Source organism: Microbacterium sp. ZKA21, from assembly GCF_050434165.1.
Lineage (GTDB): Bacteria > Actinomycetota > Actinomycetes > Actinomycetales > Microbacteriaceae > Microbacterium.
Genome location: NZ_JBNPVV010000006.1, coordinates 230,686 through 285,751, shown reverse-complemented (window position 1 = coordinate 285,751; position 55,066 = coordinate 230,686). Strand labels below are relative to the sequence as shown.

45 protein-coding genes, 1 tRNA gene and 1 pseudogene (1 of these 47 cut by a window edge) are annotated in these 55,066 nt (G+C 66.2%); 17 read left to right on the top strand and 30 right to left on the bottom strand.

What is annotated here, in order from left to right; genetic code table 11:
* Positions 1-153: 153 nt before the first annotated feature.
* Positions 154-2,625, bottom strand: coding sequence for a glycoside hydrolase family 3 protein (locus M2317_RS14085; RefSeq protein WP_429461153.1), 2,472 nt, complete (start codon positions 2,623-2,625; stop codon positions 154-156).
* A 233-nt stretch (positions 2,626-2,858) separates the two neighbouring features.
* Between M2317_RS14085 and M2317_RS14080 the strand changes: the two genes are divergently transcribed.
* Entirely contained in the window at positions 2,859-3,518 is a 660-nt protein-coding gene (locus tag M2317_RS14080; protein ID WP_429461151.1) for a TetR/AcrR family transcriptional regulator, read from the top strand.
* 98 nt (positions 3,519-3,616) lie between these two features.
* Here M2317_RS14080 and M2317_RS14075 read toward each other — a convergent pair whose 3' ends face one another.
* From M2317_RS14075 to M2317_RS14045, 7 genes are all read right to left on the bottom strand, one after another.
* On the bottom strand, positions 3,617-4,969 hold the full coding sequence (locus M2317_RS14075; RefSeq protein WP_429461150.1) for an MFS transporter: 1,353 nt from the start codon (positions 4,967-4,969) through the stop codon (positions 3,617-3,619).
* A gap of 74 nt (positions 4,970-5,043) precedes the next feature.
* Positions 5,044-6,030, bottom strand: coding sequence for a pectin acetylesterase-family hydrolase (locus M2317_RS14070; RefSeq protein WP_429461148.1), 987 nt, complete (start codon positions 6,028-6,030; stop codon positions 5,044-5,046).
* Positions 6,031-6,275: 245 nt separating this feature from the next.
* Complete coding sequence (locus tag M2317_RS14065; RefSeq protein WP_429461146.1) at positions 6,276-7,433, bottom strand: pectin acetylesterase-family hydrolase; 1,158 nt, start codon at positions 7,431-7,433, stop codon at positions 6,276-6,278.
* Positions 7,434-7,599: 166 nt separating this feature from the next.
* The gene (locus M2317_RS14060) at positions 7,600-8,241 is read right to left on the bottom strand and encodes a response regulator (RefSeq protein ID WP_429461144.1); all 642 of its coding nucleotides are present in this window, start codon (positions 8,239-8,241) and stop codon (positions 7,600-7,602) included.
* 23 nt (positions 8,242-8,264) lie between these two features.
* Positions 8,265-9,452, bottom strand: a complete 1,188-nt coding sequence (locus M2317_RS14055; protein WP_429461142.1) for a sensor histidine kinase — start codon at positions 9,450-9,452, stop codon at positions 8,265-8,267.
* Positions 9,453-9,556: 104 nt separating this feature from the next.
* Complete coding sequence (locus tag M2317_RS14050; protein ID WP_429461140.1) at positions 9,557-10,393, bottom strand: alpha/beta hydrolase; 837 nt, start codon at positions 10,391-10,393, stop codon at positions 9,557-9,559.
* The gene (locus M2317_RS14045; protein WP_429461138.1) at positions 10,390-11,607 is read right to left on the bottom strand and encodes a serine hydrolase domain-containing protein; all 1,218 of its coding nucleotides are present in this window, start codon (positions 11,605-11,607) and stop codon (positions 10,390-10,392) included. The genes M2317_RS14050 and M2317_RS14045 overlap by 4 nt, the downstream gene beginning before the upstream one ends.
* A 212-nt stretch (positions 11,608-11,819) precedes the next feature.
* On the opposite strand from M2317_RS14045, the gene M2317_RS14040 reads away from it, so the two are divergent.
* Complete coding sequence (locus M2317_RS14040; protein WP_429461137.1) at positions 11,820-12,833, top strand: alpha/beta hydrolase; 1,014 nt, start codon at positions 11,820-11,822, stop codon at positions 12,831-12,833.
* Between the two features lie 118 nt (positions 12,834-12,951).
* On the top strand, positions 12,952-14,016 hold the full coding sequence (locus M2317_RS14035; RefSeq protein WP_429461135.1) for an alpha/beta hydrolase: 1,065 nt from the start codon (positions 12,952-12,954) through the stop codon (positions 14,014-14,016).
* 322 nt (positions 14,017-14,338) lie between these two features.
* On the opposite strand, the gene M2317_RS14030 is transcribed toward M2317_RS14035, so the two are convergent.
* Positions 14,339-15,304, bottom strand: coding sequence for an aldo/keto reductase (locus tag M2317_RS14030; protein WP_429461133.1), 966 nt, complete (start codon positions 15,302-15,304; stop codon positions 14,339-14,341).
* A gap of 166 nt (positions 15,305-15,470) precedes the next feature.
* Here M2317_RS14030 and M2317_RS14025 point away from each other — a divergent pair, with 166 nt between their 5' ends.
* Positions 15,471-15,989 (top strand): TetR/AcrR family transcriptional regulator, encoded by a 519-nt coding sequence (locus M2317_RS14025; protein WP_429461131.1) that lies wholly within the window; start codon positions 15,471-15,473, stop codon positions 15,987-15,989.
* Between the two features lie 284 nt (positions 15,990-16,273).
* Here the strand turns inward: M2317_RS14025 and M2317_RS14020 are convergent, their stop codons facing one another.
* From M2317_RS14020 to M2317_RS13975, 10 genes and pseudogenes are all read right to left on the bottom strand, one after another.
* Positions 16,274-17,455, bottom strand: a complete 1,182-nt coding sequence (locus tag M2317_RS14020; RefSeq protein ID WP_429461129.1) for an acetyl-CoA C-acyltransferase — start codon at positions 17,453-17,455, stop codon at positions 16,274-16,276.
* A gap of 44 nt (positions 17,456-17,499) precedes the next feature.
* Positions 17,500-19,323, bottom strand: coding sequence for an ATP-binding cassette domain-containing protein (locus M2317_RS14015; RefSeq protein WP_429461127.1), 1,824 nt, complete (start codon positions 19,321-19,323; stop codon positions 17,500-17,502).
* Entirely contained in the window at positions 19,320-20,261 is a 942-nt protein-coding gene (locus M2317_RS14010; protein ID WP_429461125.1) for an ABC transporter permease, read from the bottom strand. Before M2317_RS14010 ends, M2317_RS14015 begins: the two co-directional genes overlap by 4 nt.
* Complete coding sequence (locus M2317_RS14005) at positions 20,262-21,653, bottom strand: ABC transporter substrate-binding protein (RefSeq protein WP_429461123.1); 1,392 nt, start codon at positions 21,651-21,653, stop codon at positions 20,262-20,264.
* A 214-nt stretch (positions 21,654-21,867) separates the two neighbouring features.
* Positions 21,868-22,140, bottom strand: a complete 273-nt coding sequence (locus M2317_RS14000) for a hypothetical protein (protein WP_429461172.1) — start codon at positions 22,138-22,140, stop codon at positions 21,868-21,870.
* A gap of 141 nt (positions 22,141-22,281) precedes the next feature.
* Positions 22,282-22,479, bottom strand: a pseudogene (locus tag M2317_RS13995) (TetR/AcrR family transcriptional regulator); the annotation flags it as partial.
* A 29-nt stretch (positions 22,480-22,508) separates the two neighbouring features.
* Positions 22,509-23,183, bottom strand: coding sequence for an SDR family oxidoreductase (locus M2317_RS13990; protein ID WP_120229415.1), 675 nt, complete (start codon positions 23,181-23,183; stop codon positions 22,509-22,511).
* Complete coding sequence (locus M2317_RS13985; protein ID WP_429461121.1) at positions 23,180-24,205, bottom strand: zinc-dependent alcohol dehydrogenase; 1,026 nt, start codon at positions 24,203-24,205, stop codon at positions 23,180-23,182. Before M2317_RS13985 ends, M2317_RS13990 begins: the two co-directional genes overlap by 4 nt.
* Entirely contained in the window at positions 24,202-25,062 is an 861-nt protein-coding gene (locus tag M2317_RS13980) for a fumarylacetoacetate hydrolase family protein (protein ID WP_429461119.1), read from the bottom strand. The genes M2317_RS13985 and M2317_RS13980 overlap by 4 nt, the downstream gene beginning before the upstream one ends.
* On the bottom strand, positions 25,059-25,964 hold the full coding sequence (locus M2317_RS13975) for an SMP-30/gluconolactonase/LRE family protein (RefSeq protein WP_429461117.1): 906 nt from the start codon (positions 25,962-25,964) through the stop codon (positions 25,059-25,061). Before M2317_RS13975 ends, M2317_RS13980 begins: the two co-directional genes overlap by 4 nt.
* Before the next feature lie 131 nt (positions 25,965-26,095).
* Between M2317_RS13975 and M2317_RS13970 the strand changes: the two genes are divergently transcribed.
* The 5 genes from M2317_RS13970 (at position 26,096) to M2317_RS13950 (ending at position 30,799) form a co-directional block, all read left to right on the top strand.
* The gene (locus tag M2317_RS13970) at positions 26,096-27,280 is read left to right on the top strand and encodes an acyl-CoA dehydrogenase family protein (RefSeq protein WP_429461115.1); all 1,185 of its coding nucleotides are present in this window, start codon (positions 26,096-26,098) and stop codon (positions 27,278-27,280) included.
* Positions 27,281-27,302: 22 nt separating this feature from the next.
* Complete coding sequence (gene fabG / locus M2317_RS13965; protein WP_429461170.1) at positions 27,303-28,049, top strand: 3-oxoacyl-ACP reductase FabG; 747 nt, start codon at positions 27,303-27,305, stop codon at positions 28,047-28,049.
* Entirely contained in the window at positions 28,046-28,501 is a 456-nt protein-coding gene (locus tag M2317_RS13960) for a MaoC family dehydratase (RefSeq protein ID WP_429461113.1), read from the top strand. Before fabG ends, M2317_RS13960 begins: the two co-directional genes overlap by 4 nt.
* Before the next feature lie 67 nt (positions 28,502-28,568).
* Positions 28,569-30,095 (top strand): AMP-binding protein, encoded by a 1,527-nt coding sequence (locus tag M2317_RS13955; protein ID WP_429461111.1) that lies wholly within the window; start codon positions 28,569-28,571, stop codon positions 30,093-30,095.
* Positions 30,096-30,142: 47 nt separating this feature from the next.
* The gene (locus M2317_RS13950; RefSeq protein WP_429461109.1) at positions 30,143-30,799 is read left to right on the top strand and encodes a TetR/AcrR family transcriptional regulator; all 657 of its coding nucleotides are present in this window, start codon (positions 30,143-30,145) and stop codon (positions 30,797-30,799) included.
* A gap of 17 nt (positions 30,800-30,816) precedes the next feature.
* On the opposite strand, the gene M2317_RS13945 is transcribed toward M2317_RS13950, so the two are convergent.
* The 6 genes from M2317_RS13945 to M2317_RS13920 all read right to left on the bottom strand — a co-directional run bounded on the left by M2317_RS13945 (position 30,817) and on the right by M2317_RS13920 (position 39,780).
* Positions 30,817-32,532, bottom strand: a complete 1,716-nt coding sequence (locus M2317_RS13945) for an IlvD/Edd family dehydratase (RefSeq protein WP_429461107.1) — start codon at positions 32,530-32,532, stop codon at positions 30,817-30,819.
* A gap of 1 nt (position 32,533) precedes the next feature.
* Positions 32,534-34,993 (bottom strand): glycoside hydrolase family 2 protein, encoded by a 2,460-nt coding sequence (locus M2317_RS13940; RefSeq protein WP_429461105.1) that lies wholly within the window; start codon positions 34,991-34,993, stop codon positions 32,534-32,536.
* Positions 34,994-35,144: 151 nt separating this feature from the next.
* On the bottom strand, positions 35,145-35,981 hold the full coding sequence (locus M2317_RS13935) for an ATP-binding cassette domain-containing protein (protein WP_429461103.1): 837 nt from the start codon (positions 35,979-35,981) through the stop codon (positions 35,145-35,147).
* Positions 35,982-36,210: 229 nt separating this feature from the next.
* Positions 36,211-38,427, bottom strand: a complete 2,217-nt coding sequence (locus M2317_RS13930; RefSeq protein ID WP_429461102.1) for a beta-glucosidase — start codon at positions 38,425-38,427, stop codon at positions 36,211-36,213.
* Positions 38,428-38,925: 498 nt separating this feature from the next.
* Positions 38,926-39,477 carry an alpha/beta hydrolase gene (locus M2317_RS13925; protein ID WP_429461100.1) on the bottom strand — a complete coding sequence of 184 codons (552 nt, stop codon included), beginning with the start codon at positions 39,475-39,477 and terminating at the stop codon, positions 38,926-38,928.
* Between the two features lie 211 nt (positions 39,478-39,688).
* A tRNA-Ser gene (locus M2317_RS13920) sits at positions 39,689-39,780 on the bottom strand.
* A gap of 158 nt (positions 39,781-39,938) precedes the next feature.
* On the opposite strand from M2317_RS13920, the gene M2317_RS13915 reads away from it, so the two are divergent.
* Both M2317_RS13915 and M2317_RS13910 read left to right on the top strand, forming a co-directional pair.
* A complete protein-coding gene (locus M2317_RS13915; protein WP_429461098.1) occupies positions 39,939-41,276 on the top strand; it encodes a BNR-4 repeat-containing protein in 1,338 nt (445 codons plus the stop codon).
* Entirely contained in the window at positions 41,273-43,174 is a 1,902-nt protein-coding gene (locus M2317_RS13910) for a DUF6807 family protein (RefSeq protein WP_429461096.1), read from the top strand. The genes M2317_RS13915 and M2317_RS13910 overlap by 4 nt, the downstream gene beginning before the upstream one ends.
* Before the next feature lie 12 nt (positions 43,175-43,186).
* Here M2317_RS13910 and M2317_RS13905 read toward each other — a convergent pair whose 3' ends face one another.
* Positions 43,187-44,227, bottom strand: a complete 1,041-nt coding sequence (locus tag M2317_RS13905; RefSeq protein ID WP_429461094.1) for a M24 family metallopeptidase — start codon at positions 44,225-44,227, stop codon at positions 43,187-43,189.
* Between the two features lie 97 nt (positions 44,228-44,324).
* Between M2317_RS13905 and M2317_RS13900 the strand changes: the two genes are divergently transcribed.
* From M2317_RS13900 to M2317_RS13875, 6 genes are all read left to right on the top strand, one after another.
* Positions 44,325-45,332, top strand: coding sequence for a LacI family DNA-binding transcriptional regulator (locus M2317_RS13900; RefSeq protein WP_429461092.1), 1,008 nt, complete (start codon positions 44,325-44,327; stop codon positions 45,330-45,332).
* Between the two features lie 137 nt (positions 45,333-45,469).
* The gene (locus M2317_RS13895) at positions 45,470-46,807 is read left to right on the top strand and encodes a Gfo/Idh/MocA family protein (protein ID WP_429461090.1); all 1,338 of its coding nucleotides are present in this window, start codon (positions 45,470-45,472) and stop codon (positions 46,805-46,807) included.
* On the top strand, positions 46,804-47,739 hold the full coding sequence (locus tag M2317_RS13890; RefSeq protein WP_429461088.1) for an NAD-dependent epimerase/dehydratase family protein: 936 nt from the start codon (positions 46,804-46,806) through the stop codon (positions 47,737-47,739). Before M2317_RS13895 ends, M2317_RS13890 begins: the two co-directional genes overlap by 4 nt.
* 48 nt (positions 47,740-47,787) lie before the next feature.
* Positions 47,788-48,687, top strand: a complete 900-nt coding sequence (locus tag M2317_RS13885; protein WP_429461087.1) for a 5-dehydro-4-deoxyglucarate dehydratase — start codon at positions 47,788-47,790, stop codon at positions 48,685-48,687.
* Positions 48,684-49,775 carry a mandelate racemase/muconate lactonizing enzyme family protein gene (locus tag M2317_RS13880; protein WP_429461086.1) on the top strand — a complete coding sequence of 364 codons (1,092 nt, stop codon included), beginning with the start codon at positions 48,684-48,686 and terminating at the stop codon, positions 49,773-49,775. Before M2317_RS13885 ends, M2317_RS13880 begins: the two co-directional genes overlap by 4 nt.
* A gap of 1 nt (position 49,776) precedes the next feature.
* Positions 49,777-51,222 (top strand): aldehyde dehydrogenase (NADP(+)), encoded by a 1,446-nt coding sequence (locus M2317_RS13875; RefSeq protein ID WP_429461084.1) that lies wholly within the window; start codon positions 49,777-49,779, stop codon positions 51,220-51,222.
* 125 nt (positions 51,223-51,347) lie between these two features.
* Here M2317_RS13875 and M2317_RS13870 read toward each other — a convergent pair whose 3' ends face one another.
* The 4 genes in view from M2317_RS13870 to M2317_RS13855 are tightly spaced (at most 11 nt apart) and all read right to left on the bottom strand, a layout consistent with a single transcriptional unit that may run on beyond the window.
* A complete protein-coding gene (locus M2317_RS13870) occupies positions 51,348-52,115 on the bottom strand; it encodes a sugar phosphate isomerase/epimerase family protein (RefSeq protein WP_429461082.1) in 768 nt (255 codons plus the stop codon).
* Between the two features lie 11 nt (positions 52,116-52,126).
* The gene (locus tag M2317_RS13865; RefSeq protein ID WP_429461080.1) at positions 52,127-52,978 is read right to left on the bottom strand and encodes a sugar phosphate isomerase/epimerase family protein; all 852 of its coding nucleotides are present in this window, start codon (positions 52,976-52,978) and stop codon (positions 52,127-52,129) included.
* A 9-nt stretch (positions 52,979-52,987) separates the two neighbouring features.
* Positions 52,988-54,226 carry a D-mannonate dehydratase ManD gene (gene manD / locus M2317_RS13860; protein ID WP_429461078.1) on the bottom strand — a complete coding sequence of 413 codons (1,239 nt, stop codon included), beginning with the start codon at positions 54,224-54,226 and terminating at the stop codon, positions 52,988-52,990.
* Positions 54,223-55,066, bottom strand: the 3' portion of a protein-coding gene (locus M2317_RS13855; RefSeq protein WP_429461076.1) for a mannitol dehydrogenase family protein. The gene runs 329 nt beyond the window's last position; the window shows 844 of its 1,173 coding nt (coding positions 330-1,173); its start codon lies beyond the right edge, outside the window; the stop codon is at positions 54,223-54,225. The genes manD and M2317_RS13855 overlap by 4 nt, the downstream gene beginning before the upstream one ends.

The following is a 55,066-nucleotide window of genomic DNA, read 5'->3' as shown; positions in this document are numbered from 1 at the left end:
TGGGACACCCCCCCCCGCCCCCCCCCCCGGGGGGGGGGGGGGGGGCGGGCCCCCCCCCCCCCCCCCCGGGGGGGGGCGCCCCCCCCCCCCCCCCCCCCCCCCGGGGGGGCCCCCCCCCCCCCCCCCCCCCCCCCCCCCCCCGCGGCTCCTCGTCTAGGAAGTCGATGTCGGACGGTTCACGCTCAGCGCGAACCTCAGGACGTTCTTCGCCGCCCGCTGCATCTCGCCGAGGGTTATCCCTTCGGGGTGCGCAAAAGAAGTCAGGAGCGAAGAATCTGCTTTGTCCCGCTTCAGCCCGCGCATGGCACCTGGCATGAGAACGTCGACCTGCGCACGGACCCGATAGGCATTGTCTCGCAGCCCGGGGAAGTCGGGGTCTTTCGCTCGCTGCATCCACCAGTCGGTGATGACGACGCCCTCGTAGCCCCACTCGTCGCGAAGAATCGTCGTGACGAGATCGTCGTTGTAGTGAGCCCAGACGCCATTGATCTTGTTGTACGCCGTCATCAGAACACGGGGATGAGATTCCGTGACACAGATCTCGAAGCCGCGCAGGTAGATCTCCCGCAATGCTCGCTGCGAGACCCGTGAGTCGTTCCGATTTCGATTCGTCTCCTGGTTGTTGCCGGCGAAGTGTTTGGGACAAGCGGCGACGCCGACGGACTGAATCCCCGTCACGATAGCCGCCGCTGTCTTGCCCGTCACCAGCGGATCCTCCGAGAAGTATTCGAAGTTCCGCCCGCAGAGAGGGTCGCGCTGGATGTTCATGCCGGGGCTGAGAAGCACATCGCTCTTCTTGCGGATCATCTCCTGGCCATGGGCTTCGGACAGCTCTTCGAGAAGAGAGGTGTTCCAGGTGGAGGCCAGTGCGGTACCGCACGGCAACAGGGATGCATAGGCGGACAAGCGGATCCCAGACGGGCCGTCGGTCGTGGTGATCGCCGGCACGCCCTTGTCGCGGAGGGACTCGATCGTCCCGCCGAAGACGCCGGCGTTCCCTGGTGTGCCCAAGGGGCTGTTCATGATCAGATCCCCGCGGGTGAGCGCCTCGAGCTCGTCCGGGCTGAGCTGGGCGATGAACTGCTCAAGCGTTGCGGTCCCCTCACGCACGTCGCGAAACGTGAGACCGGCATCAGACGTGATCGAAAACTCGGCAGGCAGACGCGTCTCCACTCGCGATCTCCGATCGGAACGGGCACGACGAGGAGTCGGCTCCCATGCCAGCACGGGACGCTGCTCCCCGTCCCTCACCACTGTCATCCGTTCGAAGGGATGAGCCGGGTCCGGCGCACATGCTTCGGTGAGCTGACGGGTCACGGTCATCGCCGGAACGGTGTGCGCGCCGATCCGACGCGCAGACCGCACATCGACGCCGACGAAGATCTCGTACTCGCCGGGCTCGAGGACGTAGGCATCGGGATGACCACTGGCCCCAGCATCGTCGAACGATGCCATCTGCGAGATCGGGAACTCGACCGTCATCGACTGGGATTGCGATGGTTCGAGCAGAGATGTCTTGGCGTACGCAGCGAGCTGACGAGCGGGCTTTGCGAGACCGCCACCCGGTGCTCGGAAATAGACCTGGACGACTTCCTTGCCTGCACGCGCGCCGGTGTTCTTGACCGTCGTGGTGATTCGGATCGTGTCGTTTTCGATCGAGAGCGCGGGCGACAACACGAAAGTCGTGTAGCCGAGCCCGAATCCGAAGGGGAACAGAACCCGCTCCGGGGCGAACGTCTCGAAGTACCGGTATCCGACGAACACGTCTTCCGCGTAGTTGTTGAACGAGCGATGGCCGAAGTTCTCCGATGTGGGGTAATCCTGGTATCGAGCGGCGACGGTGGCGGTCAGTCTCCCGCTCGGGTTGACCGCTCCGGAAAGGACGTCTGCGACGGCGTTGCCCGCTTCCATCCCACCCTGCCATGCGAGGACCACTGCGGCGATGCGGTCACCGAACTCGTCGAGCCATCCGAGATCAACGATGTTGCCGCAGTCGAGCACGACGATCGTCTGCTCGAACGATGCGGTGACCTGGGTGATCATGGAGCGCTCATCGTCGGTGAGGTAGTAGCTGCCCGCCTCGAGCTTGTTCTCTCGCGATTCACCGGCCGCGCGTCCGATGACGACGATCGCGGCGTCCGTGCGGGTCGCGGCCGAGCTCACCACCTCGTCGTCGAGCGGCATTTCGGGAAAACTGAAAGGCCAGTGCCCCCAGAACCCTTCGTCGACAGGATGCGCGGCGGTCCAGTCGCGGTAGACCGACGCAAGGTCACCATCCACCGCGATGTCGCTGTCTGTCAGCGCATCGAGGAGGTTGCGGCGGTAAGGAGATTTCACATCGCCTCCCGAACCGTAGCCGACGACGAGGTAGTCGACCTGCGTGCGACCGAACACGGCCACTCGGCGCCCCGAAAGAGGCAAGACTCCGTCGTTCTTGAGGAGCACGATCCCCTCCCCTGCGGCCTCGCGGCACAGCGCAGTCAGATGTGGATCGAGGGTGGGATCGGGATCCTCCAACTCCGACGACGACTGCGAGAGTCGGTCGACGATCTTCCGGAGGACAGAGTCGCGAAACTTCTCCAGCTTGCGCGGCATGACGCGGGCCTTTCTGATCATCGCGCTCATCATCGAGGCTGAACAGCGATCTGGAATACGCAACTCGGTCGGCTGCGGATCTGTTCTACTTCCGCAAGATTACCGTAAATCTAACTACGCCAATATTTTTGCGACAGCAGAATACGATCTGCTCTCCGAGCGAAGATCACGCACCGAGGACCTCCCGATTCTCAGCGCAGTGAGCTGTTCGCGACCGACCGTCATATGATCGGTAGCACCGACTGACGAGGCAGGAAAGCCAGATGACAGAGACCGTGTCCAAGAAGCGTGGACCGTACGCGAAGAGCGCGAGAACCCGCCAGCGTGCAGTCGAGGCGGCAATCGAGCTCTTCTCGGTGACCGGGTTCCACGGCGCGACACTCACTGATGTCGCAGACAAACTCGAAATGACCCTCACGGGCCTACAGCACCACTTTCCTGATAAGGATTCTCTGCTGGCCGCAGTACTGGCCGAACGCGACAGGCGGTCTCGCGAAGAGACCCCGATACTCCCCGACGAGGATGCGACCGAGAAGTTCATCGAGATAGCCCTCCGCAACCAGAGCCAGCCTCTGCTCACCGAGCTCCACACTGTGCTCTCCGCCGAGGCGACTGATGCAGGCCACCCCGCCCACGATTACTTCATCGAACGCTATGCGCGAGAGCGTGCGGCTGGCGCACGCTACTTCCAACGTCTCATCGACGAGAAGAAGCTCGGCGACGGGGCTGCCCCGGAGTCCCTCGCGTCGCTCCTCATCGCTCTCTCAGACGGCCTTCAGCTGCAGTGGCTGCTCGATCCCGGCTCCGTCGATGTAGAGCAGCAGCTGCGGCAGTTTCTCAACGTCGCCATTCCCGCCCTCTCCGGGGCCGAGGCGGCAACAGTCCGTGACGCGCAGCACGTGGGGAACCTACCCTCATCGTGACGAGTCGATGACCCGCCGGCCGGATCGCGTTCGAGATCCGGCTGAGTCCGGCCGTCCGGGTGATCTTCGAGCCTTCGAAACCCACCCGGACCAGTCGATCAGCGTGCGCCGCGCACCATGCGGATGGTGAATCCCCCGATGAGAGCGGCCACGCCGCCTGCGATGTAGAGGACCGGATAGCCCCCGAGAGCGGTGAAGGCACCGACGGCGATGATCGCGGGGGCGATGCTCGCTCCGAGCGACCTCGGAAGTTGGTCCGCGATGCCGATGATGGCCATGAACTTGGCGGCATGCGCGTTGCCGCCGGGGAGCACGGACATGACAAGGGCGCCGTCGGTCGGGATGAAGAGTCCGACTGAGAGTGCGAGGAGCGTGGTTCCGATGAAGAAGATGTTCGGCGTCGGCGAGAAAGCGACGATGATCGCTCCGGCACTGAGGATTGATGCGGCCACCATCACCATCGCCTTGCGGCTGGGCACCTTGTCGGCCAGGAAGGCGCCGATGAGAGTGCCTGCGGCAGTTCCGGCGAGGCTGATGATCGAGTTCAGGGCGATGAGCGGAGGCAGTTCCTCTGCAGATACGCGCAGCTCATCGGTGAGGAAGTACACCGCGAACGTGGTGCAGAACGCGATCCCCAGAGTGAAGATGAAGCGGCTGACGAAGACCCAGGAGAAGTCGGGAGCGCTCTTCGGATTGAACCGGTATCCGCTGAAGGCGTTGGCGAGAAGCGACTGCTTCGGCACATCTGCTCGATCGAGGTGACGGTCCTGGATCAGCGGAACCGCGATCAGGTAGCAGACCGTCAGGACGCCGGCTCCGACACCGAAGAGGGCGAATTGATTGCTGAGAAGCATCGGTCCGATGATCGATGCGGTGAGTCCGGCCAGCGACCCGGTGAGAGCTTTGAACCCGAGGATCTTTCCGCGCGATCGATCAGGAAAGGAATCGGGGATGACGGCGAAGGACGACGCTCCGGAGATCGATGAGCCGATCGCCATGAAAAAGGTCCCGAGGAAGATCATCGGAACGTTCGTCGCGAGGCCCAGGATCACGAGGCCTACGACGATGCTCGTTCCACCGATCGCAATGCCGGGGCGACGCATGCCGAATCGCGAGGTGGTCCGATCGCTCAGCGCCCCGAAGAACGGAGCGAGCGCCATTCCGAGGAATGCCTGAAGACCCAGCACGGCACCCAGTACGACATCCTTTGATTCCGGCGTGATCCGCGCGATGACGACGGGGAGCGCGACCATCGCCGGCATGAGAGTGCCGAAGCCGATGCCCAGCGCGATCAGCAGGACGGCGACGACGTTGCGGGCTGGTGCGCGCTTCTGCTCGTCGGCCTCGGCGCCGAGGCCGTCCGCCAGACCGCCCGCCACCGACGGTGCGTCACTGACGACTGTCGTCTGAGGCACGAATGCGGCGCGTTCGGAGTCCGCGGGTTGGGACATGGAGATCCTCCTTGATCAGCGGCCCGAGGCGGGCCAGTGGTTTTGTGAATTCAGTGAGAGCGACAGGGCTCTGATCAGGCCGACGAAGTGGCCAGAAGATCGAGACCGACACGCTGCGGGTCTCGCCCGAAGACGGTTCTCTTCAGCCATTCCCGCGGCGCGATGCCATCAGAACTCGTGCGATGGAATCCTGCGTCGGCGATCATGCAGTGCTTCGTCAACCCCAGGCGCTTGTGCGCGCGATCAGGAGTGTCGAAGAAGTACAGGCCGATGCGCGGAATCCTCTCCACGAGTTCCGCGCTGACTCGTCGAAGGTCACCTTCGAATCTCTCTCCGGCCCGACGCGTGTGCTCGAACCCGTCACCGTCGAGATAGCCCTGCATCCGTGAGAGCTCGGCGTCGCGGGTCGATGATGCGTAGAGGATCTCGACTCGGTCGCCGTGGTCACGATGCAGCGCCGCGAGCGAGTCGCTCACCATATCGGATCCTCGTAGCCTCGCACGGATCTCCTCCGGAGCCCCCCACACGTCTTCAGCGATGCGGCCCCAATCCGCCTTGACTCCCAGCCCGCTGTCGACGCAACACGTGATCCGTGAACACTCGGGGAAAAGCCCGATGACGTCGTCGGCGAGAAGTGCCGCACCCCACGCTCCCGCGCTGCACCCGGCGACGAGCAGATCATCGGGCTCTGGGACCCAGCGCGTGACCGCTTCCAGCACCGCACGGTAGTTCGTATACCCGTGATGCCGGAGGACACGCGCCGAGCCATCCAGCGCCGTATAGGGGAAGTCCTTGGTCCCCACATGGAAGTCTCCCGTGCCGTACGTGAGAACGACCTTGGTCCAGTCCCGGAAAGGGTTGTCGGGGTGGTCATCGAGCACTCCGGCGCGGGTGACGAAGTCGGCGAAGAGGTCGAGGCGCGTCGTATAGAACATGTCGGTCTTGTCGCGCATGTACAGCGATGCAGGCCGTGCTGCGGTGTATTCGTCGATCGAGACCCCACCGCCACTGAAGAACACGAGAAGCTTGTTCTCCGTGCCGAGACGAACGTCGGTGAACATGGGCTCGCCGTTTCCACTCACCGCTCCGTCCGGATAGAAGCGGTACCAACGCCCATGCTCCGGGTTCTCGGGCATCACGGGAAACCGGCGAGCTTCGAGGAAAGGCGTCAGCGCCCTCATCCACAAAGGCTCGCGTTCCCACGACTCCAACTTCCGCGCCATCACGGCATCTCCTTCAATCGGCGCCCAACCTATCAGAAAATTATAGTAGACACATATTTTCACTGATCGGGACCCTGCCGAAGTCACTCCAGGAGATCCACCCCGAAGCTCTCGACCTGACCGTCAACCGCCCGGCTGACCCATTCGAGAGGCGTAGTACCGCCGACGAGCTCATCCATCGTGTTCGGCCCGATCGTGTGCTGGGTGAGTCCGGTCGTATCGTCTGTCTCGCCTTCGAAGATGTACAACCCGATACCCGGAACCTGCGCTTGCAGCTTCTCCACCATGACCGTGAGATCTTGTTCATACGCGATGCCGTCTTCGGCCGTGACGTCGAACGGCCCGCCATTGAGGTAGGACTGCATCCGCGCCAGGGACTCGTCTCTGATGGAGCTTGCGAAGAGGATCTTGACCTCGGGGTGCTCGCTCGTGAGCGCCGTCAACGCGTCGAGGGTGAAGTTGTCCGTATGGAGCGCATCGGTGACATCCTGCGGCGAAAGCCAGACATCCTCGCTCACCGAATGCCAGTCGTAAAGGAGAAGCGAGCTGTCGACCATCGTCGTCACATTCGTGGTGTCCGGAAGGTGCTCCATGATCACCCCGGTGTTGATGGCTGCGCCGAAACCGCCGGCAGAGCCTCCCGCGACCAGCAACTCGCTGGGACTGCCGAGCACCTCCTTGACAGCATCCGCATTCAGGACGAGTTCGAGGTTGGTGCGACCGTTGTGGTGCACGACTTCGGGTTCACCATCGAGACCCTCGATCTCGTTCGCGCCCGCACCGGCGTGGAAGTCGCCGGTCGAGTACGGGAGCTGGATCACCGTCCAGTCACGGAACGGGTTGCCGTCGATATCTTCAGCGAGACCGTCTTTCGCGAGCTGATCGAATCCGTCGAGGACGGTATAGAAACCGTCATCGAAGAGGCTCCTGACAGGGCGTGCTTCGGTGTAGTCATCGACGCTCACACCACCGCCGCCGAAGACGACCATCACTTTGTTCTCCGAACCCACCCGGATGTTGGCGTGGTACGGGTTCCCGAGAGCGTCGATCGCGCCGTCGGGCTGAACGCTGTACCACTCGCCTTCTTCCGCCGAATCCGGATCGAGCGGAGAGAAGCCCGCATGGATCCACGTCTGAGCGGCGATAAAGGCTCCGGCGCCGAGCAGTGCGACGGCTCCGACACCGATTCCGACGGAGACGAGCACCTTGCGACGACGCGACCAGCGCTTCTTACTCTTCATACTCTTGGATTCCTTCGCGACGATCATGAGAACTGCATCGCCAGTAGGGCACGCCCCTCGCTGAGCGAATGCTGCTCACAACAGTCTTGCCTCCGGCGGCTCTCAGCACGTCCCCCAAATGTGGACATCTGTCTTCTTGGCGCCGTGCGGTGGAGAGTCCGGCGGCTCACCGGCCCGTTCGAAGCAGTCCGGCTTCATGAGCGCGCACTGCGAGCTGCGTGCGATCCCGCAAGCCCAGCTTGACCAGAATCCGACTGACATACGTCTTCGCTGTCTCCCGAGACACGTACAGCTCTGCAGCGATCTCCGCGTTCGACAGGCCCCGCGCCACGAGGACCGTGACCTCGTGTTCTCGCGGAGTGAGCACACCGTTCGCAAACGGGCTCGGATCCGGTTGGCGACGCACGCTGAATCGAGCCATCAGGCGCGACGTGATCTCGGGGGCGAGCATGGCATTTCCTTGGTGGACCGTGGCGATCCCACGCAGCAGTTCGTCGGCAGGTGCGTTCTTGAGGAGGAAACCCGAGACACCGATGCGAAGCGCTTCGTAGACGTACTCATCGAGGTCGAATGTGGTCACCATGATGATCCGCACCTGGTCGAGAGCTTCGAGGATCTCTCGCGCCGCATCCAAGCCGCTCATGAGAGGCATCTCGATGTCCATCAGGACGACATCAGGTCGCTTCGCGATGACTGTAGACACCGCTTCCCGGCCATTCGCCGCCTCACCCACCACCGCCATTCGGGAGTCGCTCTGCACGAGGTCGGTGAATGCTCGCCTCACGCCGGACGAATCGTCTGCGATCACGACCGTGATCAGGGCATCGGACATCAGTGCGCTCCTGACTTCACGCCGGCATCGTCCGAGGAAAAGCACGGCAACTCGACGTGCACTCCGAAACCGCCGGACTCTCGTGGCCCGATCAGGCACCACCCGCCGGCGGCCGCGACTCTTTCTCGGATGCCGATGAGCCCATGCCCAGACGACGGCGCTTGTCGCACGGCCGGACCGTCGTTCACCACCTCCACGACGAGAACTGCTCCCGCGCGGGACACCCGCACTCGGCACTGACTTTCGGGAGCATGACGGACGGCGTTGGTGATCGCTTCCTGGATCACCCGGAACACCGTCAGCTCTGTGAGATTATCGAGGGTTTCAGTGTCTCGGATGTCCACCTCCAGCACGAGGCCGGCAGCGCGTGCGCGATCGAAGACTCGATCGAGGTCGCCGAGCAGCGGCGCCGGAGCGGCACTGTCGAAATCATCGCTCCTCAGCGCGACGACGAGGCCGCGAACCTGCGCCAGGGCTTGGCGCGCGTTCGATGAGATGCCGGCGAGTCGAGTTCGGAGGTCCTCCGCCGATTCCGATCGGATATGGGCCGCGACCTCCGCCTCCACGCCGATCGTCCCCAACGTATGCGAGACGACGTCATGCACTTCTCGCGCAAGGTCGAGCCTCTGCTCCATGGCCGCGACATGCGCGCGTTCGCGGGCCGCTTCAGCGGCGAGCTGCGAACGCTCCCCCACCGCGCTGCCGAGTGTCCAGGAGCAGGCAACCGCAGCAACCGCCGTCAACAGGGTGAGAACCCACGGCTCGAGTTGACGGGAGCCAAGGGCGGCGGCCACCAGGAACACGAACAGGAACAGGCCGAGCCGGAACCACCCCCGCCGAAATCCCCTCTGGAGGGCGAGCGGATACACGGCCCACGCCGTCGCGAGCATCGGATCGGTGGTGACCTGAAGGATGTTGCCGAGCAGCGTGGCGAGCGCCACGCCTGCGGCCGCCGCGGCCGGGAATCGCCAGCGAAGCACCACCCCCGCGATCATCGCCGCCATCAGCACATACCCGACCAGCGTCCTCCCGTCGAGCGCTTGGCCACTGATGACGGGCAGCCAGTGGGTTGCGGCGACGGTTGTTGCGACCAGGACGTCCATCACGATCAGCAGCGCGCCGTAGAGGCCACCGTCCGCACGGACGATCGCATTGCCCCTTCTCGCCGCGCTTCGCACCATCACCATCACTGCTCCTCAAGTCTGCGGACGGAAGGGCACGCCGGGTACCGTCTCGTCCTCATTCTCGGCGCCGGCGCTCCACCGCACCATCCCCGGAAGTGGACACTCGCTCAGGACAGCAACCCCTGAGAACGCAACCAGTTCGCCAGTACGTCGGCGAAGCGGACCGAATCCGTACCGGGACGTCCCAACCCGAAGCCATGATCACCGGACGCGAAGATGTGAGTCTCCACCGGCGCATCGGCTTCTTTCCAAAGCTGCGTGAGTCGCGCAGCGTCGGCGACGGCACGGTCTGGTTCGGCTGCTGCAACGAGCATCGGAGTGTGTTCGGGACGCACCCCCCGATACCAATGGAATCCGTACACCGACGCCACGAAGTCCGGTCGACTCTCTGTCTCCGCACTCTGCAACACCCGCAGCACGGTCATCGCTCCCGCCGAGAACCCCATCATCCCGACCTTCCCGGGATCGATTCCATAGTGCTTCGCGTTGGCGCGAACCAGACGAAGAGCCCGGACCGCGTCCGCCGACGCTGCCTCGACAGCGGGCTCGATCCCTGCTTTCATCCGTCCGAGGAAGAAGGGGACCATACGCCACCATGTCGGACGTTGGACCCGGTATTTGAGGATGAAGGCGGTGACGCCCAGTCCGGCGAGGAATTCGCCGACCTCCGTGCCTTCGTGCTGCCATGCCAGGCCGCCGAACCCACCTCCCGGCAGCACGATGAGCGACGCGTGGTCTCCCCCGTCGCCCGGCCTGATGACTGTGATCGTCGGATCGAAGACATTTCTGATGACAGTCGTGTCGCGCCAGCCCAGGCTGGAGTCCACAGCGCACGTCTCGGCTCGGTATCGGCCGTAGTCGCCGGCCGCGCCGTCCGGCCAGAGCCGCGTCACTTCCCGTTCAGCCGGTCTTTCGGTTCTGTCCTGTGCTCGATAGGCGGTCATGCGTCCAGAGACTCATAGAGGGCTGAGACGAGAGCTGTCGAGACTGTCCAGTCAGTCAGGTGCGAACGGATGAATCCGACCGCCACTCGTCTCTTCGGGTCCGCGAACCCCAGTTGCCCACCTGCGCCGAGGTGTCCGAAAGATTCGTGGGTCGGGCCGAATCGCCATGGCTGCTTTCCCTCCCCGAAATCGCCCTCGAACCCCATCGCGTAGCGCATCTCGGGAGCCGGGAGCAAGCGAGGCCAGCCCTTTTGTGGCCAGACACTCGTCCGCCCCGATCGAGAGGGCGTGCGGAACAGTTCGATGGACTCGGGACTCACGATGCGGTGACCGTCGAGTTCCCCGCCGTCTGCGAGCATCGCATACACACGAGCGAGGCTTCGCGCGTCTGACGTCGCATTGGCCGCCGGGATCTCCGAACGCCTCGCACCCGGAGTGTTGAAGAACGTCAGATGCGAGCTGAAGGTTCCGCCGTGCATGTACACGCCGGCCTGCCCCATCGGCGAGCCTGGCCTCGCCACCTCTCTCGCAAATGCCGACATCACGCGCCTTGCGAACCCGCCGGCCACCGGAGCGGCGGGCAAGAGATCCGCGATACGCGCATGCTCGACACTCGGAGTCCCGATGTGAGCGTCGAGACTGAGCGGGTCTGCAACCTCGCGAGCGAAAAACGCTCCCACGGTGTCGCCGGTGATGCGCCGAACGAGTTCCTGGATCAACCATCCGACACTGATCGCGTGGTACCCGATCTGCGATCCGGGCTCCCACGCTGGTGGTGAGGCCGCGATCCGGCGAGCGATCTCGTCGTAGTCGTCCCAGCCGTTTCCGTCCCAGTCGAGCAGAGAGCCCGGATCTTGGAAGCAGAGCATCCCCGAGGTATGGGTCAGGACGTGTCGGACGAGCGTGCCGGACTTCCCCGCAGCTCCGAACTCGGGCCAGTAGCGGGTGACAGGAGCATCGAGATCGAGTTCACCCCGATCCCACAGGATCTGCGCGCACAGCGCGGCGAGCCCCTTGCTGGCCGACATCGCCGTGGAGATTGTGTCTTCTCGCCAGGCTTCGCCCGCTCGTGCGGATCCGCTCCACAGATCTACGACCTTCCGGCCGTCGACATACGCCGAGAACGCGGCTCCGCCTTGGTCTGGCCTGGAATGCTCGAACACAGTTCGGACCAGATCGAAACCGTCCGCTACGTCGCCCAGAATCTCCGCCATGTCGTCCTTTGCATCTCGCGGTCGCGATGCAGTCGGCTCAAGGCCTTCGTCATCTGAATCATCATCGACCCGTCGAAAATATGAAACTGATTGTATTTTGAACCTAGCATGCGAGGTGGCCAAAACTTCAGTATGCATAGATTTTCGCTTAGGGTGGGAACCCCGGCACGGGAACCAGGCCAAAGGCGGCTCAGCCGCAGAGAGTAGGAATCATGACGGACATCTACTGGGAGCGGCTGGTGGAAGGCTACAAGATGGTCGGTTCGCTGAGCCCTGAGCACCCGACGGTCGCGCATCCTGATCCAGAGCTCGCCGACCGCTTGGCTGCCGAAACGCCCGAAGAACGCACCTATGTCGCCCCCGAGATCGACTCCATCCGGGATGTGACCGTCGAGTACGAAGAAGGCTCCTTCGGCATTCGGGTATACGTGCCTGCGACGCACGACGCCCGGCGCCCGCTTCTCGTCTGGTGCCATGGTGGCGCCTGGGCAGCCGGCGACCTCGACGGGGCAGAGGGGGACGCCACATCGCGGGAGGTCGCGGCCCGAGCAGGAGCGGTCGTGGTCTCCGTCGACTACCGCCTAGCCACAAACGGCGTCCACTTCCCCATCCCGATGAAGGATGCAGTCGCCGCGTACCTCTGGGCGCGGGCACATGCGGTCGAGCTCGGTGCCGACCCCGAGAGAATCACGCTGGCGGGCGCGAGCGCAGGCGGAAACATCGCCGCCGGCGCAGCTCTCTGGATCCGTGATCACTCACTGCCGACACCCGCGTCACTCGCCCTGGCATACCCGACGCTGCACCCGGTGCTTCCGCCCCCGTCTGCCGAGCTGCAGTCGAAGCTGGATCGAGTCAATCGAATCGCCGGCGCGTCTGCCGAGGTTCTCACACCGATGATCGAGAACTATCTGGGGGCTCCTGTCGACGAGGCTTCGCCCTACGCCATGCCCGGCGTGGCGGACGATCTGACAGGGCTGCCCCCTACGTACATCTTCAATGACGAGTTCGACGGCCTGCGATCCTCCGGCGAGCACTTCGCGCATCAACTCGCGGCCGCAGGAAACCATGTCGTATTGGAGACGCTTCCCGACGTCGCCCACGGCCACTTCGCTCGGCCGGGCCTGGCACAGTCTCGTGCATCCCATCGAGACCTCGCCGCCTGGGTTGTGGATCGCACGGCCGCGCCCGCCGCCGTCATCATCTCCGCCGCAGAGCCCTCTGCCTGAGCATCGCAAGGCTGAGGCGTCATCCTGTGGGACGACAAGAGATCATCCCGCAGGATGACGCCCCGTCAAAAAATTAGTGTTCTCATATATTCATGTCGAATCGTCGGGAGAACACTGCATGACTACGAAGCAACCTGCGAGCCAGAGGCGGGGAACTCCACGGTGGGCGCGGCGGATCCTCATCGCCTTCGCAGTCATCATCGCCATCGTGGCCCTCGCTGCAACCCTGGTGTGGAACAACCCGCAGATCGCCGTCGGCGCCTTCCAGGGCTATCACAGCCAGAACTCCGAAGAGCCTCACGCCACCCCGGGTGATCGCGTACGTGACAACGGCATCCGATACGTGAACGACATCACGTACGGCACCGAGTTCCCCAACAGCCACCTTGACATCTCGTACCCAGCCGAGGCCTCCCAAGACTCTCTCCCCACGATCGTGTTCACGCATGGCGGGGGCTTCTTCGGCGGCGACAAGGTTCTCGGCGACCCTCTCGCGGTCGACAGCGACGTCAACTACCTGTTCGATCGAATCGTCGAACAGGGCTACGCGTTCGTCAACGTGAATTACGCACTCGTTCCCGAGTATCACTTTCCGACTCCCGTCAGGCAACTGGACCAAGCCCTGTCGTTCTTGCGCGAGCACGCGGACGATTACCAACTCGACATGGACAACGTGATCATCATGGGTTCCTCAGCGGGCGCCATCATGACATCGCAGTACGGCGCGGCGCTCGCGAACCCCGCATACGCAGAGCTGCTCGGCGCGACCCCCTCGATCGCTCTGGAGAGTGTGCGCGCCCTGGTCATAGACGATGCGCCACTCGCCATCGACGACTTCTCGCTCTCCACGATGCTCCTCATCGGCAACTACATCGATGGAACCATGCATCCGAGCAGGGTGGATCGCGACCGGTACGATCCGATCGGGCACATCGCGGCCGCGTATCCGCCGTCGTTCCTCATCGGGAGCAACTACCATGGCGACGGCTACGCATCCGACATGGAGAAGTTGAGCGATGCGCTCGCAGCGCAGGACGTTCGCCACGAGTTCTTCTACGAACGTCGAGCCGACGGCTCCGAAGGCAATCACGGCATCCTTGCCGGACTACCCACCGGCGATGAGATCGCCGTTGACGCCTTCGATCAGATGATCGCCTTCTTGCGCGAGACTCCCACCCGCTGATGAGCCACCGGCGCGTCGGTGCTTCCTGAAGAGAGCCGAACACCTGTCGCAGAATGCCATCGACCGCTTCAGATTCGCTTGCCGCCCGCACGTAGCGAGACCGATCTCCAGACATGCGAGCGCCGCAAGAACTATGGCGTCTGCGCGCGGCCTGTTCCCCTGACGCCTCAGATCGACCATGGGCACCAACATCGGGGCCCATAAAGGATGCTTCTCGAGGTGCGGGCCCGGAGAACAGGCATTAAGGAGACTCCATGGCATGGCCGGCGTGGAACGACCGAAACGGCCACTCGCCACTCCACACCGGCCGCTGAGCAGACCGTCAATCCCAGGTGGGCAATTGTGCTTCGACGTACCGGGCGCCATAGCCTCCGTTCGGGAGGATCTCAGCGATACGCTCGAGGTCCGCCTGCGTGAGCTCGACATCGGCAGCTGCGGTGTTCTCTTCCACGCGCGCGACGCTGCGGGTTCCCGGGATCGGCACGATGCGCTCGCCCTGAGCAAGTAGCCAGGCGAGCGCGAGTTGCGCGACCGTCGCGCCCTTGAGATGCGCCAACGTCGCCAGCTGGTCGACGGCGGCAACGTTCTTCTCGTAGTTGCCCGGCTGCCAACGGGGGTCATAGCTGCGCATATCGGACGCGTCGTAGCGACTCGCAGGCTGAGTTGTCCCTGTGAGGAAACCACGCCCCAGCGGCGAATACGGCACGAACCCGATCCCGAGTTCATCCAGGGTAGGAAAGAGCCGCTCAGCATCCCGCTCGAACAGCGAGTATTCGGTCTGAAGCACCGAAACAGGCTGCACGGCGTGGGCCCGGCGGATCGTGTTCGATCCTGCCTCGGAGAGCCCAAAGTAGCGGACCTTCCCCTCTCGGATGAGATCCCCTACTGTTCCCGCGACGTCTTCGATGGGGACATCTGGGTCGACGCGGTGCTGATACAGCACGTCGATCACGTCGGTCTGAAGATAGCGCAGGCTGTTCTCCGCCACTTCTCGGATGTGGTCGGGCCGACTGTTCAAGGAGTAATCCTCGGGCATGTACCCGAACTTCGTGGCGATGACGATCTCGTCGCGAAAGCCCTTCACTGCCTGACCAATGAGCTTCTCGTTGGCGCCGAACCCGTACAACTCCGCAGTGTCGAAGAACGTGACCCCGAGTTCATGCGCGCGACGGATCGCGGCGGCACCTCCCTCGTCATCTCCAGGGCCGTAGGCGAATGTGATGCCCATCCCGCCATAGCCGAGGGCGGAGACCTCAAGGCCTTGGGTTCCGAGTGCTCGCTGTTGCATCTGATTTCCTTTCCTAGATCCAATACCGGCACTCTACGCCCAATTTGGCAGATAGTGCCACTTCGGGCGCTGTATGCTGAGTGGCATGAGCGCAAACGAAGCGAGGGCGTCCTTGGTCCGGGACGTCGCTAGAGACGCGGTACGGGCGCATGTGACAGCTGTCGCTGTGGATCTTTTCGACGAGTTCGGCTTCGAAAACGTCACGATCGAGCAGCTCTCTGAAGCGGCCGGAATCTCGCGGCGAAGCTTCCACCGGTATTTCGCAGCAAAGGAGGACGTGATCGTGGGCGATCCCGCTCGGATGGGCGAGCTCGTGCGGGATGCACTCGAGCACCGCCCTCATGCCGAGTCCTCATGGGTGTCGCTGCGGCTGGCCTTCGAGCACATGCTCTCGCAGGTCCCAGCGGACAACGCCCGCGGCAAGCGTATGATCCGCCTCCTCTCCGACACTGCCGCTTTGCGCGCCCGCAATCTCGAGAAGCACCTGCAATGGGCGGATCTGCTCACCCCGATCGTCCAGTTGCGCCTAGCTGGCGACGACCGGGAGGTTCGGGCACAGGCCCTTGTTCACGCAAGCCTCGCCTGCCTTGATGTCGCACTCCTCACTTGGGCCCGATCCGATAGCGACACAGACATCAGCGTCACTCTTCAGCGCGTCTTCGACACGCTGAGAGCTCCGGCATAACCGGCACCACCATCTGCGCCGAAGGCCGAAGACGGCGTTCTGCTCCCGAAGGTCCGAGACCGTGTCTGCACGGTGAGGGAGCGGTCAAATCCCCCGAGTTCCGAGCAACCAACAGCAGCGCGAGATTCTGTGAGTAAAACGCCCGCCGAACCGGCATGTGCCCAAAGCCTGAGGAGGGCTTTTGGCGCTCAATCCGCCACGTGATTGTAGCCATTTGACTGTCCCTGTCTTGAGCTAACGACGTCCGGGCTGAAATCGTATGCTGCTCCTCGCGGTCGCAGCGCTCAGAGGATCTCGAACAGGCCGGCGGCCCCCATTCCGCCTCCGACGCACATCGTCACCACTACTCTCCTGGCACCGCGCCGGCGCCCTTCGATCAAGGCGTGACCCACCATTCGTGCACCGGACATGCCATACGGATGACCGATCGAGATCGCGCCGCCATTCACATTGAATCTGTCCGGATCGATCCCCAGCGCTCTCCGGCTATACAGCACCTGAGAAGCGAAGGCTTCGTTCAGCTCCCACAGATCGATGTCGTCCACGCTCAGAGCTTGCCTTTCGAGCAGCGCACGCACCGCCGGCACGGGGCCGATTCCCATCTCATCGGGCGCGCACCCGATGACGGCGGACGCCACGAATGCCCCCAGCGGCTCGAGGCCGCGGCGTTCCGCTTCTTCCTCTGCCATCACCACGCATGCCGAGGCGCCGTCAGACAGCTGACTCGCGTTCCCTGCCGTGACCGACGGTTCCCGTGATGCGACTCCGGCCGCGAGTACAGCAGGGAGGCCGGCAAGGTCTTCGATGCGCGTCTGGGGCCTGGTTCCCTCGTCCCGCTCGAGCGTCACGGGCTCGAGACTCTCCTGCCCCGTCTCGCGATCACGCACGACCTTGGTCGTCTCCAGCGGGACGATCTCGTCGTCGAATCGGCCCGCGAGCTGGGCCGCCGCCGTGAGCTGCTGAGATGAGAGTGCGTACGCGTCCTGCTCTTCGCGTGAGATGCCATAGCGTTCTGCCACCACCTCGGCCGTGTGCAGCATGGGCAGGTAGATCGAAGGCATGTGAGAGAGAAGCCACGAGTCCTTGGCGCGGAACGTGTTCTGATGCTCGTTCTGCACCAGCGATACGGATTCCACTCCACCGCCGACACCCACCCTCAGATCGCCACGGGTCACCTGGGCGGCGACGGAAGCGATCGCCATCAGTCCGGACGCGCATTGGCGGTCGACGCTCATTCCAGGCACGGTGACGGGGAGCCCCGCACGCAACGCACTCTGGCGTGCGATGTTTCCCCCCGATGCTCCCTGCTGCAGAGCCGCCCCGAGCACGACATCCTGCACATCGTCGCCGGCCAGACCCGCCCGCTCCACCGCATGACGCACCGCGTGAGCAGCCAGCTCCTGCGGCGACGTATTGTTGTACGCGCCACGATAGGCCTTCGCGATAGGTGGTCGAGCGGTGCTCACGATGAGGGCACGGGTCATGAGAGGGTCTCCAGTTTCGTTAGTGGTCAATGTGCGGTCGAGGAATGCACCGCGCCCAACGGCGCGCGAGCCGGCGCGCCTTCGAGGGAGGCTGCGCACAGCGCCCGGGTGTAGAGGTGCCGCGGCGACCGTATGATCGCGCGTACGGGTCCGGTCTCCACGAATCGACCGTCGCGCATGACGGTCACCCGATCGCAGAGGTCCGCTACGACTCCGAGATTGTGAGTGACCACGAGCAGCGACATGCCGCGCTCCCGTTGCAGGTCGCGCAGCAGGTCAAGGATCTCCGCCTGAACAGTGACGTCCAGAGCCGTCGTGGGCTCGTCCGCGATGAGAAGCACCGGATCGGTGCAGACCGCTCCGGCTATCAGCACCCGCTGCGCCATGCCGCCGGAGATCTCGAATGGGTAGGCGCGGAAAGTACGTTCGGGGTCAGGGATGCCGACGCGAGCGAGGAGCGCGATCGCCCGTGATCGCGCCTCTTTCCGGCTGACCCGCAGGTGCTTCCGCATCGGTTCCACGAGCTGTGCCCCGACAGTGAACGAGGGGTCCAGGTTGGTCATCGGCTCCTGTGGGATGTAGCCGATCCGGCCTCCCCGGATCGACTCCAGAGTTCGTTCCGACGCCTTCGTCAGGTCGTTTCCCTCGAACTGAATGGATCCGCCATCGATGCGGCCACCCCGAGACAGCAGCCCGAGGATGGCGAATGCGGTCTGGGACTTCCCAGACCCGGACTCCCCCACCAGACCGTGAACCTCACCCGGCCGTACATCGAGGTCGATACCGTGCACGACCTCGATCCCGTCACCGTCTTCCTGCTCGTAGGAGACCCGAAGTCCCCGCACGCGAAGGACCGGATCTCCGGTGTGATGTCGGGAGTGCTCATCATCCGGATGCTCGACGGCTGGGTGAGTCGCGTCGATGGCCTCGGCCGGATCCGGGAGATCCGCTCCACTGAGGGCGAGTGAGGATGTCACCGAAGCGATGGACCCGGTCGACGTGGTCACGACGCGCGGCCCCCGCCGGCGCGGCGGGGTGGAACGCTCGAGCACATCGCGCAGTGTGTTCGCGAGCAGCGCCAGCGCGACGCAGCTCAGAGCGATCATGAGCGCCGGCCAGAGCAGCAGGAGTGGCTGGCGGTACATGTTGGCGAAGCCGTCGTTGAGCATGCTGCCCCATGTCGGGACCGCGAGGTCTCCGAGTCCGAGGAACTCGAGTCCTGACTGCACGGCGATCGCGACGCCGGCCACGATGGAGGACTGGATCAGGATGGGCCCCCGCACCGCCGAGAGGACGTGGCGCCTGATGATGCGCGCGTCACTCAGGCCGGAAACGCGGGCGGCATCGACGTACAGCTCTTCCCGAACGGCCGTCACCGATGCGTACACCAGCCGGTAATAGGCCGGAGAGAGCAATACTCCGAAGATCAGCATCGCCGTCCACACCGAAGGACCGAGAATGCTTCGCGCCGCCAGCAGGACGATGATTCCGGGCATGGCCATCACGAGGGTGGTCATCCACGATGCGATCCCATCGAACCAGCCGCGGAAGTACCCCGCAATGAGCCCCGCGCCGACCCCGATCACCAGTGCAGTCAACACAGCGACCGTCGCAGCGGCCAGGGTCACGCGAGTCGCCACGAGGAGGCGAGAGAGCACGTCTCTCCCGGCGCTGTCCGCGCCGAGCGGATGCTCCACGCCGGGCGACGCCAGAATCGCCTGCAGCGACCCGGCATCCAGGGCGACCGGGATCACCCAGCCGGTGAAGAGCGCGACGATCGTCAGCATGAGCAGCACCACGATCGAGATCGCCCCCAACGGACGCCGAAGCACCTTGATCAGCAGCTTCATGCCATCCTCACCTTCGGATTCAGACCGGCCTGGGCGAGGTCTACGAGCAGGTTGATGATCACGACGATGATCGCGAAGACGACGACGATCCCCATCACGACCGGGATGTCGCCCTGAGTCGTCGCCTGCACAGCGAGTTGCCCCATCCCGGGGAGCGCGAAGATCTGCTCGATGATCACCGCCCCGCCCAGCAGACCGACGAACTGCAAGGCGACGACGGCGAGCCCCGGGCCGGCGGCGTTGCGCAGCACATGCTTGTAGATCACGCTGCGGCTCGAGAGCCCGCGCGCACGAAGTGTCCGCACGTAGTCTCGCGACAGGGCGTCGATGACAGATCCGCGGACCTGCTGCGCGATCGCTGCGATGACACCAGTGGCCAGCGCGATCACCGGAAGCGCTATCGACGCGAGCCAACCGGAGACGGACGCAGTCGGCGGAACATAGCCCGTGGCGGTGAACCAGCCGAGACCGACGGCGAACACCAGGACGAGGACCAACGCGACGAGGAACCCCGGGACAGCGAACCCGAGCAGGACACCGAACTGTATGACGGTATCCGCCCATCCGCGGCGCCGCGCTGCCACGACACCGAGGGCGACCGCGACGACCACCGCGACCGCAGTCGTGCCGATCACGAGTGACAAGGTCACACCGAGCCGTCCCGCAAGACTGGTCGAGACGAGTTCTCCGCTGAACCAGGATCGTCCGAGGTCGCCTGTGATGGCGGACGAGGCCCACTGCCCGACCTGCACGAGCACAGGCTGATCCAGGCCCAGCTCCGCCGTCTTCCTGGCGACGACTTCGTCGGTCGCACCATTGCCCAGGAGTCTGCGTGCGATGCTCGCGCTGTCCGCGTACAGCAACAAGAACGACAGGAGTGCGATCGCGACGAGCAGGATCGCCCCTGCGCCGACTCTGCGGGCGATGAAGCTGAACATCTACGACTTGGGTGCGAAATCGTAGATCGAGGGATAGGTGTTGCTCGCCATCGGCGTCACCGTGGTCTTGGCATCCACTGCGTACGCACCCTCCGCACGGTAGAAGGGCGCGAACCACGCCTCCTCTACGAGGTACTCATTCAGCTCCGCAGCCGCGCCGTCCTGACCCTCCCTCACTCCATCGATGAGAGCGGTGGCGTCCGGATCCTCATAGCGGAATGGATTCCAGACAGCGGTCGGAGCCACCATCGACTCGATCACCCACCAGTCGTCGACGGACTCGAGGGCGAAATAAGACGCCGAGAACTTCGCTCCGAGCAGATCTGAGATGAGGTTGGTGACGGGCACGTCGACGAACTCGACGATCACCCCCACTTCAGCAAGCTGTTGCTGCACGACGGTGAATATCGTGGTGCCGAGTGCGGTCGACATAGGAAGCTGCAGCGTCAGCCCGTCCGGATATCCGGCGTCCGCGAGGAGTTCCCGCGCCTTCTCGGGATCATACGGATACCGCTCGTCGAGAGATGCTTCGAAGGCATCGCCCGAGGGCGGAAACACCTGAGTCGTCGGCGTCCCGTGTCCGAGCAGCACCGCGTCGATGAGTCCCTGCCGATCGATCGCATGGTTGAGCGCCTGGCGGACGCGGACGTCCCCGAGGGGTTCGGTGAGCGTGCCGGCCCGATCGAAAAGGTAGAGCCCCTGCACATCGACCTTGCTCGCCGCGATCGCCCAGCCGGCGGATTCTGCCTCGGCCCGCTGAGTGTTGCTTACCAGCTTGACGCCGTTCGCCTCCCCCGCCTTGATCGCATTCATCGCGGCTGTCGGATCCGGCATGACCGTGATGATCAGTTCGTCGTAGTGCTGCGCTTCGGGGTTCCAGTACTCAGGGTTTCGCTGGTAGGCATAGGTGGAACCGATCACCGTCTTGGCCGCATCGAAGATGTAAGGACCTGACCCGACCGGATTGGTCGCGAGGTCCTCGTCGTCGAAGGACTCGGCCGAGCCGATCACGCCTGCATCCCGACCGAGATATGTGAGCAGCGCCGGGTTGGGCTTGTCCAGGACGATGTCGACCGCGGCATCCGCAGTGGCTCGGATGTCGATCACCCCGGACAGAAGTGCCGCATTCGCGGCCGTGCCGTCACGGAATCGCTCGAGGTTCTGCACCACCACATCCGCGGTGAGCGGCGACCCGTCCGAGAACTCCACGTCATCGCGAAGAGTCAGGGAAAGAGTCGTACCCGAATCGTCGTACGACCATTCGGTGGCCAGCCACGGTTCGATCGCACCATCTGCCCGGATGCGGACGAGTGTGTCGAACACGGCTTCGAAGTACGGCGAGCGGTTTCCCCACTCGGCACCTCCGGGGTCCAACGTCACCGGCGACGACACGGCCGTGAGACGCAAAGTCCCGCTGGCAGACCCTGTTTCAGCATCCGGGTCAGGAGCTTGCGCGGTGCATCCCGTCAACGCGGCGACGAGCAAGACCGCTATCGCTGTAAGAGCTTTGGTCCGGAACATCGATGTCGCCTTCCAACAGGGCGGTACCCCGTCGGACCGCCATCGGTCGACACGCTAACATAAAAGTCATCCGACTGTGCGGTTTTCAGAACGAGCTGATCACCAAGCTTCCGAGCACCGCTTCGAGATCGACCACCGGGTCGCGCCGCCCGTCCCACAGCCATAGCTGCTGCAAGCCCAGAGTCGCCGAAAGGGTGATCTGCGCGGCCTGCGAAGGCGTGATGCCTGACGCGAGCAGATCGCGCTGCTCGATCTCGGTGAACGCCCGCTCGAGAAGCGCCTCCGCACGCTCATAGACGTCGACGAAGTAGTCGTGCGCAGGATGGGTCGCCGCGATGGCTTCCGCCGAGAGCGTCACCTCGAGATCGATGAGCGCTGGACGACCGACGTTACGTCGCGTCGCGTCCACCCAGGCCCGCAACACCTCGAGGCCTCGGGGACGTGCGGAGGCTCCTGCGTGCAGAGCCTCCTCATCTCGGCGTCGCAGCACTGCAGCCAGAAGCGCCGCTTTCGTCGGGAAATGGTGCCGCATGCCGGCATGGGTCATCCCGACACGCTCCGCTATGTCGCGAAGAGATCCATCCCGAAACCCGGACTCGGAGAAGACCTGAAGCGCGCCGTCGAGGATCTCGTCGCGCCGACGGGCGCTCTTTGCGTACTCTCCGCGCGGTCCGCGCACGCCAGCCGTGTCACCCATCCGCCCACGGTACTGGACGCCCGGGAGACTCAGTACGTGGCGCGACCTCCCGAGATGTCGTAGACGGCTCCCGTGGAGAAGCTCACGGAATCCGACGTGAGCCAGGCGATCAACTCGGCGACCTCGTCCGCACGACCGACTCTGCGCATGGGTATGAGACTCGTGATGTACTCGAGCACGTCATCTGCAGTGGAATCGTTCATGGGCGTCGCGATCACGGCGGGAGCGATGGCGTTGACCAGGACGCCGCTCGTGGCGAGTTCCTTCCCCGCGGACTTGGTCAGGGCGATCACGGCCGCCTTCGAGGCGGAGTAGACAGACAGGTTCGGGTTGCCGTCCTTGCCTGCCATACTGGCGATGTTCACGACCCTGCCCCACCCGGCGGCGGTCATCCCGGGGACGAAGGCGCGCATCATCGCCACTGTGCCGAGTACGTTCACCTCGAACGTGTGACGCCACTGCTCTGATGAGGTCTGCACGAGCGGCATGTTCGGCCCGACGACGCCGGCCGAGTTCACGAGGATGTCGACGGCTCCGACCCGCTCGGCCAGGGCAGCGACCTGTCCTTCATCAGTGATATCGATCACTTCGTCGGCCGCACTCGCACGATCGACGGTGATCACGCGGATACCGCTCGAACGCAGCCTCTCCGCTGCGGCAGCGCCCAGCCCACTCGCTCCTCCGGTGACGATGGCAGTTCTCATACTCGGCTCCTCATGCTCAGGTCGATCAGGGTCTTGGGTCCAGGCCCGGCATCCGGGACGGGCTCTCCGCGGAGGATGCGCGTAGCATCGTCGATCGCGACGAGCGCGGACACGAGAGGCCGCGGCTCGACCGATCCGTCCGCGAAGGCCGCTATGGCCGATGCGAGTCCTGCGGAGGCGCCGAGGATCCCGACGAGCGTGACATCCTTCAATGCAGCGGTGCGGGTATCGATCGTGCTGGGCGTTCCGGACAGGCCGACGAGCGCGACTCTGCCACCGGGTTCGACGAGGTCGAGCGCCAGACTCGGAAAGTGCGGCGCACTGGACGCATCGACCACGCCATGCCATGCCAGGTTCGGCAGAGTGTCAGCTGTCCATACACCGTCGAAGCCGAGCTCTGCAGCGAACTCGAGCGAGCGCCCCTTCCGCCCGAGCAGATGGACCTCGACGCCGCGTGCGCGCGCGAAATAGGCGCACAGCAGCCCGATCGTCCCCGGCCCGAGGACAAGCAGCCTCTCCCCCGCACTCACCGACGCTGCCGCGAAGGCACGCCAGGCGTTGCCCGCCGGCTCGATCAGCGCGGCGGTCACGTCGTCGATCCCGTCCGGGATCGAATACAGCGCAGAGACCGGCACGACAAGTCGCTCAGCCAGCGCCCCGGCCCATCCGCCGCGCACACCGATCTCATACCTCGCCGAACAGACATGATGCCGGCCAGCGAGGCAGCGTACGCACCGGCCACAGCCCAACATCGAGTCTGCCGTCACTCGCCTACCTACCCATGCGCCGTCAACGCCGGCGCCGACCTCGACCACGCGACCCGTCCACTCGTGGCCGATTCGCAGCGGATACTCGGCGTTGCCGTCGTGCAGGTAGGCCATTGAACCGTCGAACAGCTCCATGTCCGTTCCGCAGATACCGACAGTGGACACCTCGACCACGACCTGTCCCGCGTCGGCCACAGGATCGGGAACCTCTTCAACGCGCCCCGCTCCGGGTCCGCTGATGACATAGGCCCTCATCGCGGACCGATGACGCGCTGCCGCTGCCGCCCGAGCCCCTCGATGTGCACGTCCATGACGTCCCCTTCCCGCAGCCACACCTGCGGCGAGAACCCCATGCCGACGCCCGGTGGCGTGCCGGTGTTGATGAGATCCCCGGGTTCGAGCACCAGGAACTGGCTGATGTAGTGAACGATGAAGGCGGGATCGAAGATCATCGTCGAGGTCGATCCGCTTTGCCGACGCACTCCGTTGACGTCGAGAGTCATCGCCAGGTCGAGCACGTCGGGCACCTCATCCGGCGTCACCAGCCAAGGACCGGCCGGGTTGAAGGTCTCGGCGGACTTGCCCTTGAGCCACTGTCCGCCGCGCTCCATCTGGAACGCGCGTTCGCTGACGTCATTGACGAGAACCCACCCCGCGATGTGCTCGTTCGCCTCCTCAGCGCTGGAGAGATAGCTCGCTCGTCGACCGACGACGATGCCGAGCTCGACTTCCCAGTCCGGCTTGGTCGCGCCACGCGGGATGCGCACGTCGTCGTCAGGCCCGATCAAGGTGTTCGGGGACTTGGTGAAGAGAATCGGCTCGTCCGGCACGGCCTGTCCCGTCTCGGCCGCATGATCGCGGTAGTTCAGCCCGACGCAGATGATCTGATGCGGACGGGCGATAGGTGCGCCGAGACGCTGCCTCCCTAGATCCCGCTCCTCACCAGCTCGGCGCCGCTCCTCGACGAGTGCGCCGAGACTCGCGAGGCGGCCGGAACCGAAGAACTCCTCATCGAAATCGTCGACCACGTCGGAGAGATCGACATATCGCGTCGTCGAAGTGAGGGCGGCAGGGCGCTCGCTCCCGGGATCACCGATACGAATGAGCTTCATGATGCACCTTCCTTGGGTGTGGGCCCGCGCCACGTCGCCACGGGCGTTCCTGGTATCGACAACCGCACGGAGAAGAGGGCTCCCGAAGCCGGGAACCGGTCGAGATCCGCGTCGGTCAGATCATGACGAGCCGTCGTGATGACAAGAGTGCGAAGGTCATCGCCCACAAAGCACGCGCTGGACACATGAGGCGCAGGAACTTCGATGACGGCATCCTGCCTGCCATCGCTGCGGTAGCGCCGCACCTGAGCGGCACCCCATACCGCGACCCAGACTCCACCCTCACTGTCCGTGCAGAGCCCGTCCGGAATGCCGTCGACATCTCCGACGAAGACTTCGCGCGGGCCGGTGGCCCCCGTGGCGGGATCGTACTCACGGACGACGACGATCCGTCGCAGCGAATCGACGCTGTACATCCGTCGCCCGTCGGGGGACCACGCGATTCCATTGGACAGAGTGAGATCGTCGTCGACCACCGTCACTGCTCCGTCGCCTTCGATCCGCACCAAGGTTTCGGACTCCGAAGGCTGATCCAGCGCCAAGGTGCCGAGGAACAGGCGCCCCCGGGGGTCGACCGACATGTCGTTGATGCGACGACCGGACGCCGGGTCGAGGACACGACTGAACGGCCGACGCCTCCCGTTTCCATCCATAACAGTGACGCCATGCGCCTCGGCCACCACGAGTTCGCCGCTTGTAGAAACGACTACCGCACCCACAGTGTTTGAGAAGCTCTCCGTGCGATCGAGAGTGATTCGACCCGAGTCGAGCACCCGTCCGCTGTGAACGAGTCCGGATTGGATGTCGACCCAGTGGAGGGCGCGAGCGCGAGCATCCCAGTACGGGCCCTCGGAGAGCACACCGCTTTCCTCAGTCGCACGTATCGCGCAGAAGACGTCCATTCGACTCCTAAAAACCACCCAGCTGTACATATTTAGGTTACAGTCATTCCTGACGTCGGTGTCACACGCCGACGAACCGCCTCATCGTCGAGTCCCTCCCGCTGCTCGACACGACAACGGACAGGACGCACATGACTCCCCATACGACGACGGATCCGTCCGACTTCCTCGGTTTTCGCTCTCTTCTCAGCCAGGGCGAGCAGGAACGGCTGCGATCCTTGCGAGATCACCTCGATGCGCACGTGCGCCCGATCGCCGACGAGTACTGGGAACGCGCGGAAAGCCCCAAGCACCTGATTCCCGGGCTCGCCGCACTCGGCCTGTTCGGAGCAGCGTTCGAGGACGAGCGAGAGTTCGACAATTCAGCGCTATTTCGAGGCTGGGTCTCCTACGAGCTGGCGCGCGCCGATGCCTCGACGTCGACCCTCATCGGTGTCCACAGCGGTCTCGCCATGACCTCGGTGGCCTTCGGCGGCTCCGATGAGCAGCGCGCACAATGGCTGCCCCGTATGGCGCGCGGTGAGATCATCGGCGCGTTCGGTCTCACCGAGCCGTTCTCGGGCTCGGACACGAGCGGCGGCCTTCGCACGACCGCTCGGCGGGATGGAGATACGTGGGTGCTCGATGGCGCCAAGCGCTGGATCGGCAACGGGACTTTCGCGGACATCGTCGTGATCTGGGCTCGCGATGTCGCGGACGACAGGGTGCGCGGGTTCCTCGTCTCCGGCGACTCTCCCGGCTTCACAGCGAGCAAGATCGAGCGCAAGATCGCGTTGCGCTCGGTGGAGAATGCCGACATCACGCTGGACGGCGTCCGGGTGCCGGACGAGCGCCGCCTGCAGCGCATCGACGGTTTCAAGGATGTTGCCCGCATCCTTCGCGCAACCAGGGCGGATGTCGCCTGGCAGGCGCTCGGAAACGGGGCGGCGGCATACGAAGCCGCCGTCGAGTACACGCGAACACGGGAACAGTTCGGGCGGCCCATCGCGTCCTTCCAACTCATTCAAGCCAAGCTCGTCACGGCCGCCGAGCACATCGCCGCATCCGTCGCGGTGTGCACGCGCATCGCCCAGCTGCAGGACGAGGGAACGCTTAAGGACGAGCAATCGGCTATGGCGAAGGCGCTGGTCGCCGACCGCATGCGCACCACCGTCGCCCTGTGCCGCGAAGCTCTCGGCGGGAACGGCATTCAACTCGACTACGGCGTGGCCCGCCCCTTCGCCGACGCTGAAGCGATCTACACATACGAGGGAACGAACGAGATGAACAGTCTCATCGTCGGCCGTTCGATCACAGGTATCCCCGCGTTCGTGTGACGTGGGAGAAGGAGAGAGCAGAATGAAGACAGCCATCGTCACCGGCGCGGCACGTGGAATCGGCGCGGCCACCGCTCAACGCCTCGCCGCCGACGGGTTCGCCGTCGCCGTCGTCGACCTCGATCAGGCGGCGTCCGATCATGTCGCGGAGGGCATCAGCCGCGCGGGAGGACAAGCCCGCGGATTCTCGGCCGATGTCAGCGACGCGGCGAGCGTAGACGCAGCGGTGGACCTGATCGCCGAGACGCTCGGCGCCCCGCAAGTGCTGGTGAACAACGCCGGTGTACTCCGCGACAATCTCTTGTTCAAGATGTCCGACTCCGACTGGGACACCGTGGTATCCGTGCACCTACGCGGGAGCTTCCTGATGACGCGTGCAGCCCAGCAGCACATGGTCAAGGCGGGCTGGGGGCGGATCGTCAACCTGTCCAGCACGTCGGCACTCGGCAACCGCGGCCAGGCGAATTATTCGGCTGCGAAGGCAGGACTGCAGGGCTTCACCAAGACCCTCGCTGTGGAGCTCGGACCGCTCGGCATTACGGCGAACGCCGTGGCGCCCGGATTCATCCAGACCGACATGACACGGACCACCGCCGAGCGGATGGGTCTGACCTTCGATCAACTGATCGAACACCAGGTCGCGCTGATCCCCGCAAAACGCGCCGGCGTCCCCGAAGACATCGCGGCGGCGGTCTCCTTCTTCGCGCGGGACGAGAGCTCCTTCGTCAACGGGCAGGTTCTCTACGTGGCGGGCGGGCCGCACGGATGATCAGCGCCGGCTCTCCCGACGCTCTCGCCGCCGCCGTCGGCAGCAGTGCGACCAGCTCGTGGCTCGATGTCACGCAGGCGCGCATCGATCTGTTCGCCGAGGCCACCGGCGACCGCCAGTGGATCCATGTCGATCAGGCGCGCGCCTCAGAAGGCCCCTACGGCACGACCATCGCGCACGGACTACTCACCCTGTCGCTGCTGCCGGAGTTCCTCGCCGAGGTGATGAACGTCGGGAACACTGCGGCGGTCGTCAACTACGGCGTGGAGAGCGCACGTTTTCTGACACCGGTGCCGCGCGACTCGCGCCTGCGCTCGAAGGTCACCTTGACCGATGTCAGTTCGGCCGCGCATGGCATCCGAGCGACCCTGCATCACGACGTCGAGCTCGATGGGTCTCAGCGCCCCGCGCTCGTCGCCGACACAATCTTGCTGTTCGTCCCCGACGCCTGAACACCCTCTCGAAAGGAACTCGATGATGAGTATGACCTTCCCGCCCAGCGGATCAACCTTCGCCACCATGTCAGTCGCGAACATCCTGTCCGACACCGCGACGCGCCAGGGCGAACGTCCTGCCGTGCACTTCGCCGGCACCACCACCACATACGCGCAACTGTGGGAGGAGACCCGTCGCTACGCCGGGGCGCTGCGCGGTCTTGGAATCACGGTCGGCTCACGTGTCGCCCTCATGGCACCCAACGTTCCTGATTTTCCACGGGCGTACTACGCCATCCTCTCGCTCGGCGCGATCGTCGTACCCGTGCACCCGCTCTTCAAGACCGACGAGATCGCCTTCGTCCTGCGCGACTCCGAGGCGGATCTGCTCATCGCCGCGGCGCCGTTCCTCGCCGATGCCGGAGCAGCAGCTGCTGCTGTCCAGGTTCCGCTGACGACCGTGCTGCTCCCCGAGGGTGCAGCCCCCGGGGTGCCTCGTCTGGAGGCGCAGGCTGTTGACGCGACGCCTCTGGACGAGATCACACTGATGCACCCGCTCGCCCCGGCGACGATTCTCTACACGAGCGGCACTTCGGGAACTCCGAAGGGTGCCGTCTCCTCCCATCTGTCCATCATCGAGCAGGTGCACTGCGCGCTCATCGACTCCCTTGAGCTTCGCGTCGACGACGTCCTCTTCGGTGGCTTGCCGCTGTTCCACACCTTCGGCCAGACCGCCGTCATGAACACCGCCTTTCGCCGGGGCGCCTCGATCGTGCTGTTGCCACGATTCGAGGCTGAGGAAGCGCTGGCGCTCATGCACTCTCATGACGTCACGGTGCTGTGCGCGGTCCCCACGATGTTCATCGACCTTCTGCGCGCGGCGGACGCCGCCTCGTCGAAGCCACATGTCCGGCTGGCGATCTCGGGCGGGGCGGCGCTGCCGGCCGTCATCCACGACCGCTTCCACGACTCCTTCGGAGCACGGATCCACGAGGGATACGGGCTCACCGAGACGAACCCGGTCGTCTCGTTCAACCGCGCCGATGAGATGCCGCATCCCGGCACCGCGGGCCGGCCGCTGTGGGGAGTCCAGGTCGCCATCGCAGACGCGCTGATCGAGGAGAGGATCGTGCTTCTCGACGACCCGGCGGCGGTCGGGGAGGTCGTCGTCCGGGGGCACAATCTGTTCAACGGGTACTTGAATGCACCGTCCACCACGGCCGCTACCGTGGTGGACGGCTGGTTCCGCACCGGCGACCTCGGCGTGATCACGGACGGACTGATCACGATCGTCGATCGCAAGAAGGACATGATCATCCGCAACGGGTACAACGTGTACCCGACCGAAGTCGAGAACGCCCTCGCCGCACACACGGATGTACTGTCCGTGTCCGTGTTCGGTGTCTCGGACGACAGGACGGGACAGGAGATCCACGCAGCGTACGTTCTTCGCGACGGCGCCGAACTCGGCGAGGACGCCTTGATCGAGTTCGCCAGGGAGCACATCGGATCACATAAGTACCCCCGGATCGCACACCGCGTCGATGCTCTGCCGCTCGGCGCGAGCGGCAAGGTCCTGCGCCGGTCGCTCGTCGACCAGTTCGGCGGCTGAGCCGCACGCACATCGTCAGCTGAGTCCATCTGGACGAGAATGGACCTATGAGTCGGACTGACATTCCTTCCGCGGCCGGGGCCCCAGTGCCCTCGCGGCCCACCGGCCCCGGAAGCCGCGGGACCTACGCGAAGACCGAGGCGCGGCAGAGGGCGATCGTGGAGGCGGCGATCGAGATCTTCTCTGAGTCGGGCTTTCGCGACGGGTCCCTCCGGGATGTCGCAGAGCGGGCCGGGATCACGCACGCCGGCATCCGTCATCATTTCCCAACAAAGGTCGATTTACTCCAGGCGGTGCTCCGTCAGCGCGAACGCGACTCGATCGGGAAAGGCGACCGGACTCGCGTGGACGGCGCAGAGGCCGTGGATGCCTGGATCGATGCCGTCGCTGAGAACGTCGGGAATCCGACCCTCATCGAGCTCGAGTTCGTTCTGGCGGGCGAGGCGACCTCGAAGGATCATCCCGCACACTCTCACTTCGCGCGTGCGTACGGCAAGAGCGAGCAGATCCTCCGACGCGCGTTCGACCTGATGGGAGAACGCGGACAGCTACGAGACGGTGTCGACCCGGCATTGGCCGCCCGCTCGTTGCTCGCATCCACACTCGGAGTGCAGACCCTGTGGTTGCGCAACCGCGACATCGATATCGGCGAAGTTCTCCGAGCCCAGTTCGGCGTCCTGCGGAAGTCGCCGAACTCCGACTGAACGCCCGCGACACACCCTCAATGGGACTCGCGGCTCACTGCGGGTCCGCTCGAACCCACGAGGAAGTCAAGGTCGGCACCGGTATCGGCCTGCTGCACGTGGTCGACATATAGCCGCTCCCACCCCCGGCGCGGCTTCGCGAACCCGTCGCTCGTTTCTGCGTCGACCACTCTTGTGGCCAGCTCGGCCTCCGAGACCTCCAGATCGAGACGCCGCGCACGGACGTCGAGAGAGATCCAGTCCCCGTCTCTCACCAGTGCGAGCGGACCGCCTGCCGCTGCTTCGGGCGTCACGTGCAAGACCACGGTCCCGTATGCGGTTCCGCTCATGCGTCCGTCGCAGATGCGCACCATGTCACGGACACCGCGCTCGAGCAGCTTCCGGGGCAACGGCATGTTGGAGACCTCCGGCATGCCGGGATACCCCTTCGGGCCGCACCCCCGCAGCACGAGAACGGAATCCTCGTCGACCACGAGACCGGGATCGTCGAGCCTGGCATGCAGATCTTCGATGCTGGAGAAGACGACGGCACGCCCACGATGCTTGAGAAGCCGGGGAGAGGCCGCTGCGGGTTTGATGATCGCCCCACCGGGAGCCAGCGACCCGCGCAGGACCGCTATTCCGGCACTCGGCTGAAGAGGAGAATCGCGTGGCGTGATGACATCGGCATCCCAGATGCGTGCATCGTCGAGGTGGTCCACGAGAGGGCGTCCCGTGATGGTCAGCGCACTCGGATCGAGCAGATCCTTCACTTCTCGCAGAACCGCCAGGAATCCGCCGGCGCGATGGAGGTCGTCCATGAGGTGCACGCCCGCGGGCAGCAGGTTCACGAGCAGCGGCACATCAGCCCCGATGCGGTCGAAGTCGTCAAGCGTCAGATCGACACCCAACCGGCCCGCGATGGCGAGCAAGTGGACGACCGCATTCGTGGACCCACCGATGGCGGCGAGCGCGACTATCGCGTTGTGAAAGCTCGCCTTCGTCAGGAAACTGCTGGGCGTGCGCCCTTCGGCGACGAGCTCCACGGCGAAGCGTCCGGAGTCATGCGCGGCTTCGAGGAGTCGGGCATCGGGTGCCGGTGTTCCCGCCAGGCCGGGAAGGACCGTGCCGAGAGCTTCAGCGACCAGAGCCATCGTCGAGGCGGTCCCCATCGTGTTGCAGTGCCCCTTGCTGCGAATCATCGAGGACTCCGATCGTCGGAACTCGCTCTCGTCGATCTCGCCGGCACGCACCTCCTCACTCAGGCGCCACACATCGGTGCCGCAGCCCAGCGGCCGACCCCGGAAGTGTCCGGTGAGCATCGGTCCACCCGGCACCACGATCGCGGGGAGGTCGACCGAGGCGGCGGCCATCAGCAGGGCAGGGATTGTCTTGTCGCACCCCCCAAGAAGCACGACGCCGTCGATGGGATTCGCCCGGAGCATCTCTTCGGTCGCCATCGCCGCCATGTTCCGCCAGAGCATCGCTGTGGGACGGACCTGAGTCTCGCCCAGCGACACCACAGGAAGCTCGAGAGGAATGCCGCCTCCCTCGTAGACACCATTGCGCACCGACTGCGCGACCTCGTTCAGGTGCGCATTGCATGGGGTGAGGTCGGATGCGGTGTTCGCGATGGCGATCTGAGGGCGGCCCGAGAAGTCGCCCGGCACACCTCGCCGCATCCACGCGCGATGGATGTACGCATTGCGATCATCACCCGAGTACCACTGCGAACTTCGAAGCGATCCACTCATCTCAGGCCTCCTCCGCCAGATCGGGTTCCATCGCCGACGCCCGTATTGTGACCTCGACGGCTCCAGCGGTCTCGCTCACCGCGCGGACCCGGATCTCGCCGGCCGCCATAGGGCGGACGATCGCCAGGAGCCGCCCCTGGAAGGTGCGATGAGTATCGGACCCGAAGGGCTCCACATCGTCGGGCTTCGCACTGGACAAGGCGACGAGCTCTGCGGGGCCTTCAACCTCCACCCGGACGCTCTCGCTCCCGTCCACCGCCAGCGTGCCTGCGTCATCGCGAAGATCGAAATGCACGTAGGCGAGGTCGGAAGGATCAGCAGCGATCTCTTCGCGCTCAGCGTGTGCTCGGAGCATAGGGAGCCCGTCAAGGCTTCGAATCGCTGAACGCCCGGCCTCCTCGCCCGCTCGGAATGCGACCGCGACGAGCTCCCCGCGGCGGTATTCCGTCTCGAAGCGCGCGATGAAACCGCGGACGCCTTCATCAGGCTTCGACACGGGAGCACGCCCCAGACTCGCACCGTCCAACAGCAGTTCGATCTCGTCGGCGTCGGAGTAGACGTCGACCGTCACCGGAGACGCGTCCGGCACCTCCCACGCCCAGCTGGAGAGGACGTCGTCCCACGACCATCGACTCTTCGTCAACGTTCGCCCATGACGTTGAGGCCGGTGCACCGCGATGAACGGCTCGACGCGTAGGCCCCAGACGACTTCGCGCCAGAACGAGATCGGACGGCGGACGCCGTTGATGTCGATCGTGCCCGCTTGCGACAGCATCCAGGGATACGGCGATGACATGCCCGTAGGCGGCAGCGGATCGTCGTCGTAGTGAGCTCGCCCGGTTCCGGCTTCGCCGACATGGTCCCACGCGGTCCACGCGAAGTCCCCGATGACGTGAGGATGCTTCTTCACCAGCGCCCACAGCCTGTCGAGCCTCCCGGGGAATGTCTCGGTGCCGACGATGATGCGCTCCGGGAACAACTCTGCGTCGGAGTCGTAGCGGGTTTCCCCGTAGTTGATGCCGGCGACATCCACCTGCGCGTGAGCCTCCTCGGTGAGTCGAGTGACCGCCTCGGAGGAGTTCACCGCGCTGGAACCATCAGCGGAGAGCAGGGCGTTGAAGTCGAAGGGAACGCTGTGGTCGCGGGCTGTCACGGCCGAGTCGATCACCGATACGAGGCCGTTCACGGCATTCGTCGTGAGGCGAGTCGGGTCGAGCTCGCGCACCTTCTCGGCGAGCTTTCGCCCGATGACGGCCGCACCGGGTCGACCGATCTCGAGAATCTCGTTGCCGATGGAGTACATGAACACGCTCGGATGATTGCGTCCCGCCACGACCAGCGCCTCGAGGTCGCGTTCCCACCAGTCCCCGAAAGTCAGAGACGAGTCGTACGAGCTCTTGCCCGTCATCCAGACATCGGAGAGCTCGTCCATCACGAGCAGTCCGATGCGGTCGCACGCGTCGAGGAAGGCACGGCTGATGCCGTTGTGGGCACTGCGGACGGCATTGAATCCTGCAGCCTTGATCCGTTCGGCCTTTCGATGCTCGGCCCGATCGATCGCCGCCGATCCGAGCGGGCCGTTGTCGTGATGGACGCATCCGCCACGGAGCTCGATGGATCGACCATTGAGGCGCAGACCTCGCACCGGGTCGACGTCGATTGCGCGGATACCGAAAGCCGTCGCGTCCTCATCGAGCACTGTGTCGCCTTCGCCGAGCAACGCCGTCTCCATGCGGTATAGCGCCGGATCGTCGAGGTCCCATAGCCGCGGCTCGGCGATCCACTGCCGCACCCGCACCAGCGCGGTCTCACCCGGCAGCACGGTCGCGGGAACCGATCGTTCAACGACGATGACGCCATCTGCATTCGACACGCGTGCGCGCACTCGCACCGAGCGCGTGGTCCTGGATTCGTTGCGCACATTGATCGCTGCGTCGACTGTCGCCAGAGTGTCGTCGATCGATGGCGTCGTGATCACGACACCATCGAGCGGGATGTGAACAGTATTCCCGACGGCGAGGTGAACGTTGCGATAGATGCCGACTCCCGTGTACCAGCGAGAGTCCTGCTGGGCTCGCGCCTCGACGCGGAGAGTGTTGTCCTCACCGAAACGGAGGTAGGGATCGAGCACAGCGGCGAATGGGCTGTATCCCGATGGTCGCTGCGCCACGAGATTCCCGTTCAGGTAGACGACGGCGTCCCGATAGACGCCTTCGAATTCGAGGATGACGGAGCGCTCCCGCCACTCGAGAGGAGCCGTGAATTCCTTCTCGTGCACGACGTGCGCTCCGGGGTAGTAGCCGGAGTGGCTGCCGTTGGCACTGGCCGGATCCCGCGGCAGGTCGCGCATCGCGTCGTGCGGAAGGACGATGTCCTTCCGGGGTGCCGGTGCGACCACGGCGGCGAACAGGTGCTGCGCGGGTGCAACCGTCCACCCTCGGTTGAAAGGCTGCCTAATCATCATCGATCCTTCCGCGCCTACGACCCGTTCATCGAGCTCGCGCCTCCGCCATGCTAACGCAAAACCACCCGAATGGATGGTTTTACTCTTCGGGATCGGCTCGGGCCATGAGTTCACCCGAAGATAGGAAGCATTCAGATGCGAACACTCATCAGTCCCGCCCCACGCCGAGCACGAGATCGCGCCGCTGCTGACGCCGCTCTCGCTGCACGTCAGGATCCGATACGGGGGCAGCGAGGAACAGTCGTTGCGTGTAAGGGTGCATGGGCGCCGACGTGACCTGATCGCCGCTGCCCGTCTCCACGATCTCGCCGCGGTGCATCACAGCGACGCGGTGGCTGATATGTCTGACCACCGAGAGGTCGTGGGAGATGAACAGATAGGCCACGCCCGCGCGCTCCTGGATCTCGATGAAGAGGTCGAGCACTCGCTCCTGGGTCGACAGATCGAGCGCGGAGACGGGCTCGTCGCAGACGATCACTCGCGGGTCGAGCGCGAGAGCGCGGGCTATTGCGATGCGCTGCCGCTGACCGCCGGAGAACTCGCGTGGCAGCCGACTGCGAGCCACGCTGGGCAAACCGACTCGATCTAGAAGATCGAGGACCTTCGCCCGCGCGTCCTTCTTGGAGGCCCCTGCCGCAGCGAGCGGCTCGGTGAGAATACTCTCGATCGTCATGGAGGGGCTCAGCGACGAGTACGGATCCTGGAAGACCGCTTGAATCTCGCGCCCCAACTCACGCCGCTCCGCACGACGCAGGCGGGTGATGTCACGTCCGTCATACACGATCGAACCCGCCGCCACCGGAGCCAGCCCCAGAATCGCTCGGCCCAAGGTCGTCTTGCCCGACCCGGACTCGCCCACCAGGCCGAGCGTCTCTCCAGCTCTCACTTCGATCGACACCCCCCGAAGCGCCTGGAAGGGCTTTGCGCGGACTCTCTTCGACCGGTACTCGACCTCGAGGTCGCGCGCCTCCAGAACCGGATTCATCTCCTGTCCGATCGAGGTCTACGCCCGCATAGAGCGTGATTCACGACGCGAGCAGGACCACTCGCCGCCTCTCTCCATCGGAACATCGTCGCTCCATTCCTGTCACCATCGACCGGGCCAGCACCCTTGCACCGAACTGTAGCCCAAAACCACCCAGCTGGGCGCCATCGGTCGCCGTGAGATCCGCAGATATCACGGCGACCCCATCTCGCGGCAGCTCCGGCAGTGATCAGCCCTGCCGGCGCGTGCGCGCCATGAGTCGCTCGAAGGTCTCCGGGGGTACGGAGTCGCGCAGGGTGTTGGCTATCTTCTCCATCGGCAGCGTCCCGATTCCGCGAAGGATATGCGGCTGGGTCACCAAACGCAGCCGGTCAGAGTCAACCTCATCGAGCAGAACCGGACCGATGATCGGGTGCTCGACCCACTCTGCGAGGGTCGACCATAACGTCAGCTCACGGACTGTGTCGTCTCCCGTCAGCTCGATCGGGTGCTCGGCGATCACCGTCTCGCTGTCCGCACCGATCTGTACGGCGTAGCTACCGGGCGTCACCACCCACTCGCCCTGCTCCACGTCCCAATACGCGAAAGCGCGCCTGTCCAGGGCGAGCTCGACCTGCGTCGACGCCCCTGCGGCCAGCATCACCTTCTTGAAGGCACGCAGCTCGCGCAAAGGCCGCTGGACCTCGCCGACGCCCGTCGCGCCGACATAGATCTGAACGACGTGCGCGCCATCCCGTTCGCCCGTGTTGGTGACGGTCAGTCGCACGATGGCAGTGTCTGCTGACGTCGCCTGAACGGAGATCGCGCTGGTCTCGAACGTCGTGTAGCTGAGCCCATGGCCGAACGGATAGCGCGGGGTGCGCCCAAGCGTAGTGAAAGCTCGATATCCGACGTGGAGGCGCTCACCGTAGAGCACGTGCCCGCGCTCGCCAGGGAAGTTCACGGTGCTCGGGTGATCCTCGACCCGATACGGGATCGTCTCAGCGAGCTTGCCCGACGGGTTCACCACCCCGTAAAGCAGATCAGAGATAGCGCTGCCCCCGGCCTGCCCCAACAGAAAACCCTCGAGGATCGCGTCGACATCATCGTGCCAGCCTTCGAGGGCGACCACGCCCCCGTTGGAGAGCACGACGACGGTCTTCACACCGGTGGCCGCCACGCTTCGGATGAGGTCCCCCTGCGCTGCCGGAAGCTCGATCGTCTCTCGATCGAACCCCTCGGACTCCTCCGCCTCAGAGAGCCCTGCGAAGATCACCGCCACCTCCGCCGATGCCGCGAGGGCGACGGCGGCATCTCGCAGCGCAGCGTCGGACTCACTGCCGTCGAGGGAGTATCCGGGCTCGAACCCGAAGCCGCCTTCGGCAACCTCCGCCACGGCATCGAGGAAGGAATCGATCCGCGTAGCGCGCACATGCGAACTCCCACCGCCCTGGAAACGCGGCGCGCGCGCGAACTCGCCGATCACAGCGACCCGCGCAGACGGCTCGAGCGGAAGCACGCCATCATTCTTCAGCAGAACAGCACATTCGGATGCGACCTGCCGGGCCAGAGCGTGATGCTCGTCGAAGTCAACGCTCACGCGTTCGACATCACGCCATTCGCTGAGGTTCAGGACCCGATCGACGGCAGTATTCAGCTCCACCTCCGAAAGGGCGCCGACAGCGACAGCCTCCGCGACGATCGGTGGCGTGCGCCCTTCAGTGCCGGGCATCTCCAGATCCAACCCGGCGGCGACCGCCGCGGGCGTGTCATGGACAGCACCCCAGTCCGAGATCACCGCGCCGTTGTAGCCCCACTCGCCGCGAAGCAGATCCGTGAGCAACCACCGGTTCTGGGAGCTGAAGACGCCGTTGATCTTGTTGTACGAGCACATGACCGTGGCCGGCTGCGCTTCCTGGACGATTCGCTCGAAGGCGGGGAGGTATATCTCGCGAAGGGTTCTCTCATCGACGTCGGCGCTCACTCGCATCCGATCCGTCTCCTGATTGTTCACCGCGAAGTGCTTCACCGAGGCCCCCACTCCGTGAGCCTGGAGCGAGTTCACGTAAGCAGCTCCGAGCACACCAGACAGAAGCGGATCCTCGGAGAGATACTCGAAGTTTCGACCGCACAGCGGCGACCGCTTGATGTTCACGCCGGGACCGAGAACGATGTCGACCCCCAGCATGCGAGCTTCGCGTGCGATAGCCCGCGCCACTCGCGCTACGACCGACGAGTCCCAACTGGAACCGAGGGCGACCGCCGGCGGAAAGCACGTTGACTCCTCACTCGGAGTGAGTGCGAAGTTGTCTCCCCCCGCGCCCTGAGCGCGAAGACCGTGAGGTCCGTCCGAGAGCTTCACCGTCTCGATGCCGCGCTCGGCAATAGCGAAGGTGTTCCATGGCCCGACGCCTGTGACCAGATGGGACTTCTGTTCTGTCGTCAAATCCTGTGCACGAACGTTCATCTGTCTTCTCCTTCAGTGGTTGATGATCGGGAGCATGGCAATGACGTTGCTCCTCGGTGCCGGAAGCCAGTGGCCGACCCCGCCTCCTGGGCACAACTCCTCCAGGTCAGCGACAGAGAGAGCGGAGCCAGAGGACGTCGCAGAGTTCGTGTCTCCACAGTCGCTCGCATCGGCGTGGCGGCTCACAGGCGGATCCTCCTTGACCCTGTCTTAACATCTAAGTCAACTGAGATTTTAAATCTATCACAGCTCTGTTCCGCGCAGTTTGGGCCTCACCACCATCTCGCGCATCCGCGGTCGGCGCCGTTTCCGCGATGTCGCCGACCGGCTTCGCACAAGACCCAGAGGCCGGCGTCGTGGTTCGCACCGACCGCGAGGAAGGCGTGTTGATTTGGAGGGGTCGCTCTTGAGCGCGCGCAGAGCATAAGTGCCGCTCTCCGTGCGAACGAAATCGGCGAGGTCCGCGGGCGGGCGTCAGATGTCCTCGCTCACAGAGCGTCAGTAGTGGAGCAGGAGCGAGCGGTCAATCACGCCGGCCAGCCAGTTGCTGAACTGCGGCGCGAATCGCTCAGAGTCCGTGCCGGGCCGGCCGAGACCGAACCCGCGATCCCCCGACTCGAAGAGCTGCATCTCGACCGGCGCTCCCTCCTCGGACCAGAGACTTTCAAGCGTCTTCGCGTCGGACACCGTCGGGTCGGGTTCGGCCGCTGCAAGAGACATCGGTACCCCCTGCGGCCGGATGCGCGCAGTGCCGTCTACGAGGATTCCATACACGGACGCGGCGAAGTCGGGACGATCTACCGCGTCGGTGTTCTCCAGCACACGAAACATCGCTATAGCCCCAGCGGAGAATCCGATCATCCCGACGCGGTTCGAGTCCACCCCGAACTCGGCCGCACGATCGCGGATCACATGCAGCGCTTGCGTCGCATCCGCTGCGGCAACTGCGATCGACGGTTCCATCCCCGCGATCACCTGCCCGACGAGGAAGGGCAAAGCTCGCCCCAGTGGGGGCGTCTGCACGCGGTACTTCAGGACGAACGCGGTCACGCCCTGACCGGCAAGGTACTACCCCGTGTCTACTGCCGGATCAGGGGCGATGACAGTCACGGTGGGTTCGAAAACATGCGACTGGCGTCCGCGGAGAGCGAATCACGAAACTCCGCACACTCCACGTACACATTTGGCCCGGAATCAGGAAGCGTACGCCACGCGGGGGAGGGACCAGCGCTCGGAAAATGAGCTCCGACCAGGAGGTTTCTGGCGGAGACGGAGGGATTTGAACCCTCGGTCCCCTTGCGAGGACTCCACCTTAGCAGGGTGGTGCACTAGGCCTGACTATGCGACGTCTCCATGCGTTCCACCGTGGCGAGAACGCGTCATGCCATCATAACCGCTCCAGAGAGTCACGACGAACCGCCGCCGCGTTCCCGCAGGGTAAGCGCTTTCCGCTATGCTCGAAGGCGCCACGATCGTGCCACAGCCGCCACATCATCGGAACGGAAGAGGACATGCCCGAACCCCGCGTCATCAACGACAACGGAGCCTGGTGCTGGTTCCAGGACGAACGCGCTCTCATCGACCCGGAGCAGCGAGTCCTGGTCGTCGGATCCGTCCCCGCTCCCGAGGGGCCCGGCGGTGAAGCCCGCGCCGGCAACATCGAGCTCACGGTCGCCGACCTCGAAAGCGGCGCCTCGCAGGTCGTCGTCCTGCACGAGCGCCTCGAGACCGACGATCATGACGTCCCCGCCCTCTGGCGCCGCCGCGACGGACGCTGGCTCGCCGTCTACGCCAAGCACAAGACGGACAACCTGACCCGCTGGCGCGTCAGCGAACCGGACGACCCGACCCGATGGGGACCGGAGCGGACGTTCGACTGGACCGAGCTCACCGGCGGCACGGGCGTCACGTACTCGAACCTCCACGAGCTCGACGGACGCCTGTACTGCTTCGCCCGCGCCGTCAACGACGACCCCTGCGCACTCGTCTCGGATGACGAAGGCGACACCTGGACGTACGCGGGCAAGCTCTTCACCCGCCCCAAGGTCGGCTACGTCAACGGCTACACCCGCTACGTCTCCACGGGCAGCCGCATCGACTTCGTCACCACGGACCACCACCCCCGCGACTACGACAACTCGATCTACCACGGCTACCTCGCCTCCGGTGCCCTGCACGACAGTTTCGGCAACGTCATCGCAGACCCCGCACCGAGCGACGACGCCCCCTCCCAGGTCGAGCTCACGACGGTCCTGACGGCGGGCTCGGAGGGTCCGGAAGGCGTCCGCATGCACGCCTGGACCACCGACATCCGGCGCGCTCCCGACGGCACGATCGCCGCCGTCCTCACCGCGCGCGTGAACGACGACCTCGAGAACGATCCGGATCGCAACCACCCCGTCCGCGACATCCGCTTCTACGCCGCCCGCCTCTCCCCCGGCACCGAGACCTGGCAGCTCGTCGAACTCGCCGAAGCCGGCGGCGGCCTCCTCCCCCACGAGCAGGACTACACCGGTCTCGCCGCCATCGATCCCTATGACATCGACTCCGTGTACATCTCCACTCCGATCGACCCGCGCACACACGAGCGGCTGGAGCACTACGAGATCTTCCGCGGCACGACATCGGATGCCGGCATCACCTGGTCGTGGACCCCGATCACCGAGAACTCACCGCACGACAACCTGCGTCCGATCGTCGCCCCCGGCGACGCGACCCGCATCCCCCTGCTGTGGTTCCGCGGCGAGATGACCGCCTCTCAGCACTACCGTTGTGAGATCGTGCTGCTCGACCAGCCGCGCGCCGCCACCGCCACCGCCACCGCCGACACCGCGAAGGAAACCGCATGACCACCGTCCTCCTCGTCGGCGCCCACGGCTACGGCAGCGTCCACCTCCGCAACCTCGAGCGCCTCGGCGACCGCGTCGAGCTGGTCGGCCTGGTCGATCCCAAGGGCGGCCCGACCGAGGGCTTCGGGTCGGCCACCCCGAGTTGGCAGAGCCTGGACGACGCGCTCGCCACCGGCATCCATCCGGATATCGTCATCGTCGCCACCCCGACCAACACGCACTTCGCGCTGGCCGCCCGCGCCCTCGAGCACGGCAGCCACGTCTACCTCGAGAAGCCGCCCGTCGCGACGATGGAGCAGTTCACCGAACTGCTCGCGCTCCAGGAGCGCACCGGCCGCGCCATCCAGGTCGGTTTCCAGAGCTTCGGCTCGCACGCGCTGACCGAGATCGCGGACCTGGGCGCCGCGACCTCCGTCGCCACCTGGGCGAACTGGAGCCGCGAATTCGCGTACTGGAACCGCTCGGCGTGGGCGGGCAAGCGCACCCTGAACGGCCAGCCCGTCGTCGACGGCGTCCTCACGAACGCGCTCTCGCACGCCGTCGCGACCGCGCTGCACATCGCCGGCGCGCGCCGCCGCGAGGACATCGCCCGCATCGAACTGGAGCTCTACCGCGCGAACAACATTGAGGCCGACGACACCTCGAGCGTCCGGATCACGCTCACCGACGGGCGGATCGTCTCCGCCGCCCTCACCCTCGCCGGCCCGGCGCAGGACCAGCCGCTCATCGAGGTGCGCACGGCATCCACCGACGTCCTGTTCTCCTACACCGACGACGTCATCACCTACTCGGACGGCCGCGTGTCCCGACCAGGACGCATCGAGCTGTTCGAGCAGTTCCTCGACCACCTCGAGCACGGCACCCCTCAGCTGTCGGCGCTCGTCGACACCGGTGCATACATGGCGGTGCTCGAGGCCGTCCGCACGGCTCCGGACCCGGTGAAGATCCCGGATGCCGCGACCACCACGCTCGACACCATGATCGTCGTGGACGACATCGGCGACTGGGTGCAGCGCACCGCGCGCGCCGGCGCCCTGTTCAGCGAGGTGCGCGCTCCGTTCGCACCGGAGTCCGCGGACGGCGCCACGGACGAGATCGCCCTCGGCGACGCCGTCATCGCCGTCCGAGACGACGGGTCGGCCGTCACCCCGACATCCGGGCCGCGCCCGTTCCTGCACCCGGTGCGCACACGGGCCGGCGTGGTCGTGACCGACGCGCACCCCGCCGACCACGACTGGCATCTCGGCGTCTCCGTCGCGATCCAGCACGCGGGGGGCGTGAACTTCTGGGGCGGACCGACCTACACGCGCGATGCCGGTTACCGCTGGCTGAACGATCATGGCCGCATCGCGACGACCTCGTTCGAGCGCACCAGATCCGGATTCAGCTCGACGGCCGACTGGCTCGCGCCGGACGGCACCGTGCTGCTGCGCGAGGCGACGACGTGGCGGTTCCGGGAGGCATCCGATCCTCGGTCCTGGGCGTTCCAGACCACGACCGCGCTCACCGCGGCGTCCGGCCCGATCGAGCTGGGAAGCCCCGGATCGCACGGTCGCGCAGGCGGAGGGTACGGCGGGTTCGCCTGGCGCTTCCCCGACGCCTCCGACGTCGATGTGCGCACCGCGGACGCATCCGGAGAGGATGCCGTGCACGGCCGCGTGTCGGACTGGATCGCCTTCAGCGCCCGCTTCCCCGACGGCGAGGCGACCGTCGCACTCGCCTCGGAAGACCGGCGGCCCTGGTTCGTGCGCGTGACCGACTACCCCGGCATCGGCTCGGCCCTCGCCTGGGATCAGCCGGTCATCCTGGACGCCGGCGAATCCGTCGCGCTGTCGTTCCGCGGCGTCGTCGCCGACGGTCGGCTGACGGATGCCGAGGTGGCGGCACTGCTGGCCTGACCGCTTCCGCCGTCACGCGTACGGCAGCGCCACCGGTCGGTCCAGCCCGTCGACGACCATCGCCGGCCAGCGCTCGTCGAGCGTGAGCACCTCCCAGCCCTCCGGCGTGCTCAGCAGCGTGTCCTCGACCTTGACGCCCTGCGCGGTCGGGTTCCACGCGAACGCCTGCCACTCGGCGAGCGCATCGGTCGTCGCCGAGGTGGCCCGCGGATCGCGTCCGGCGTAACCGGTCGGACCCCCTTGGTGGTGCCGCTGCCACTCGTCGGCGGCGAACCCGTTCGCGGCGTATCCGGCGATGCCCTCCGCGAACGCCGCGTCCAGGGCACGACCGGGGACGGACGCGTCGAGGAACGCGCGTTCGACGGCGAGGATGCGCTCGTCCGCGGCATCCGCACCGACCCAGCGGGTGATGTTCGCGATCAGGCCGTGCCGGCGCCCGCACACGACGACCATGGCCCGCTCCCCCAGCGGGGCCGTGGTCGGCAGCGGATGCCGGAATGCGAGCCGTTGCGCTCCGGATACCAGGATCACGAGCGGATCGATCCCTCGCGCCACGAGTCCGGCCGCCACGGATGCCGCGATCTCCTGCTCGGTGTGATCCGGGGCGGCTCCCGCCAGCACATCGGTGAGCACCTCTGCGGCGTCGCGCCCGAGGGCGCGGTACCGATCGCGCTCTCCCGGCAGCAGCGAAGCGCGGGCTGCTCGGAGCTGCGCCGCGACGTCGGACTCCGGCATGCCGGGGCCGGCCGCCAGCGCGGCTTCGGCCGGCGGCGTCTGCCACGGCACGCGGACGATGCGGTCCGCATCGACAGGCAGCAGCTCCTCGGCGATCAGACGATCGGCCTCGTTGGCGGCGACGAACAGGGTGTCTCCGGCATCCTCGACCCGGACCGCGAGCACCGGCGGGCCCGCGAGCGAGACGTGCGTGCGGACGCCGTCGAGATACCAGGACACCGCCTCGTGCGAGGTCAGCACCAGTGCGCCGCCCGTTGCGGCGCGGACGCGCGCCAGCCTGTCCTGCTTGACCTCGCGGTCGTGCGTCGATCCCGACATCGCGATCGATCCCCTCTGTCCGGAAACGTTTTCTCACACGATAGTCGCTAATATGGCCAGGGTCGCGCCAGCCGCGTGGACGACGCGAACAGAGGGGATGCCGATGAGCCGTCAGGCACCGCGCACTCGGATCACCGATGTCGCGAAACTCGCCGGCGTCTCGCTGTCGACGGTATCGCGCGCCATGAACGACAACCCGACCGTCGACCCCGCCCTGGTGGAGCGGGTGAAAGCGGCGGCCGCCGAGCTCGGCTACACCGCGAACCCGCTCGCCCGCAGCCTCGTGCTCGGGCGCACACAGACGGTCGCGGTCGTGGTGCCGGATCTGGAGAACCCGACCTATCAGGCGATTCTCCGTGGTCTCAGTCGGGCCGCATCGAGCGACGGCTATCACGTGCTCATCGCCGATTCGATCGAGGATCTCGAGAACGAGCGAGCACTCGCCAAGACGACCCGGCTGCGCACCGACGGCATCATCCTGTGCGCTCCGCGCATGCCGGAGGATGAACTGCAGGGGCTGCTGCCCGACCTCGCCCCGGTCGTCGTCATCAACCGTGCTCCGCAGGCGGAGACCCCCGTCGTCGCGGCGGACTACGGAGCCGGCCTGCGCGAGATCATCGACCACCTCACGGGCCTCGGACATCGCCATCTCGTGTACCTCGCCGGCTCACAGCGCAGCGCCTCCCACCGCGCGCGCCAGGAGGCGATCACAGCGGCCATCGCCGAGGACCCCGACCTGCGGGTCGACGAGATCCCGACCGGCGTCGACTTCGATAGCGGTGTCGGGGTCGCCGGCCAGGTGCTCGCGTCCGGCGCGACGGGCGTCCTCGCGTTCAACGACCTGGTCGCGATGGGCCTGCTCTCCGCGATGCGCTCCCGCGGCGTCGACGTGCCCGGTCGGATCTCGATCGCCGGATTCGACGACATCCCGTTCGCGGCGAACGCGTCACCGCCGCTGACCACGGCATCCGTTCCCACGGCCGACCTCGGCGCGCACGCCTGGCAGGCGATGCACGAACTTCTCGAGGGCGGAGAGCCGGTCGCCGTCACGACGGTCGTGCCTGCGCTGGTGGTCCGCGAGACCACCGCGGCCCCGCCCGCCTGACCCCTCTCCGCGAGACTTGCTTTGCGGGGTGAGACTTACCTGCGCTGGCCAAGCCTCACCCCACAAAGCACGTCTCGCGGACTGAGGGCTGTGCTACGCTCGAGAAAACGTTTCCTGAGATGTCTTGAGATGAGTGGATGACAATGACGCGCTACGCCATCGCGGGTGCCGGTCACCGTGCCCAGATGTATGTCGATGCGATCATCGGCGAGCACAGCGACCGCGCCGAACTGATCGCGATCATCGAGCCGAATCCGACGCGGGCGCAGTACTACGTCGACCGCATCACGGACGCCGGCGTCGCCGCGCCGCGCACCGCCGGTCCCGAAGCGCTCGAGCAGATCATCCGCGACGAGCGCATCGACCGCGTCATCATCTGCTCCCGCGACGATCTGCACGCCGAGCTCATCGTCCGCTCTCTCGAGGCCGGTGCCGACGTCGTGGTCGAGAAGCCGCTGACCATCGACGCCCAGAGCGCCGCCCGCATCGAAGAGGCCGTCGAACGCACCGGCCGCCAGGTCGTGCTGACGTTCAACTACCGGTACTCCCCGCGCAACAGCGCGCTGCGTCAGCTGCTGCAGGACGGCGAGATCGGCGAGATCACCTCGATCGACTTCAGCTGGATGCTCGACACCAAGCACGGCGCCGACTACTTCCGCCGCTGGCACCGTCAGAAGGCCAACTCGGGCGGACTGCTCGTGCACAAGTCCAGCCACCACTTCGACCTGGTCAACTGGTGGCTGCGCTCCGAGCCTCGCCGCGTCTACGCCTCCGGTGGCCTGCGCTTCTACGGCGCCGAGAACGCCGCCGTCCGCGGCATCACCGACCGCCCGGCCCGCGGCACGCATGACGGCGGCGACCCGTTCGAGCTCGACCTCCGCGACGACCCGCGCCTGAAGGCCCTGTACCTCGAGGCCGAGCAGCACGACGGCTACGTCCGCGACCTGGACGTGTTCAGCGAGGGCATCACGATCGAGGACAACCTCGCCCTCATCGTCGACTACGCCTCCGGCGCCACTCTGTCGTACTCGCTGAACGCGCACTCCCCCTGGGAGGGCTACCGGGTCGCCGTCAACGGCACGCTCGGCCGCGCCGAGCTCGAGGTCGTCGAACGCGGAGCCGTGCTCGCCGAAGAGGGCCTGCACCCGGTGCTCGATCCCAGCCTGTCCGGATCGGATGCCGCGCCCACGCTGCGCCCCGAGGGCGAACGCCTGATCGTGCAGAAGCACTGGGAAGCCGCGCGCGAGGTGCCGATCGTCCGCGGCGAAGGCGGCCACGGCGGCGGCGATGCGCTGCTGCTGTCCGACGTGTTCGTCGGCCCGGCCGATGACCCTCTGGCCCGCCCGGCGGACTGGAGCGACGGCATCCGTTCGATCGCGGTCGGCATCGCCGGCAACCGCTCGCTCGAGACCGGTCTGCCGGTCCAGGTCGCCGACCTCGGCATCCATCTGCTCGAAGGCGCGGTGCGAGCATGAGCCGCATCGTCGTGACCGGAGGCGCCGGCAGACTCGGCCGCAGCCTCGTCACGGGCCTCGCCGGCTTCGGCCACGAGATCGTCTCGCTCGACCGGATCGCAGCGCCCGAGCTGGAGCAGGACGGCATCACGCAGGTCGCCCTCGACCTCTCCGATGCGGATGCCGCGGCATCCGTCCTCGCTGGCGCGAAGGCCGACGCGCTGATCCATCTCGCCGCGATCGCCGTGCCGTTCAGCGCACCGGAGGACGTCATCATGCGCACCAACGCGGGGCTGGCGATCTCCGTGCTGCACGGCGCCGTGCGGGCCGGCATCCCGAAGATCGTCGCGGCATCCAGCCCGACCGTGCTCGGCTACGGCTGCCCGACCGGCTGGAGCCCCGACCGGCTGCCGCTGGACGAGGACACCCCGACCCGGCCGTGGAACGCGTACGCGCTGTCGAAGCTGCTCATCGAGGACACCCTCGGGATGCTGCAGCGCCAGACCGGCGACGCCACCCGCTTCGCCGCGTTCCGCCCGTGCTACGTGATCGCCCCGGAGGAATGGGCAGGGGCCCTGACCCAGCAGGGGCACACCGTCCGGGAGCGACTGGACGACCCGGCGCTCTCGGCACCGGCGCTGTTCAACTACGTCGATGCGCGCGATGTCGCCGGCTTCGCGGACACGCTGCTCGCCGGCATGACCGAGATCCCGAACGGCGAGGTGTTCTTCGTGGGTGCGTCGGACGCCCTGGCCCGCGAGCCGCTCGCCGACCTGCTGCCGCAATTCCACCCGGGCACCGCAGGAGCCGCGGCCGAGCTGACCGGTACGCGCCCGGCGTTCTCGATCGCCAAGGCCGAGCGGCTTCTGGGGTGGCGCCCGCAGCACGACTGGCGCACTGAGCTCGGCGAACGCGTCCCGGTCGCAGAAACTGTCGCTTCAGCTCGCTCTTAGCAGCAGAATTCGCGACCCGAACATCCATCACCGACCGAAAGACCTCTCATGAACTTCGACGGCATCCTCTTCTTCCCCGTCACGCCTTTCACCGTCGACGGCACGATCGAGCACGACCTGCTCGCCCAGCACGTCGACCGCGGCGTCGCGGCCGGGGCCGGCGGCGTCTTCCCCGCCTGCGGCACGGGTGAGTTCCACGCGCTGTCCGCTTCCGAAGCGGCCGCGGTCACCCGCACGGCAACGGCGACAGTCGCCGGCCGCGTCCCCGTGATCGCGGGTGCGGGCGGTCCGCTCGGCCACGCGATCGAGGTCGCCAGGGCCGCAGCGGATGCCGGAGCCGACGGCCTCCTCGTGCTGCCGCCGTACCTCGTCGGGGGCACCCAGTCGGGGCTGATCGCGTACGTCGAGGCCATCGCCGCGGCATCCGATCTCCCGGTCGTCGTCTATCACCGCGGCAGCGCGCAGTACTCCGTCGACGCCATGCGGACCCTGGCTGCGAACCCGAAGGTGGTCGGCTTCAAGGACGGCACTGGCGACATCGGCACCACGCAGCTCATCGTCCGCGCAGTGGCTGAGACGGGCCGGGACGACTTCGCGTTCTTCAACGGCCTGCTCACCGCCGAGCTGACGCAGGGCGCGTACCGCGGCATCGGCGTCCCGCTGTACTCGTCGGCGGCCTTCGCGATGATCCCCGAGGTCGCGAACGCGTTCTATCGCGCCTACGTCGCCGGCGACGAGGAGCGGCGCCTGGAGATCCTGGACGGCTTCTACCGCCCGCTGGTGAACCTGCGCGACGAGACTCCCGGCTTCGGCGTCTCGCTGATCAAGACGGGGTTGCGCCTCGGCGGGCTTCCGGTCGGATCCGTGCGCGCTCCGCTGGTCGACCCGACACCAGCGCAGGAAGCCCGTCTGGCCGAGATCCTCGAGGCAGGGCGCGCGCTGCTGTGACCACGATCTCCCGGTTCGACACCCGGCTGCAGCGCGTCGCACTGACCCGGCCGTGGGCCGCTGACGTCACGAGCGTCGGCATCGTCGCGACGCACGTCGTCCGGTCGGACGGCGCCGAGGGCTGGGGCTTCTCGTGGACGCCGCAGATCGGCGCGACCGCGGTGCACGCGCTGCTGTCCGACGACATCGCGCACGCGGCGATCGGTCGCCCGGCCGAGCCGGGCGATGCCTGGCACGGGCTCTGGGAGCATCTGCACGAGGCGGGCGGCGGCGGCATCACGACGATCGCACTGGCCGGGCTCGATCTCGCCCTGTGGGATGCCGAGGCCCGCGCCCGCGATCTGCCGGTGTCCGGGGTGATCGGCCGGCGCCGGGAGCGCGTGCGCGCCTACGGTTCCGGCGTCAACCTGCACTACACGCAGGCCGAGCTGCTCGCACAGGTGCAGCGCTGGATCGACGCCGGATTCGACGCGGTGAAGATCAAGGTCGGCAAGCCCGACGTCGCGGAGGACGTCGACCGCGTCGGCGCCGTGCGCGATCTGCTCGGCCCGGATCGCGAACTCATGATCGACGCCAATCAGCGCTGGGATCTTTCCCGCGCCACGAGCTCGATCGAGGCGCTCAGCCGGTTCGACCTCGCCTGGATCGAGGAGCCGCTGCGCGCCGACGACCTCGAAGGCCACACCGAGCTCGCGCGGCGCATCGACGTGCCGATCGCGGTCGGCGAGAACCTGCACAACGCGCACCGGTTCGCCGACTTCCTGCGCGCGGGAGCTGCACAGATCGTGCAGCCCAACATCGTGCGGATCGGGGGCATCACGCCGTTCCAGCGGATCGCGCAGCTCGCGTCGGAGCACGGCGCCGCACTGCATCCGCACCTGTTGCCTGAGCTCTCCGGCCAGCTCGCGCTCACGCTTCTCGGCGACGTCGCCGAGCCCTGGGCCGAGGATGTCGAGGATGCCGGCTTCGCAGCGCTCGGCGCACTCGAAGACCCCTCGCCCGTCGCGATCGCCGACGGGCACCTCACCGAGACTCCGCACGTGGGTCTCGGCATCCGCTTCTCCCTCGTCCTCACCGGAAAGGCCTGACATGACCACCACCATCGAAGAGCTCCAGACGATCGCCGCGCAGGCGGCTGCCGCGGCTCCCGTGTGGCGGGCGTCGTCCGCGACCGAGCGGGCCGGATGGCTGCGCGCGATCGCGGACGCGCTCGACGCGAACACCGCGGAACTGGTCGAGATCGCCGACCGCGAGACCCGCCTCGGCGCACCCCGCCTCACCGGAGAGGTCGCCCGCACGACGGGGCAGCTCCGGCTGTTCGCCGGTGTCGTCGAGGAGGGCTCGTTCCGCGAGATCATCGTCGACGACGCGGATGCCGCGGCCACGCCGCCGCGCCCGGAGCTGCGCCGCCACCTGATCGGCGTCGGGCCGGTCGCGGTGTTCTCCGCATCCAACTTCCCGTTCGCGTTCTCGGTCGCCGGCGGCGACACGGCGTCGGCGCTGGCCGCAGGCAATCCGGTGATCGTGAAGGCGCACTCCGGGCATCTGGAATTGTCGCGCCGGACCGCCGAGATCGTCACGGAGGCGCTGCGCGCCGCTGGCGCGCCGGACGGATCGTTCGCGCTCGTCGAAGGCCGCGAGGCCGGCAACGCCCTGGTCCAGCATCCCGTCGTCCAGGCGGCGGGCTTCACGGGGTCGGTCTCGGGGGGACGCGCGCTGTTCGATCTCGCCTCGGGGCGCCCGGACCCCATCCCGTTCTACGGCGAGCTGGGCAGCGTCAACCCGGTCGTCATCACTCCGGCCGCGCTCGAACTCCGGGGCGCGGAACTCGCGACCGGCCTGGTCGGCTCGTTCACGCTCGGCGTCGGTCAGTTCTGCACCAAGCCGGGTGTCGTCTTCATTCCGACCGGCACGGGATTCGAGGATGCCGTCGCGGCAGCCGTCGGCTCGGTGGCCGGTGGTCCGCTGCTGACGGATCGGATCACCGCCGCATTCCCGGACGGCATCCAGAACCTGCTCGCCGACACCTCGACGGCGCTCATCGCGCACGGGGCGGAGACCCTGGATGGCGCACGTCCGGTCGTCGTGACCACGGATGCCGCGGCAGTCGCCGCGCGCCCCGAAGCGCTGCTCGAGGAGGTCTTCGGTCCGCTGACGCTCCTGGTCCGTTATACGGATGAAGCCGAGCTCCACGCGGCGCTGAGGGTCGTGCCTGGGAGCCTGACCGCGACCCTGCACTCCGAATCATCCGACGACGTGAATCAGACGGTCGAGCTGCTGCAGCAGCGGGCCGGGCGCGTGCTGTTCGCCGGCTGGCCGACCGGGGTCGCCGTGACGTGGTCGCAGCAGCACGGCGGCCCGTGGCCCGCCACGACGTCGCTGCACACGTCGGTGGGGGCAACGGCGATCCGCCGGTTCCTGCGTCCGGTCGTGTTCCAGGACGCCCCCGAACGCCTGCTGCCGGCCGAGCTGCGCGACGCGTCGCTCGCGACACTCCCGCACCGCCGCAATGGAGTCCTGGTGCTGCCCGTCTGAGTGATTCTGGACGGACGTTTCACGGATGCGGTGACGTTTCACGGACGATTTCGACCGATCGGTTCGTGAAACGTCACCGCATCCGCTGATCGTCCGCCGTGTTCCGGCGGATGATCCGGGGCTGGCTACGGCAGCGCGCGCAGCGCCGCGATCGAGGCGGCGATCTCGGTCTCGAGGTCGTCGCCCCAGTTGCACTCCAGCGAGACGGGGCCGTCGAATCCGGCATCCCGCAGCGTCGCGACGAACTCGCGCCACTGACCGCCACCTGCACCGAGCCAGAGCCGACCGGCATCGGCGATATGCGCGTGACCGATCCGATCGATGTTGTCCGCGACCGTCGACAGGGGCTCGTCCTCCTGCTCGATGTGGAACAGGTCGGCGACGACCGGGACGCCGTCGATGCCGTGGGCATCGAGGAAGTCGACGGCCTCGCCGATCGTGTGGATGAGGTTCGTCTCGCCCTGGTGGAGCGGCTCGAGCATGACCCGCAGGCCGTGTTCGGCCGCGGCATCCCGCGCGATCACCAGCGATTCGGCGAAGCGCGCCTCGGCAGCAGCGCGATCGGCCCTCTCGGGGATGCGGCGGGCGGCTCCGGATCCGAAGACGATCTTCGCGTCGGGCGCGGCGACCTGTGCGAGCACCGGGAAGATCGACGCGAAGTACGACCGCACCCGCTCGATGTCGAACGACGGGTCGGAGACCCGCACGTCGCCGGGGAGCAGGATCGCGAAGGACGGATGCTCCTCCCCAGCGAACTCCGGATTGAGGTTCGGCGTGCCGTCCTCCGCGAAGAGGATGACGTTGCCGACGATCGTGGGTTCGACGTAGTCGGCTCCGAGTCGCTGGGCGATGAGGCCGTTGGCACGAGGGCCGATGAATCCGACCGTTGTCACTCGGATGCCCTTCAGAAGAGCTCGGCGAAGCCGAGGTCTGTCAGGTTGCGGTGCGAGATCTCGAGGGCTTGCCAGACCGTGCGGCCGTACAGCTCGTCCTGTTCCACGAGCAGATACTCCGCGCCGGATCGGATGCTCTGATCGATGATCCCCGGCCAGTCGAGGTTGCCCTCGCCCACCTCGGCGAACTGCACGAGGCCGTTCCACGCCGTGCTCCACGCTGAATAGTCGCCCCGTTCGACCGCGTCGATCACCTCGGCATCCGGCATTGCGATCCGATAGTCCTTCAGATGCACCATCCGCACCCGCCCGGCGTACTGCGCGATGACCCGAGCCGGGTCCAACCCTCCGCGTGCGATCCAGTGGGCGTCGAGTTCGATTCCGACATGGGGCGAGTTCTCGGCGATGACATCGAGCAGGTAGCGCCCGTCGATCTTCGCGAACTCGACGTGGTGGTTGTGGTAGTACAGGGCGATGCCCTCGTCCGCCAGGCGCTCGGCCGCGGCATCCGCTCTCCGGCAGAAGTCGAGCACCGTTTCGACCGAACGCATCGACGGAATCGGCAGCATCCCGATGCGGACCATGTCCGACCCGAGCGTGCGGCAGTCCGCGACGACCTGGTCGAAGTCCTCCTCCAGCGAGTTGCCGCTGCCCGGCGAAAGACTTCCCGACAGTGCGCAGTACTCCATCCCGAGCTCCTCACGCGCTCGCTGGAGCTCTGCGACGGTCTCAGAGGTCAGCGGGATCTGCGACAGCTCCGCGACGCGGTAGCCGATGTCGCTCGCACGCCGGAAGGCCTCGAACGCTCCCAGCTCTGCGACCGCGTTCTTCAACATCATCGCCTGCAGTCCGATACGTGCCATGGTGTCTCCTCACCAGTCGTGGACGGTGCCGTCAGCCAGTCGGTTGTAAGGCAGATACGCCTGCTCGTACGGGTACTTCCCCGCTTCATCGACGTCGAGCTCGACGCCGAGGCCCGGCTGGTCGCCCGGGTGCAGCAGTCCGTTCTGCCAGGTGAACGACTGCCGGAACACCTGGTCGGTCTTCGCGCCGTGGCGCATGTATTCCTGGATGCCGAAGTTGTGGATGCTCAAGCCCAGATGCATCGCCGCGGCCATGCCGACCGGCGAGATGTCCGTCGGCCCGTGCATGCCGGATTTGATCTGGTACTGCGCCGCGTACTCGAGAGTCTTCTTCAGCGCCGTGATGCCGCCCATGTGCGTGACAGCGCCGCGGACGTAGTCGATGAGCTGCTCGCGGATCAGATCCTTGAAGTCCCACACCGTGTTGAAGATCTCTCCGATGGCGAGGGGCGTCGTGGTGTGCTGGCGCACCAGACGCAGCGCCTCCTGGTTCTCGGCGGGCGTGCAGTCCTCGAGCCAGAACAGGTCGTAGGGCTCCAGGTCCTTGCCGAGGCGTGCGGCCTGAATGGGCGTCATCCGGTGGTGACCGTCGTGCAGCAGCGGGATCTCGGGCCCGAACTCGTTGCGCACCGCCTCGAAGACGCCGGGGAGGTGCCGCAGGTACGCCCGCGTGTCCCAGTCCTCCTCGACGGGCTTCGCGCCGCGCCGTGCCGGCTCGTGGTCGTAGCGCGCCTCTCCGCCGAAGGTGTCGGCCGCCTGCGAGGCAATCCCGTAGATCGCCTTGAGCCCGGGGACGCCGGTCTGGATGCGGATGGCGCGGTATCCCTGCTCCAGGTGCGATCGCACCGAGTCGAACAGCTCCGGCAGCTCCTTGCCGGAGGCGTGGCCGTAGGCCAGCAGTCCCGTGCGCGATGCGCCGCCGAGCAGCTGATACAGCGGCATCCCTGCGGCCTTCGCCTTGATGTCCCACAACGCCATGTCGACCGCCGCGATCGCCGCCATCGTCACCGGCCCGCGGCGCCAGTACGCCGAGCGGTACAGGAACTGCCAGGTGTCCTCGATGCGGTGCGCATCGCGCCCGACGAGCAGCGGCACGACGTGCTCGGTCAGGTACGCGACGACGGCGAGCTCGCGACCGTTCAGCGTGGCGTCGCCCAGCCCGGTCAGCCCGTCGTCCGTGGTGAGCTTCAGCGTCACGAAGTTCCGGTCGGGACTCGTGACGACCACCTCTGCCCTGTCGATGATCATGCGTGCACTCCCTTCAGCTCGGCTATCGCGCCGATCAGCTCATGACGGACGTCGTCGTCCAGGTCGAATCGTCGGGCGACGGCATCCGCATCGTTCCCCTCCAGCGCGGCCCAGGCGGCGAGCGCTCGGATCTCACCGCGCCCGGCATCCAACCCGCGCGTCAGGCGCGCCCTGATCACCGGGATGACGCGAACGCCCAGCTTGATCTCCGCATCCGTCGCGATCTGGCGCAGCGCATGCCGGATGCGGGCGTTCTCGAAGCGCTCCACGAGCACGGCACGCTGTGCGGCGAGATCCTCGGCGGAGAACGGCAGCACCGCTGACGCGTCATCCCACAGCTCGTCGAGTGCCGCACGGCACACCTCGTCGGTCATGGCCTCGGCCACGGTCTCATGACCGCGGAGCTGCCCGAGACTCGCGAGAAGCGTGTGCCCGGCGTTGAGCAGCCAGAGCTTGCGCCGCTCGTACGGCTCGATGTCGGAGGTGAACTCGGCGCCGGCCCGCTCCCACGCCGGCCGGCCGGCGGGAAACTCTCCGCACAGGACCCAGGATGCCGCGGGCTCCGTCACGATCGCGCACGGGTCGTCGGTGACCGTGATGGGCAGCGCGTCGGCGACGGCCGGCGTGATCCGATCGACCACGGAGGATACGAACGAGACGTGGTCGGCGATCCAGGCCGCGAGTTCCGCCTCCGCCGCCTGCACCACGAGCGCACCGAGCAGCACGCCGTTGCCGTCGAGGTTGTCGCAGCTGACGATCGCGATCGGTCCCGCACCGGCATCCCGGCGAACGCGCAGCCCGTCGACGATGCGCTCGACCGCGGCACCGCCCTGGCGGTAC

Bases quoted from the DNA above. Each gene is read 5' to 3' on its own strand.
- M2317_RS14085 (WP_429461153.1), bottom strand. From the start codon at position 2,625: ATGAGCGCGATGATCAGAAAGGCCCGCGTCATGCCGCGCAAGCTGGAG.
- M2317_RS14080 (WP_429461151.1), top strand. From the start codon at position 2,859: ATGACAGAGACCGTGTCCAAGAAGCGTGGACCGTACGCGAAGAGCGCG.
- M2317_RS14075 (WP_429461150.1), bottom strand. From the start codon at position 4,969: ATGTCCCAACCCGCGGACTCCGAACGCGCCGCATTCGTGCCTCAGACG.
- M2317_RS14070 (WP_429461148.1), bottom strand. From the start codon at position 6,030: ATGTTCACCGACGTTCGTCTCGGCACGGAGAACAAGCTTCTCGTGTTC.
- M2317_RS14065 (WP_429461146.1), bottom strand. From the start codon at position 7,433: ATGAAGAGTAAGAAGCGCTGGTCGCGTCGTCGCAAGGTGCTCGTCTCC.
- M2317_RS14055 (WP_429461142.1), bottom strand. From the start codon at position 9,452: ATGGTGATGGTGCGAAGCGCGGCGAGAAGGGGCAATGCGATCGTCCGT.
- M2317_RS14050 (WP_429461140.1), bottom strand. From the start codon at position 10,393: ATGACCGCCTATCGAGCACAGGACAGAACCGAAAGACCGGCTGAACGG.
- M2317_RS14045 (WP_429461138.1), bottom strand. From the start codon at position 11,607: ATGGCGGAGATTCTGGGCGACGTAGCGGACGGTTTCGATCTGGTCCGA.
- M2317_RS14040 (WP_429461137.1), top strand. From the start codon at position 11,820: ATGACGGACATCTACTGGGAGCGGCTGGTGGAAGGCTACAAGATGGTC.
- M2317_RS14035 (WP_429461135.1), top strand. From the start codon at position 12,952: ATGACTACGAAGCAACCTGCGAGCCAGAGGCGGGGAACTCCACGGTGG.
- M2317_RS14030 (WP_429461133.1), bottom strand. From the start codon at position 15,304: ATGCAACAGCGAGCACTCGGAACCCAAGGCCTTGAGGTCTCCGCCCTC.
- M2317_RS14015 (WP_429461127.1), bottom strand. From the start codon at position 19,323: ATGAAGCTGCTGATCAAGGTGCTTCGGCGTCCGTTGGGGGCGATCTCG.
- M2317_RS14010 (WP_429461125.1), bottom strand. From the start codon at position 20,261: ATGTTCAGCTTCATCGCCCGCAGAGTCGGCGCAGGGGCGATCCTGCTC.
- M2317_RS13990 (WP_120229415.1), bottom strand. From the start codon at position 23,183: ATGAGAACTGCCATCGTCACCGGAGGAGCGAGTGGGCTGGGCGCTGCC.
- M2317_RS13985 (WP_429461121.1), bottom strand. From the start codon at position 24,205: ATGAGGGCCTATGTCATCAGCGGACCCGGAGCGGGGCGCGTTGAAGAG.
- M2317_RS13980 (WP_429461119.1), bottom strand. From the start codon at position 25,062: ATGAAGCTCATTCGTATCGGTGATCCCGGGAGCGAGCGCCCTGCCGCC.
- M2317_RS13975 (WP_429461117.1), bottom strand. From the start codon at position 25,964: ATGGACGTCTTCTGCGCGATACGTGCGACTGAGGAAAGCGGTGTGCTC.
- M2317_RS13970 (WP_429461115.1), top strand. From the start codon at position 26,096: ATGACTCCCCATACGACGACGGATCCGTCCGACTTCCTCGGTTTTCGC.
- fabG (WP_429461170.1), top strand. From the start codon at position 27,303: ATGAAGACAGCCATCGTCACCGGCGCGGCACGTGGAATCGGCGCGGCC.
- M2317_RS13960 (WP_429461113.1), top strand. From the start codon at position 28,046: ATGATCAGCGCCGGCTCTCCCGACGCTCTCGCCGCCGCCGTCGGCAGC.
- M2317_RS13955 (WP_429461111.1), top strand. From the start codon at position 28,569: ATGTCAGTCGCGAACATCCTGTCCGACACCGCGACGCGCCAGGGCGAA.
- M2317_RS13950 (WP_429461109.1), top strand. From the start codon at position 30,143: ATGAGTCGGACTGACATTCCTTCCGCGGCCGGGGCCCCAGTGCCCTCG.
- M2317_RS13945 (WP_429461107.1), bottom strand. From the start codon at position 32,532: ATGAGTGGATCGCTTCGAAGTTCGCAGTGGTACTCGGGTGATGATCGC.
- M2317_RS13940 (WP_429461105.1), bottom strand. From the start codon at position 34,993: ATGATTAGGCAGCCTTTCAACCGAGGGTGGACGGTTGCACCCGCGCAG.
- M2317_RS13935 (WP_429461103.1), bottom strand. From the start codon at position 35,981: ATGAATCCGGTTCTGGAGGCGCGCGACCTCGAGGTCGAGTACCGGTCG.
- M2317_RS13930 (WP_429461102.1), bottom strand. From the start codon at position 38,427: ATGAACGTTCGTGCACAGGATTTGACGACAGAACAGAAGTCCCATCTG.
- M2317_RS13915 (WP_429461098.1), top strand. From the start codon at position 39,939: ATGCCCGAACCCCGCGTCATCAACGACAACGGAGCCTGGTGCTGGTTC.
- M2317_RS13910 (WP_429461096.1), top strand. From the start codon at position 41,273: ATGACCACCGTCCTCCTCGTCGGCGCCCACGGCTACGGCAGCGTCCAC.
- M2317_RS13905 (WP_429461094.1), bottom strand. From the start codon at position 44,227: ATGTCGGGATCGACGCACGACCGCGAGGTCAAGCAGGACAGGCTGGCG.
- M2317_RS13900 (WP_429461092.1), top strand. From the start codon at position 44,325: ATGCCGATGAGCCGTCAGGCACCGCGCACTCGGATCACCGATGTCGCG.
- M2317_RS13895 (WP_429461090.1), top strand. From the start codon at position 45,470: ATGACAATGACGCGCTACGCCATCGCGGGTGCCGGTCACCGTGCCCAG.
- M2317_RS13890 (WP_429461088.1), top strand. From the start codon at position 46,804: ATGAGCCGCATCGTCGTGACCGGAGGCGCCGGCAGACTCGGCCGCAGC.
- M2317_RS13885 (WP_429461087.1), top strand. From the start codon at position 47,788: ATGAACTTCGACGGCATCCTCTTCTTCCCCGTCACGCCTTTCACCGTC.
- M2317_RS13875 (WP_429461084.1), top strand. From the start codon at position 49,777: ATGACCACCACCATCGAAGAGCTCCAGACGATCGCCGCGCAGGCGGCT.
- M2317_RS13865 (WP_429461080.1), bottom strand. From the start codon at position 52,978: ATGGCACGTATCGGACTGCAGGCGATGATGTTGAAGAACGCGGTCGCA.
- manD (WP_429461078.1), bottom strand. From the start codon at position 54,226: ATGATCATCGACAGGGCAGAGGTGGTCGTCACGAGTCCCGACCGGAAC.